This window comes from Ruegeria sp. BB7 (assembly GCF_056539365.1).
In genome coordinates, this window is record NZ_JBQFUV010000001.1 from 110989 (window position 1) to 168659 (window position 57671).

Genomic DNA, 57671 nt, shown 5'->3' on the forward strand with positions numbered 1-57671 from the left:
TGGCCACTTGGTCCACCATTTCCCGTGTATCAAAACAGCGCCCGGTTTCCGGATCAGGAGTGGTCATAATTTTCGTAGCCAGATCATCCGGAGCCTGACCCGCCGCAATCAGCTCAGCACGCTCTGCTGTCAGGCGTTTGATCAATTGCCGGATATCCCGCGCGTTCCTTCGCGTATTGCGCGCATGCATTCTAGGCATCCAGCGCGGCACAGGAACAAACGCTGCCAGGTTCAACAAGGGCTGTTGCCGCTGATAGGCTCGGAATTTTTCGAACACCTGCGCGGCAACTTCATGCTCGATCGGAACCGAGAACAACGTCCTGAAGATCACGTCCGCTGCGGCATGGCTGGTGAGTTCTTCGCATTCGACCACCGTACCCGCTTGCCCTCGCACCCTTTCGACACACGCCTCTGCGGCCTGCAACATGGCGGGAAAGGTGTCCTTCAACCTGCCCCCTTCGAAGGCTGGGTCGACAATACGCCGCTGCCGTTTCCAGGTCTCACCGTTTGTCAGAAAGACTGCCCCCCCCAGTAAAGGGCGCAAACCCTCGCTAATACGCCCAGACTTTGGAAAGTCATCCGGCCGCTTCTTGAGAACTGTATCCACAAGCTCGGGCTGGTTGATCATAAAGGATCGGAAGAACGGCGTGCGAAACTCAGCCATCCAGGCCCGGTACAGCCGCTGTGGCTGCGCCGACAGCAGATCCTTGCGGAACAGTTTTAGATAGCGCCACAGCGACACCTTATCTGGACGGGGCGTTGGTTTTGGCGGCTTCATGGATGGACCGATCTGTATTTTGAAACCGGCACGTCGATGCGAGACTTTGATGGCAAGCGCCCATTGAACCTTTGCCCCAAAGTCATCGGCCCTGCCGTAATGCGGAAATAATCGTAGTCACCCGGACGATCAAACGCGCAGAGATATTGGAAATGCAGACGAAAAAACCTCCAGCGCAGTTCTTGCCATCGGTCCGGCGACAGGGTTTGCGTGAACGCCGCAGATAGCACCAAAGGCCAGCGTTTCCGTTCTGTCGCAACACCACTGACACCAACCGGATCACACAGCGCAAATGCGCAACCGTCGCCCGGCGCGGAAACATCAATCCAAGTGAGATCATCTTGGATCGAAAGGAATTTCAGATCAGTGCGAAGCCTCTGCGCATCGGGCAAGAATGAGACCATCGGCATCACCTGCCCTAATGTCAGGAAGGACAACTTTGGCTGATCCGAGAGATTGTCTTGGGCGCGTATCAGATCTGCCAATACCATTACGCCAAGATGTGCACCTGAGGAATGACCTATCACCAGCACTTCGTCCGCATCGCTCTCAAGGGCAGTTCGTATACTCTCAGTGAATTCTTTCAGCCTTCCACTCAACTCGACCGGAACGGCACCCTTTTGAACCGCCGAATAGGCGTAGTCATGCATCAGGTAGTAAACGAACAGGCGGTTATCGATTGTCCGAAACCAGCGCAGAATGGCGCATGCAGCCAGAATGGCTGGTATCAGCGCCAAATACCCGGCAAACGGCCAGATTAACTCAGTCAGCACCCACGCAGCCGCTAGAGCCAAAAGAAGCTGCAAACCCAGCATACTTACTGGGTAAAGCGCCGCAATTACCGGCCCCTTTCGCAAACTCATCATACGCCATAGGGCACCAGACCCGATGTAAGCCCATGCGGTCCTTACTAGTTGCACATAAGTCCCGAGGATTGTGTTCGACATGCTATCACGAACGATATCCGACCAAACTAAAACGTCGAATTCCGTCTCGACGTCCATGCCATCCTGACGGGATTGAACGCGCCAACCATACGGCCCATCACCCGACTTACTGGAAATGGCGATCTCATAGCCCGAGATATTTGCCTGTGCCCGGCCTTCCTTACGGTACAACTCGCGATAGCGGCGCGGATGAATCGGATCATAGCCGGGAATATAAAATACCCGACGCCTTCGCACCTGCGGCTGTTTTGTGTGACTGCTCATGGCCTTACCTTCTGCGGCGCAGGTTAACGCAGCCTGACCGTCAAGGTAAGTCAGATCAACACATCACCCGAAATTGGCCAGTGCCGGGAATGTCTCAAGCAGCCACCAGCTGAATTCGGTGAAAAGGCCGGTGATCAGCATGATACCGACGAACAACAGCAGACCGCCCATGACCTTCTCGATTGTGCCCATATGGGGCTTGATCCGGTTCATCACCTTCATCGACCGGTTCAGGAACATTGCAGCCAGCAGGAATGGAATACCCAGACCAGCCGCATAGACACCAAGCAACAGGGTGCCCCGCGCCACCGAAGCCTCTGATGCGGCCAGCGACAGGATCGCGCCCAGTTGCGGACCTATGCATGGCGTCCAGCCGAAGGCAAAGGCCAGGCCCAGAATATAGGCGCCAAAAACCGAACCGCCAGAATCTCCGGTTTCAATCCGCGCCTCACGGTCCAGAAACGGAATGCGGAACACGTTCAGAAAGTGCAGACCAAAGACAATAACAACCGCGCCAGAAAGTTTGGCAAACAACACCTGATTTTGCAGCACAAACGCCCCAAAGGCCGAGGCCGTAAACCCCAACAACAGGAACACCGTCGACAAACCCAAAACGAAAAACAGCGCAGAAAGCGTAGCCTTGCGCCGCGCCTGCGCCTCGTCCTGCATTTCGTTGATCGTCACGCCGCTCATATACGCCAGATATGGCGGAACGATAGGCAACACACAGGGCGACAGAAAGCTGATCAATCCACCCAGCATCGCGATGAACATGGCAGGCAGCAGGCCCGCGTCTATGATGTCAATTCCAAACATAGTTCAGCACATATGGTATCACACTGGCCACGTCACGAGGCCAATCGGTCACATCCCCGTGCTTGGACGCTGGACACGGCATCAAAGTGGAAATATCTGGGCTTTATGTCGAACCCCACAGAAACACTCGACGCGCTGGGACTACTCTGTCCTTTGCCCGTCCTGAAAGCCAGAAAACGCCTTAAATCCATGCCCGCTGGGGCCACTTTACGCGTGCTGGCTGACGACCCTGCCGCGATCATTGATGTTCCGCATTTCTGTGTCGAAAGTGGCCATCAACTTTTGTCCCAAGAGGAAGCGGACGGCCATCAAGTCTATCTGATACAAAAGGCGGGCTGAGGCTGAATTACCTGTGGTCAAAAAAAGGCGGGCAAAAAGCCCGCCTTTCGTTTCTACTGTCCCAATGACCACCAACCGCGCCGTTTCGGCTTGGGCGGTTCGCTTGGTTTCTCGGGCTCTTCGGCCACAACTTCCAGAACGGGTTCGGGCATTTCTACCATTGGCTCCTGTGGTGCCACCTCAACCTCCTCAGCTTCGGCAACTCCTTCGGGCTCGGGTACAGAAACCTTTTCAGCATCAGTCGTTTTAACTTCTTCTGAAACTGGTTCTTCTGAAACCACTTCAAGCTGTTCCTCAGCCGGTTCCGGCGCAGGCTTTGCTGAAACATCCTCGGCAACGGCGTCCTCGGTCGTTTCAGCGGCCTCTTCCGCTGGTTGTTCGTCTGACGAGGACTCGTTTTCGGCAGGGTTTTCCTCTGCCGCTTCTACCTGTTCCACGTCCTTCTTACGACGGCGCGGCGCACGGCGGCGCTTGGGCTTCTCGGGTTTTTCTTCTGCTGCAGGCTCTTCGGACTCGGCCTCAGATGGGGTATCTTCCGTCGCCTCAACTTCAGCTTCACCCTCTTCGGTATTCCCTTCCGTCGCCTCACCTGAGCCGTTGCTCTTCTTCCGGCGACGGCGGCGACGCTTGCGCTTGGGCTTGGCCTCCTCTTCCGCCTGAACGGTTTCTTCTTCGGTGGCCTCATCCTCGTCAGCGTCCACCAAATCCATTAGAGAGGCATCTACGGATACGACTGGCGCGCTAGCCTCGGGCACGATGCGGCTGGCGGTTTTGAATTTCTCCATCGAGAAATCCGGGCTGACCAGATGCACGTCACCCTCGACCCGAACAGACAGACCATAGCGTGCTTCGATCTGAGCGATATGTTCGCGCTTCTGGTTCATCAGGAAGTTTGCGATGCTGACCGGGCAGCGCACCAGAACCTCGCGCGAACGGCGACGGGTGCCTTCCTCTTCGATCTGACGCAAGATGGTCAGCGCCATGTTATCGTCCGAGCGGATCAGACCTGTGCCATGACAGGACGGGCAAGGCTGCGTCGTCGCCTCGAGCATACCGGGGCGCAGGCGCTGGCGGCTCATCTCCATCAAACCAAACCCGGAAATCCGGCCCATCTGGATGCGCGCTCGGTCGGTCTTCAGCTTGTCCTTCAGACGCTTTTCAACAGCCGCATTGTTTTTGCGCTCGTCCATATCGATAAAGTCGATGACGATCAGACCGGCCAGGTCGCGCAGGCGTAATTGGCGCGCCACTTCCTCGGCGGCCTCAAGGTTGGTCTTGAGGGCGGTTTCCTCGATCGAACCTTCCTTGGTCGCCCGCCCCGAGTTCACGTCAATCGCCACCAGTGCCTCAGTTACGCCGATCACGATATAACCACCGGATTTCAGCTGCACCGTCGGGTTGAACATGCCGGTCAGGTAGCTTTCCACCTGATAGCGCGCAAACAGAGGCAACGCGTCCTCGTACCGCTTCACGTTCTTGGCGTGGGACGGCATAATCATCTTCATGAAGTCCTTGGCGATGCGATAACCGCCATCGCCCTCGACCAAAACCTCGTCGATGTCGCGGTTATAGAGATCGCGGATCGAGCGTTTGATCAGGTCGCCTTCTTCGTAGATTTTCGCTGGCGCAATGGATTTTAGCGTAAGTTCGCGGATTTGTTCCCACATGCGCTGCAGATATTCATAGTCGCGCTTGATCTCAGACTTGGTGCGTTTGGCACCCGCTGTCCGAATGATCAGACCGGCACCGGACGGCACGTCGATCTCTGCTGCGATTTCCTTTAGCTTTTTTCGGTCGGGCGCGTTGGTGATCTTGCGGCTGATCCCGCCGCCGCGCGCGGTGTTTGGCATCAGAACGCAGTAACGGCCCGCCAGCGACAGGTACGTGGTCAGAGCCGCACCCTTGTTGCCGCGCTCTTCTTTGACGACCTGAACCAACAGGACCTGACGGACCTTGATAACTTCTTGAATCTTGTAGCGACGTGGACGCGGTTTGCGCGGCGGACGAATGTCCTCGCTGTCATCCTCATCGGCCACCGACTCGATGCTGTCATCCTTGGCGGAGGCGTCCGACCGCTTGGCTTCCTCGGACTCGTCGGTATCGTCAGCGCCGTCTTCATTGGCCTCAGTCTCTGATGCCTGTGCTTCTTCGGCCTCCGCCTGAGTTTCTACCGAGACCTCCTCGGATGCGACCGTATCTTCTGCTGGCTCACCTTCAGACGGTACATCTTCGGGTGCTGCCTCCTCGGCATCAGATGCTTCCGCCGTTGCAGCGTCATCAGTGGCTGTCTCTTGCTCTGCAACAGCGTCTTCTGCTTCCACAACGGGCGTATCAGCCTCGGCCGCGCCATCCGCTTCATCGACGGGTTCTTCTACCGGCGTCTCGGCGACATGATCCATCGGCGAGGTGCCCTCCGGAACCGACAGATCGGCCCCCTCTTCGCCCTCATCCAGATCAATGGTTTCCATGCCGGTCGGCTCCGCCGATACCTCGATGGATTCGACAACGTCATCCGACTTTACATCCGCCGCCTTGGTCCGAGACCGCGAGCGGCGCTTTTTCGGCTTGGGCTCGTCCACTTCATCCCGCGCTTTCATCGCCTCAGCATAAGCGCGCTCTTCCTCCATCAACGCCTCACGGTCGGCGACGGGGATTTGGTAATAGTCCGGGTGAATCTCTGAAAACGCCAGGAAACCGTGCCGGTTCCCGCCGTAATCAACAAACGCCGCCTGCAGCGACGGCTCAACCCGTGTTACTTTTGCAAGATAGATGTTGCCAGCAAGCTGGCGTTTGTTTTCGGATTCAAAGTCGAACTCCTCGACCTTGTTTCCGTCGACCACCACGACGCGGGTTTCCTCCGCGTGGGTGGCATCGATAAGCATTTTCTTAGCCATGTGTCCTTGGTGCACCGCGCCAAACGCGTTGTCCTTACCCGTCCGGGGGGACAGGCGCTCTTGGGGTGGTGTCTTGTCAGGGCGATTTCAGACGGCGCGCGGCAGGGTCTGGCACTGTGGCCCCCTGCCCGTATAGTCAATCGTTGCGCGCGCGTCATCGCGGTTCTTCTCCGACAGGCGCGGAGTGCCGCTGCCTGCCCATTTATTCCTTTCGCCCACTCTTGCGGGCTCAGGCGTTCAACTGCCCCAAACTGGGGCGCAATCGGTCTGCTTTGCCTCGTGGAGGTCATCGCCATCTGCGGCAAAGCAGCGAAACTCAAGAATTCGGGGCTTAGGGGCGTGGAACCGCCCGGCCCGTCCTGACACCATAAAGGCAGTCCTGTGGAAAAGACAATGGGCAAACTGCAACGCGATGCTGTCAGGGGCTCGGGTATATCTTCATCTGGCTAAAAATATCCCGGGGGAGTGAATTGACCCAAAGGGTCAAGAGAGGGGGCTGGCCCCCTCGCCTGCGATTACAGGTAGTCCGAACGCTGCAGACTGTACTTCGCCATTTTTTCATTCAACGTGCGTCTCGGCAGGCACAGCTCTTCCATCACCGACGCAATCGAGCCCTTATGACGGCGCATCGTGTTGTCGATCAGCATCCGTTCAAAGGCTTCGACGTATTCTTTCAACGGCTTGCCCTCAGTCGTCATCACGGGCTGCATTTCCTCATGATCTGACATCAGCAAGGACGCAATCGTCCCTGATCCACGCCGCGATTGCAGCACAGCCCGTTCGGCAATGTTGATCAACTGGCGCACATTGCCTGGCCACGGTGCTTGTAATAGCTGCGCCGCCTCCTGTGCCGTGACTTGCGGGGCATCACAACCATATTCCTCAGCAAACTGCTCGCTGAGACGGGTGAACAGCGTCAAGATATCCTCTCCGCGCTGACGCAGTGGCGGCATTGTGATCCGCAAGGCGGCCAAACGATAAAACAGGTCCGGGCGCAGCACGTCCTCGCTGGTCTTACCCGCCTCTTGCAGGTTCGAAATCGCAACGATCCGTGTTTCGGCCGGTGTGCCCTGTTCATTCATGACACTCAGCAATCGAGCCTGCAGTGTATCACTCAGCGCTTCGACATCTTCCAGAACCAGAGTGCCCCCCCGGGCCTCTTCGATCGCCGGCAATTGTGAATCCTCTGGCATCATCGGTCCAAATAGACGCTTCGACAGCGCCTCTTCTTCCAATGCCGCACAGGATACCAGAACGAACTTTTTGCCCGCCCGACTGCCCACAGCGTGCAAGGCGTGCGCCACCAGCGTCTTTCCGGTTCCTGTCTCACCATCAATCAGTACGTGACCATCGGCCTGCCCAAGATCCAGAATATCCTCGCGCAAACGCTCCATCACGGGGCTGGCTCCGATCAGCTTGTTCATGATCTGGGTGCCGCCGGACAACTCACGCCGCAGCGCCCGGTTGTCCAGTGTCAAACGGCGCGCGTTGCTGGCGCGTTTGGCCAATTCAGACATCCGATCCGGATTAAAAGGCTTTTCCAAGAAGTCGAACGCGCCAACGCGCATCGCCTCAACCGCCATAGGAACATCCCCGTGACCGGTAATCATTATGACCGGCAGGGTACTGTCGGCCCCCATCAATTTCTTTAGCAACTGAATGCCATCCATGCCCGGCATCTTGATGTCCGAGATCACAATACCCGGATATTCAGGACCAAGCACCTTAAGCGCATCCTCTGCGCTAGAGAAGGTTTCAGTGTCATATCCCGAAAGCGCCAGCCATTGACTGATCGACTGGCGCATGTCCTGTTCGTCATCCACAATGGCAATTTTCATGGCCTGTGCCATAGTCATTCCTCGTTATTCAGCGGCCTCAAGGCCGTCGCTTCCCAGTATCGGCAGTTGCATCTCGAACACCGCGCCGCCCTGTTGGCTGTTGCGTGCGGTCAGCCGTCCTCCATGGTCGTTCACGATACCGGATGAGATAGCAAGCCCCAAACCGACCCCATCTCCGGGCTGCTTGGTCGTGTAGAAGGGCTCGAACAGGCTCTCGATGTTTTCGATCCCGTGCCCATTGTCACGAACTGTCAGCACCGCCGTATCGCCCGCCGCCAGAATAATCTCCACATCCGGCTCTGATACAGATTTGGTGGCGTCCAGCGCATTTCGCAAGAGGTTCACCATAACCTGTTCGATCCGCATGCGATCCCCCGACACTATAACGGGTTCCTCAGGCAATATCTGAGTTATTTTAACATGTCGCTGACGCAGTTGTGGCTCCATCATCGACAAGCTCGAAGCCAACGCGTCCCCAAGATTTACAGGAGAAAACGCGTCCGCACCTTTGCGTGCATAAGACTTGAGCTGCCGTGTGATGGCGCCCATCCGCTCGATCAGTCCATCAATGCGGCCAAAGCTGGCCAGCGCCTCTTCGGGGCGGTTTCTGCGCAATAGTAAACGCGCGCCCGCCAGATAGGTCTTCATTGCAGCCAGCGGTTGGTTCAACTCGTGACTGACAGCGGCCGACATCTCACCCAATGCGGCCAGTTTCGAGCTTTGCGCCAGCGTCTGCTCGGCAACTTCCAGTGTTTTTTCAACCCGTTCCCGCTCAGCGATTTCCCGCTGTAGCCGCATGTTCAATGCGCGAAGCTCTGCCGACTCACGCTGGAACAATGTCATTCGCAGCGTCGCACGACGGCTGAGCGCATAGAAAGCCAGCGCCAACAGAATCGCAAAACCCATAATCTCAAGCGCGAGCACGCTGTTCACTTTCTCGCGGATTGAGGCGTAGGTCGTGAAAGATGCCATCTTCCACCCGCGGAATAGAACGCGCGTCTCCATCCGCATCACCGCCTCACCCTGCAAATAAGCATCCGGCGGCAAGGCGGTCCAGTCGGTGGTCGCCCGGATCGCGCGCTGGATGGCCCCCTGAGGCGGCTGGCGCAGCATCGCTTCGGTTTCTTCAAGCCCCCTCCATTGCGGCTCGGTCGACAGGATAATGGTGCCGGTGCTGTCGGTGACCATAATGGCATCGGAAACCCCAGCCCAGGCCAGTTCGAATTTATGCAAGTCAACTTCAACCACAATCACGCCGAGTATCTCGGCGTTGGCTTCCATCCGGCGCGAATAGACAAAACTATAACCGCCTGATTCCTTGGGAATCACCGTAAAAATGGTCGCGTTCGAGCGGACCGCATCGATAAAATATGGTGAACTTCTGTGTGCTTGGCCCAGCCGGTTTCGATCAGTGGACGCAACCGTGCGCCCATCTCCATCCAGCAACATCAAAGAGGCTGCTCCGATCTCTTCCACAAAGGAAATCAGACGCTGAGTTGATAAAGTATAATCGCTGGACTGAAGTGCCGAGATAAGCGTGGGATCGCGTGAAAGAAGCTGCGGCACAATTGCGTTTCGGCGCAGCTCACTCAGCAGGTTCCCAGAATAAAGCGCCAGTCGCACCTCGGCCCGGTTGCGAGTCGACTCGGTGAACCTGTCCGTCAGCAATCGGTTGGTGACCCATACCGTGGCAACGGCCGCCACTAACAGGGCCATGACCGCAAGTCGCAAACGCCACCCCAGAGGAGCGCCGCGAAATGGTTTTGTCAGAATGGACCAGCCAGAGCGAATTTTAGAACTCATCCCCGGAAATTACGCGGGGATTGGTACAACCTCAAGTCACGCAGGTGCGAGAACACCGGACAATGCGCGGAACAATGCCGTCCCGTCTGTTCCGCCGTGCCCAACATCTGCTGCCCGCTCGGGGTGCGGCATCATTCCAAGAACTCTGCGGTTTTCTGACAGAATTCCGGCAATGTCACCGACCGACCCGTTGGGATTCTCGGAATAGGTAAAGGCGATTCTGTCTTGTTCACGCAGCGTGGACAATGTGCCCTCATCAGCGAAATAGTTTCCATCATGATGGGCAATCGGAATATCGATCACGTCGCCAGCGTTATAGCTTTGGGTAAAGGCGCTTTCGCTGGTTTCCACTTTGAGGCCAACGGTTTTGCAGATGTATTTCAAACCTGCGTTTCGCAAAAGCGCACCGGGCAGAATTCCGGTTTCGGTTAGGATTTGAAAACCGTTGCAAATCCCCACGGTATAGCCACCACGGTTTGTATGCTCGACCACGGCCTTGCAGATCGGCGACTGCGCAGCAATCGCGCCACAGCGCAGGTAGTCACCATACGAAAATCCGCCCGGCACGCCCACGATGTCGATGCCCTCAGGCAGCGTGGCGTCCTTGTGCCAGACCATATCGACCTGAAATCCCGCCTGTTCAAACGCGACGGCTAAATCCCGATCACAGTTAGAGCCTGGAAATACGATGACAGCTGCGCGCATGGCGGGCCCTCCGGAATTAGGTTCAGACCAGTTCGATTTCGTAGCGTTCGATGACCGTGTTGGCCAACAGCTTTTCGCACATCTTGGTGACGTCCGCCTCGGTCGCACCCTCGGCTAGCTCCAGATCAATCACCTTGCCCTGGCGCACGCCTTCGACCTGATCGAAGCCCATGGCACCCAATGCGTGCCGCACGGCCTCACCCTGCGGGTCGAGGACCCCATTCTTCAGCATCACATGCACCCGTGCTTTCATTCCTGCAACTCCAGCTGAGGGCCTCGGTTACCGGCCCGTTCCGTTGCGCGGGGGATAACGTGCTTACGTGCTTTGAACAACCCTGTTTGCGAAGAGTTTGTGGCAAATGCAGCACGCAATAACCGTCGATCAGTTCAGTTACTTAGGCGGCGAACGTTCTGGACGTACCCAGCGGCCCAATCTTACCGCCGAGCCACAAGATTTATGACCATGATGCTGGTAACCCTTCCCCGCCCCAAAAAAGAAAAAAGCGCCGCCTCAGAGGAACAGCGCTTTTGACTAACTTGATAGTGAGCGAAGCTGGTTAATTGATCAGCGTCGGCTTACTGACGTTGCTCTTGGGCAATACGCCCAAGCGCCGCGCGACCTCGGAATACGCGTCGGTCAGGCTACCCAAATCGCGACGGAACACGTCTTTGTCCAGCTTCTGCCCGGTTTCGATATCCCACAGGCGGCAGCTATCGGGGCTGATTTCGTCAGCAATGATCAGACGCTGGAAGTCGCCTTCGTAAACACGACCAATCTCGATCTTGAAGTCGACCAGTCGGATACCAACGGCCAGCATCACACCGCTCATGAAATCATTCACCCGCAGCGCCAGGCTCAGGATATCGTCCATATCCTGCTGACTGGCCCAACCGAAGGCGGCGATGTGCTCCTCGGTGACCAATGGATCACCCAAAGCATCGTCCTTGTAGCAATACTCGACAATCGGACGCGGCAACTGCGTGCCTTCAGCAATGCCAAGACGCTTTGACATAGAACCGGCGGCATAATTGCGAACGATGACCTCCAAAGGCACAATCTCACAGCTACGCACAAGCTGTTCGCGCATGTTCAAGCGACGGATAAAGTGGGTCGGAACGCCGATTTGGGTCAAGCCGTTCATAAAGAACTCGCTCAGACGGTTGTTCAATACGCCCTTACCGTCGATCACGTCCTTTTTTTCCGCGTTGAACGCAGTGGCGTCATCCTTGAAATACTGCACGATAGTGCCCGGCTCGGGGCCTTCATACAGAATCTTGGCCTTACCTTCGTAGATTTTCTTGCGACGCGCCATCGGGGCCCCTTCCAGTCTGCTGAGAGGGAAAGACTCCCATCTCGTTGGCGTCCTCATAGTGCAAGCCCCCCTTTCCCGCAAGTTCGCTGACCCGAGAGGCTTTGACGCAGCGCAAATACCTTGCGAACCGGCTGTCGTATAGTCATATCATCGGGAAAGAAGTTGTAATCCAAGGGGTCCCCAACCAATGACCACATTTGATGAGCGTGAAGCCGCGTTTGAAAACAAATTCGCGCATGACGAAAAGATGCAGTTCATCGCACGGATGCGCCGCAACCGGTTCATGGCCGTCTGGGCCTCGACGCTGAAAGGCGAAACCGTTGAAAAAGCCCGGGCTTACGGTCAGGAGCTTGTGCATACCGACCTTCAAAATGTCAGCGAAGATGACGTCGTCGAAGCTGTTAAGGGCTATTTGGGCGACCTGGCTGACGAAGCGAAAATTCGTGAAAAGATGGCCGAGCTTTTGGTTGAAGCCAAAGAACAGGTGATGGCCGAAGCCGAAATTTAAGGCATAAGCCGCATATCTCATGATCTTCATGAGAATTATGAGTTTGCTTTGACGCTCCGGTCGTGAGACACGGGGCGTCTCTGTTTTTATCGACCCCAAGGGTCAAAATTTGGAACACCCAATGACAAACGCGCTCAGTAACCTTCTGGAGGCCAAAGACGCCATTCTGGCTGACGGGGCTACGGGAACCAATCTGTTCAACATGGGCCTGCAATCGGGCGACGCGCCGGAACTTTGGAATGTGGACGCTCCTGACAAAATTCGGGCTCTGTATCAAGGCTCGGTCGATTCGGGCAGCGATCTGTTTCTGACCAACACCTTCGGAGGCACATCGGCACGGCTGAAACTGCATGACGCCCAGAACCGCGTGGCCGAATTGAACCGTATCGGTGCTGAACTGGGTCGGGAAGTTGCAGACAAAGCCGGACGTACAGTTGTCGTGGCCGGGTCAGTCGGCCCGACAGGCGAGATCATGGAACCAGTCGGCGCGCTGTCACACGCCGCCGCGGTTGAAATGTTCCACGAACAGGCTGACGCGCTCAAAGCGGGTGGTGCCGACGTTCTGTGGCTGGAAACCATCAGCGCCCCAGAAGAATTTCGCGCAGCGGCCGAAGCCTTTGCCCTGGCTGATATGCCCTGGTGTGGCACCATGAGCTTTGACACCGCCGGGCGTACCATGATGGGCGTCACCTCGGCCGATCTGGCACAACTGGTCGAAACCCTGCCCAACCCGCCGGTTGCCTTTGGGGCCAACTGCGGCACCGGCGCGTCCGACATTTTGCGCACCGTGCTCGGCTTTGCAGCGCAAGGGACAGAGCGCCCGGTGATTTCAAAAGGGAATGCCGGCATTCCGAAATACGTGGATGGTCACATTCACTACGACGGAACGCCAGAATTGATGGGCCAATACGCAACCATGGCTCGGGACGCGGGTGCCACCATCATCGGCGGTTGCTGTGGTACCATGCCAGCCCACCTTCGGGAAATGCGCAAAGCGCTAGACACTGCACCGCGCGGGTCACGCCCAACGTTGGATCAGATCACCGATGCTCTGGGGCCGTTTTCGTCGGCCTCAGATGGCACAGGCGACGATGCCGCAGCGCCCGAGCGGCGTACACGTCGCCGCCGCCGCGCATAAATCATTCAGCGCCCCTCGAAATTCGGGGGGCGTTTTTGCATGAAGGCCACGACACCTTCGGCAAAATCTCGGCTACGCCCGCACTCTCCCTGCAAATGAGCCTCTAGCGCCAATTGCTGTGCCAGCGTTTTCTCATAGGTTCCACGTATCGCTTGTTTAATTGCTCCAAACCCGGCGGTTGGACCTTGGGCTAGATAGGTCGCCCTCTCGCGCCAGTGGCTGTCAAATTCGTCATCCGGTATGGCCTCCCAAATCAAGCCCCAGTTATCAGCCTGTCGGGCAGTAATCTTGTCAGCAAACAAGGCCGCCCCTATTGCCTTGGCAAACCCCATCTGGCGCGGCATGAACCATGTGCCACCTGCATCTGGCAACAAGCCGATCCTGGCAAAAGCCTGTAGAAAGTAAGCGCTTTCAGTCGCGATGACCACATCTGCACATAACGCAAGGCTTGCACCCGCCCCGGCTGCGGCCCCGTTTACCGCTGCAATGGTAGGCACCGGACAGTCGTAGATCGTTTCGAGCATCGGTTCGTACTCGTCACGCAGCGTGCGCTCCAAATCAACTTTGCCGGTGCTAGAAGCGTCACCCAGGTCCTGACCTGAACAGAAGGCAGAGCCAGCCCCGGTCAAAACGATCGCCCGCGCATGACGTGCCGCCTGTTTCATAGCGTGGGTAACTTCGGCGCGCATCTGCACCGTCATGGCATTCATCTTGTCGGGCCGGTTCAGTGTGACAACCGCCAAATCGTCCGTGATGCCCAACAGGATCGTTTTGTATTCCATGAACCCCTCCCCAAGTCGAAGCTTTACGGAACCCTGACGGAAATGGAGGGGAAGGAAAAGCTGAACCCAGGGTCAGTCTTCGAGAATTTGACGCAGGCGTTCCTTTTCAGCCTCGCTGAGCGCATCCTTTTCGCCCTCGGCCTGTACCCGAGATCGTTTCCGCAAAAAGCTCCAGCCCATGCCTGCAGCAATCAGAAGCATGATGGGGCCGGACAACCACAGCATAAGGTTTGAGCCGGAGGTGGTTGGTTTCAGCAGAACATATTCACCATAGCGATCCACGATGAAGGCAATCGCCTCTTGGTCCGTGTCCCCAGCAACCAGACGCTCGCGCAAGAGCAGGCGCAGGTCGCGGGCCAGTTCCGCATTGCTTTCGTCGATGCTTTCATTGCGGCAGACAAGGCAGCGCAAACCAGTGCTGAGGTCACGGGCGCGCTGTTCCAGCACCGGATCATCCAGAACTTCGTCGGGCTGAACTGCAAACAAAGGCGAAGCGATAAGCGCAAAAATCAGAATTAGGCGTTTCATTCCGCAGGCACTCCTCCCGTTGGTGCCTTACGCGCTCCGGCTGCAACTCGGAACCGGCGGTCCGACAGGCTGAGCAAACCGCCCAAAGACATCAGAATACATCCGGCCCAGATCCAGTTGGCAAACGGTTTGATATACGTACGCATGACCCAACCACCATCTGCCTGCTGATCGCCGATCACGACGTAAAGGTCGCGCAGGAAACGATAATCGATCGCCGCCTCGGTCGTTGGCATACGCGCCACCGGATAGTTGCGTTTTTCGGGGTGCAGAGTCCCAATTAGCCGTCCATCCTGCTCGACCAGCACATCCGCCGTCGTTGAGAAATAGTTCGGCCCGTCCACGTCCCGAACGTCTTTTAACGTTAGTGTAAATTGCCCTACTTCGAACGGCTGACCGGGCTGGGCAACGCGGATGTCTTCGACCTCCCACGCTGTCAGGCCGGCGATGGCGAACATGGTCACACCCAGACCTGTGTGTGCAATAGCCTTACCCCAATCGGCACCCGGCAGGCGGAATAGGCGTTTGAAATTGCCCTTGCGACCAGTACGGCTCCACAAGTCAATGGCGGCACCGAAGGCGATCCATGCGCCAAGAAACAGGCCGACCGGCCCAAGTGCACTGCGGCCTGATTGCATTGCCCAAACCAAGAGCGCCAGAGCGACGGCCAGAACAAAGGCATAGCGCAGTTTATAAGCTGTTTTGCCAATCTTCCCGCGCTTCCACGGCAACATCGCGCCCACAGGCAAAGCGATACCCAAGGCAACCATGAATGGCGTAAACGCGGCGTTAAAGAACGGCGCCCCGACCGAGAGTTTGCGATCAAACGCCATCTCGGCCACCATTGGCCACATCGTACCAACAAAGACGACGAAACAGCTGACGGCCAACAGAATATTGTTCAGCACCAAACCACTTTCGCGGCTGACCATTCCGAATACACCCTTTGCTTCCATCGCCTGAGCGCGAGCCGCAAACAACGTTAGCGCACCGCCCATAAAGAAGATCAAAATGATAAGGATGAAGACGCCACGTTCTGGGTCATTGGCAAAGGCGTGCACCGAGGTCAGCAACCCCGAGCGTACGATAAACGTACCAATAAGCGAGAACCCGAACGCAATGATCGCCAGCAGAATAGTCCAGCTTTTCAACGACTCACGTTTTTCGACCACGATGGCCGAGTGCAACAACGCAGCAGCCAGAAGCCAGGGCATGAACGAGGCATTTTCAACCGGATCCCAGAACCAGAAACCGCCCCAGCCAAGTTCGTAATACGCCCACCACGACCCCAACGCGATCCCGATGGTCAGGAAGATCCAGGCAGCCAACGTCCACGGGCGCACCCAGCGCCCCCAGGCCGCGTCGACACGGCCTTCAATCAGGGCGGCCACGGCAAAGCTGAACGCCATGCTCAGACCAACATATCCCAGATACAGAAACGGTGGATGGAAGGCCAAGCCGGGGTCTTGCAACAACGGGTTCAAGTCTCGCCCATCGAAAGGCGCCACGACCAGCCGCTCAAACGGATTGGATGTGAACAGGATGAATGCATAGAACGCCACGGCTATCGATGCCTGAACGGCCAATACCCGTGCTTTCAGCGTCGGCGGCAGGCCACCGCCAAAGAATGCGGCCATCGCGCCAAACACAGCCACGATCAACACCCACAGCAACATGGACCCTTCATGGTTTCCCCAAGTGCCGCTGATTTTGTAGAGCATCGGCTTGGCGGAATGGCTGTTTTCAACCACCACCCGCAATGAGAAATCCGACGTCACAAACGCCCAGACAAGCGCGCCAAATGAAAAGGCCACCAGCGAAAATTGGATTATCGCGGCGGGTTCGGCAAAGCTCATCCAACCGGGCCATCGTTTGGCGGCACCTATCAGCGGCACCACCGACTGTACGATAGCGACCAGGAAAGCGAGGATCAGGGCAAAATGGCCAAGTTCTGTAATCATGGCCCCGGGTATAATCCTGTTCCGAGGGCAGCGCTAATCACTTTCGCCCCTTTGGGGCGAGCATAGTGTCGCGCCTCGAAATAAAGCCTCAGTTAAATGATAGACATCACATTTTGCGAGTCTTTCGCTCGCGCCCGAGCCAATCAGCCAGCTTAAGGGAAGAATTTACAGCACGCAGTCAGTCACTTAGTGAAAACACGCCTGTTTCAGGTTGAAAACACAGATTGGTCTGCCGGGCCAGTTTTTGGCAGGAATGAACCAGTTTGCTTCGGTTATACGACTTTGAAACCCTCCGGAACGAGACCATACGATGATCACCAAACCCATCGACCAGAAACAGCTGAGTCCGATCAAGTTCTGTTCCGAAAACAACGTTCCGATATTGCAGGTCTGTCGCCACAATGTGCCGGGTCATACACAGTCTGACAAATTGGTTTAATGCATCCAACATGCCGGTGACATCGTTATTGTCGACAAAGTCCTTTAGCTGAGGTGCCAGATTTCCCTGATGGTCGCAGACCGCGTTCCACAAAGCCCCGGTACCTTCTGACGTTTCGACGAAGCCTACAAATTGCGGGAATGGAAACGGTCCCCATTCCCTGTTCCACCGGCAGCTGACCGCTTTCCAATATTCTGCTTCCTTGCGAATGACGCGCAATGAACTTGCTGGGTAGATTTTCCTGAGCAAGCGCTTCGCCGATGAAAGCCGCTGCAGACGTTCCTGCCGCCGGGGGACTTTCAAGACAAATCGCTGATTTCCGTCGGGCAAACCGACGTCTTTCCCCCGAACCAGATATATGTTGCGCTGCTTGCCATTTGCGATTTTCTCAAATGAACTCAGGTCTATGAAATCGGTAAGTGTCGCCAGCTTTTCCATGCTGGGTTACTTGTGTTTTCAATATATTGAAGTGTACCAGGTCACACAGGGTCGTGTTGTGATGTGAGGGGTTATGGGCCTTGATAGGCAACGTTTTCGCAAAGGGTCCAATGCCGGTATCGACATGCGTTTCAGGCACCATTGTTCTTAAGCAAGCCCGCTTATTGACCCCGTCGCAAGCGGCGCCAATCCTCCAAAGCAGGGTTTTCGTCCGCACTTGAAAGGTGCTGAAGCAATTTCGCATCTGATCCCGGATCAGCAACACCAACAATGTTGCTGCGCAGGTTTTTCAAAGCCTGCAAGTTTTCGAGAACCTGAGGCGTGCGTTGCATCGTGGCGGTTATCTCCCGTTGCAACTCCTGCACTTTGGCTTGATGCCGCGCCCCAAAATAAAACGATACGATAACCCCCAATAGCCACCATAGAGGTTCGGGCACAAGCGCGACACCCTGCATCCGCGCGGCAAACCAGATCGGATCAACCATAGCCGCAACAAAAAGGCCAAGTGTGCCAATCGCCATCGCTGGACGGGGCAGACGGTTCAAACCATCTATGAAACGATCAAACGCACCCTTTTGCGGAGCTTTGAATTCTTCGCCGAACTGGAACATCGCCTGCTGTTGCAAAGCTAGAGAGCGCTTCGCCCCGCTTTCCGAGTTTTCTCGGAATATTTCAACGGTCTCCCGCACGGCGTTTCGACCGTCGCCAAACAGAAACGCAAATACGCTTGAGATCAATCCCATCCAGCAACCCTCCGTTTAAATTCCGCGTCACTCAGGTGATATTCCTGGGAAACAAATTCTTCGGCACGAAGTATCCAGCCCCCCTTTCCCCCCGCCCGCGTACGAGCGTATTTTCGGGACGCGGGCCTATGATCGGCCAACCTGAAATAGTAGTTTCGCCGCGCGACACTATACGCATCGCGCAAGGCAATTGGTTCAGGGTTAGCTGCGCCTTGACAGGCAAGTGCTGTCTTGGGGCCGACAATCCCGTCAACGACGACACCAAACCCCATCTCGCCAAGTAGGCGTTGCAGGATTTTTACTGCCTGGTTGCCAGCATTCACATACATGTCAAAGACAGATGCTTGCAGTTCAACCGGCAAAAGGTCCAACCGGGGCCATTCAAAATAATGCCGTACGAACAATTCGACGGCCTGAGACTTACTCAACATTCGGACATCAGAACTGTCGATCGCGCCATCACCCGTTAGGTCTAGCCCCAGTTTTCGCATGGAGTGAATGGTTACGCCGTACTTTGTCGCGCCGCCGGGATCGTCTGGGTCGTCTACAAATCCACCCTCACGCGCAACAATGTCAGTTGCAATCTGTCGTACCGTCTGCATCGCACCCCCGCTTGTCTTTCGGCAAACGCTGGGGCAATTGAGTTAATGTCCGATCATGAGAAAGGGCGCCGCCTGCGCAACGCCCTGTCAATCAACTCGTTCAGAAAGCTAAGATCAGCTTTCGCCGCCTTCCTTGTAAACGCCTTGCTCTTTCAAAGCGTCAACAACCTCTTTCGGCATATATGTCTCATCGTGTTTTGCAAGGATTTCAGTCGCCTCAAACACACCATTCACATAGGAACCCGTGCCAACCATACCCTGGTTTTCTGCGAACAAATCAGGCAGAACTCCGGTGAACGCCACCTTCACGCTTTCTCCGCCATCGGTCACCGTGAAGTGTACAGTCTCACCCTGCCCCCGAATGATCGAACCCTCTTCGACCAGACCGCCAATACGGAACACTTCGGTCGGCTTAGGCGGTTCGGCGATTACCTGACTGGGCGAACGGAAAAAGTTGATGCCGTCCTGTAACGCATATCCAATCAACCCCGTGGCCATAGCGAGGGCCACGACAGCCAGCAGAATGACTTGGACACGACGGCGTTTCTTGAGCGTTTTCATTTCATCCTCATGGGAACAACGGGGCCATCATCAGGCCCGCGGTTTCATCCTCACCTAACATCAAGTTAGCGTTCTGCAATGCTTGCCCACTGCTACCTTTTGTCAGGTTATCCAAGGCGCCAATTACGATGGTGCGGCGCTCGATCCGGTCGCCGACAACACCGATATGGCAGAAGTTCGAACCGCGCACATGGTGGGTCGATGGCGTTTCTCCAAACGGCAACATCTGTATAAACGGTTCATTTTCATAAGCATTGGCAAGCGTTTCATACACACTAGCCGGATCACCTTTGACATAGGTGGTCGCCAGAATGCCCCGGTTGGCAGGAATCAGATGCGGCGTGAACTGCACGTGCACAGTCCGGCCTGCCAGCGCCGAGAACTCCTGATCGAACTCACCCAGATGACGATGCGTGCCACCCACGGCATAAGCATTATAGCCTTCGCTAAGCTCTGCGTGCAGCAAGTTTTCCTTTAGCGCCCGACCTGCGCCCGACACGGCACATTTCAGATCGAGAACGATATCATCCAGATCAATGACACCCGCTGAAATAAGAGGCCGCAGCACATACTGCCCGGTCGCTGCGTTACATCCAGTACCAGCAACCAGCCGCGCAGTACGGATGTCATCCCGATAAAACTCGGTTAGGCCGTAAACAGCCTCTTCCTGCTGCTCCAAGGCGCTGTGCGGGTTGCCATACCATTTTTCGTACTCTTCCGGGTCACGCAGCCGAAAGTCTGCAGACAAGTCAATGATCTTCAGGTCCTTCGGCAGGTCGCGGATGACCTCTTGGCTGGTTTTATGCGGCAAGGCGCAGAAACACAGGTCGATCTGTGAAAAATCAATCGCGGAGATTTTGCACAGGTTAGGCAATTTCATATGGCGCAGATGCGGAAAGACCTGCGCCATCGACATGCCTGCCTTACGCTCAGCGGCCAGAGCGGTGATTTCCATGTTCGGGTGCTCGGCGATCAGCCGAACCAGTTCGGCGCCGGTATAGCCGGAAGCACCCAGAATTGCGATTTTATGGGTCATGACAGACCTCTTCATTCATAGTGTCACATGTCACGACCGCCGATGTGACGGTCTTCGAATAAAGTAGAATGCGCGGCTGCGTCCTTGACCTAAGTCAGGCAGCTTCGAACGTGATTTGTCGTCGGAGGAACTGCGTCGCCCGGTCACTGACAAAGGTCGGCTTTCCCGTAGTCAGAAAACCACCCTTACCATTGCCCTGCATGTTCGGGTGGCGCTCCAGATAGTCCGCCAGACTTTCGGCAACTAAGGCCCCCTGGCTGAACACCTGAACATCCGCGCCCAATGCGGCCTGAAATTCTTCTGCCATAAGCGGGTAATGCGTACAGCCAAGAATAGCGGCCTGAGGCTCGGGCATTTTGCGTTTCAATGCATCCACATGGCTGCGCACGAGCGCCTCGGCGAGGATCATGTCGCCGTCTTCGATCGCGTCTACAACACCGCCGCATGCCTGCGCCTCAACGTCCACGCCAATGGCGCGGAACGCCAACTCTCGCTGAAATGCGCGGCTAGAAACCGTGGCAGGCGTTGCAAACAGGGCCACATGTTTGACAGCAACCTCACGCGGTGGGCTGTTATCACCCCACTGCCGTTCGGTCAGTGCTTCGATAAGAGGTACAAAGACACCCAAAACACGTTTGCCTTCCGGAACGCCATCTTCTTGCATCCGACGCAGCGCCGCAGCGCTCGCGGTGTTACAGGCAAGAATCACCAGATCACATCCCCGGCTCCACAGGTCATAGACCGCACGCCGTGTCAGATCATAAATGTTCTCGGAGTCGCGCACACCGTATGGCGCATGGGCGCTATCCGCATAATACAGGAAATCCACGTCCGGCAGACGTTTCTGCGCGGCGTCAAGAACGGTCAAACCGCCCAAACCAGAATCAAAAATGCCTACTGCCATTTTCCCCTTTAGGCGCGATGCCGTTCCTCGAATTCATAGCCGTAGTCATAAGACTTCAACGGCGTCGGAGACAGCTCATACGTGGCTTTGCGCAAGAAATCCATCATCTTACGTGTATCCTTGGCCAGCGGGTCCAGAACGTCACGGCCAATGGGCTCTCCGACCACCACATTGACCGGCGTATCCACACGTTTTTTGAACTCTTTTATCAACAGCCCCATGCGCAGAGTGCTGTGCAAATGACTGGCAATCTGGAACAAACGCGAAGTATGGCCATCGAAGAAAACCGGAATAACCGTCGCGTCCGACTTCGCCACCATACGTGCGGTAAAGCCCCTCCAGCCCGGATCCATCGGGTGCGAGAAGGGTCTTGCCCCCGTGCTGACCGTACCGCCGGGGAAAATACCAATTGCCCCACCCTCGCTCAGGTAATTCAGCGCAGTTTTACGGGTATCCAAGTTCAACTTCACCGCCTCTTTCGTGTCATCAAACGAGATCGGCAGAATAATCCGGTCCAGATCCTCGGCTTTACGGAATACATGGTTCGCGAGAATGCGGAAATCGCCACGCGTCTGAGACAGCATGTGCCCCAACATCATCCCGTCGAGAATGCCATAAGGATGATTGGCGATCAAAATCAGAGGCCCGTCTCTTGGTATGTTCGACAGCGACCCGCCGACCACGTCCAGCGACAGACCATATCTGCCAACCATCACCGACCAGAAATCTTGCCCCTTGGCGACCTCTTTTTCGTACCCATCCGCGCGCTTGATCAAACGCAAGCGGCCCGTGGCATTCTCCATCACTTTGATCACCATCCGCCCGCTTTTGGTCTCGGCGGAATGGGCGTAGGAAATGTCACGAGCGACATGACGGCGCGAGGGCATTCGAATCTCCGAGGTTTGCTGCCTGCAAATTATGTGCAGGCAGCAATTTTGCCTAGGTTTAGTGACAAGCCCGTGACGAATTATTCCGCCGCGGCGCGCAATTCCGGCCCTCCGCCCCTTATGGTTGCCAGCAATTCCTCACGGCGTTTGGCTGCTTTGGCCTCATTCGCCTGCAACACTGGTCCGAACCCGCGAATATCCAATGGCAACTTCGCCAGCGCTATAACCGCGTCACGCGTATGCGGTGTAACAAGAGGCGTTACCTCTTTGATATCATGCTCATATTGCTTGATCAAAGCACGCTCCATCCGCCGTTCTGGGCTGTAACCGAAAATATCCAGCGGTGTTCCGCGCAGGATTTTCAGCTTTGCCAAAAGCTTCATCGGCTTCAGCATCCACTCCCCAAATGCGCGCTTACGTGGCCGCCCGTCCGGTCCGGTCCCTCCAAGGATGGGCGGAGCCAGATGGAACGTCATTTTGAAATCCCCATCAAACTCGGTTGCCGCCTTTTCCCTGCTGTCCAGCATCAACCGGGCGACTTCGTATTCATCCTTATAGGACAGCAGCTTATGATACCCTTTTGCCACGGCTTCGCGGATGGCTTCATCTTCGAACGTCTCCACCAACCTGCGATAGCGTTTGGCCAAGCGGCCGCTTTGATACGCGGTCAGATGCTGCGCGCGGAAGTCGATTTTTTGTTCCAACGTTTTCGGCATGTCGGAAACATTAGGCTCAAGAATTGTCGCGACTTCCTGCGGATGCAGAACCGCCCAGCGTCCGATGTCGAAGGCACGCTTATTTCGCTCAATCGCGGTTCCGTTTAACTCGATGGCCTCGACAATTGCTTGATGACTAACCGGCAACAGGCCCCGTTGCCACGCCGCGCCAAAAACCATCATGTTCGAATAGATCGAATCCCCCATCACAGCGCGCGCCAGTTCAGTGGCATCGAACATGGACAATCCGTCTTTCAATCTTGCCTGCAAGGCAAGTTCAAGTCGATCCCCCGGAATACGGAACTCGGTATCGCGGGTGAACTCTCCGGTGACAATCTCATGGTTGTTGACGACTGCACCGGTTTGCCCGGTGCGCGTCAGACCCAGTGTCTTAGCCCCAGCCGAGACGACCAAATCGCCACCAATCAGAGCATGAGCCTCGCCTGTAGCCACTCGAATCGCACTGATATCTTCTGGCTTGTTTGCCAAACGGCAATTGATGTGCACTGCACCACCCTTTTGGGCCAGCCCGGCCATTTCCATCATGCCGGCGCCTTTGCCGTCGATCTGCGCCGCCTGCGCAAGAATTGCACCCAAAGTCACCACCCCTGTGCCACCAACCCCGGTGATGACAACGTTATGGGTGCCTTTGATTTCGGGCAGAACAGGATCAGGCAGATCTGGTAGATCAATATCTGTCGTAGCCTCCTTGCGGATTTGCGCACTTTCCAAAGTAACAAACGATGGGCAGAACCCGTTTAGGCAAGAGAAGTCCTTGTTGCAGCTAGACTGATCAATCGCACGTTTGCGGCCAAGTTCCGTTTCCTTGGGCACGATTGAGACGCAATTCGACTGCACACCGCAATCACCGCAGCCCTCACAGATGTCAGTGTTAATGAACACGCGCTTATCGGGGTCCGGAAAAGTCCCACGTTTGCGTCGCCGACGTTTCTCGGCTGCGCAGGTCTGAATGTAGACAATTACAGAGACGCCCTCGATTTCACGAAACCGCTCTTGCACTCGCATCAACTCGGCGCGTTCGAATGTTTCGATACCACAGGGCAGATCCTTGAAGTTTACGTCTTCCTTTTCGTCATAAACCACGGCGACATGCTGTACGCCCATGGCTGTGACTTCGGCCACAATACGCTCTGCCGTCAGCCCGCCTTCATTTTCTTGCCCGCCGGTCATGGCAACCGCGTCGTTGAACAGGATTTTGAACGTTATATTCGTACCCGCCGACAAGGCGGCTCGAATTGCCTGCACACCCGAGTGGTTGTATGTCCCGTCTCCAAGGTTCTGGAACACGTGCTTCGTGGTCGAAAACGGCGCCTCTCCAACCCAATTCACGCCTTCGCCACCCATCTGGGTGAAGCCTGTCGTCTCACGATCCATCCACTGAACCATGTAGTGGCAACCAATCCCCGCGTAGGCGCGGCTGCCTTCCGGCAACCGGGTCGAACTGTTATGAGGGCAACCCGAACAGAAATACGGCAAGCGCGTAGCGATTTCCTCGGCATTGTCTGCTCGGCGCGCCTCGGACAGTTTTTGCAAACCCGCGCGAATGCCATCGGTCTCACGACCCTCTTCGATCAGGATTTCACCCAGTTTTTCGGCGATCATATTCGGATCCAGCGCACCACGGGTTGGGAACAGTTCCTCGCGGTGCAGAGTCCCCGCTCCACCCTTGTACCAACCATAAACACGGCGACCTCTGCGATCATCAAAGATGGCTTCTTTGACCTGAACCTCGATCAATTTTCGTTTTTCTTCCACGATCACAATAAGGTCCAACCCCTCGGCCCAATCGTGGAAACCCGTCATATCCAACGGAAAAGTCTGGCCGATTTTGTAGGTAGTGATCCCCAACCTCTCGGCCTCTTCAGCGTCGATATTCAACAGCGACATCGCATGAGACAGGTCCAGCCAGTTTTTACCTGCGGCGACAAACCCGATCTTTGCACCTGGTTTACCCCAAATGCGTTTGTCCATTTTATTAGCGTGCGAAAACGTCTCTGCAGCGAACCGCTTGTAGTCGATAATCCGCCCTTCCTGCAGGTGCGGGGTATCGCCTAGCCTGATATTAAGCCCCCCTTCAGGCATGTCGAATTCCGGCGTGATCAGTTTCATGCGGTCGAAACTGCCGTCCACAACCGATGTGACCTCGATCGTGTCCTTCATTGTCTTCAGACCGACCCAAAGCCCCGAGAACCGGCTGAGCGCAAAACCGTAGATGCCGTAATCCAGAATCTCCTGCACCCCGGCCGGACTGACAACCGGCATATACATATCGACCAGAGACCATTCAGACTGATGCAAAACGGTGGAGCTTTCTCCGGTATGGTCGTCGCCCATAGCCATCAGAACCCCGCCATGTTTGGCGGTGCCAGCCATATTGGCGTGGCGCATCACGTCGCCGGACCGGTCAACCCCCGGCCCTTTGCCGTACCATAGGCCAAACACACCATCAAAGCGTCCGTCCCCGCGCAAGCCGGCTTGCTGACTGCCCCATAACGCGGTGGCGGCCAGGTCCTCGTTCAAACCGTACTGAAATGTCACGTCACTTTCAGTCAGCTGCTTTTGTGCGCGCGTCATCTGCAGATCCACGGCACCTAACGGAGACCCGCGATAGCCAGTTACCAATCCTGCAGTGTTTAGCCCTGCCTGCGTGTCCCGCGCCTTTTGCATTAGCATCAGGCGGACGAGCGCTTGCGTTCCATTCAAAAGAATGGGGCTCTTTTCCAAATCGAAACGGTCATTCAGAGATATTAATGGCTGACTCATCAGACGCCTCCCGTCGTCAGATTAGTGTGCTATTTACGCTCCATTTTAGGTCATAACTTCTGACCTGCATAGTGTTTATCCCCTGAATCCTAAGGATTTCGGTGTTTGATTGTAGAAGTTGTCACCTATTTCATATAGGCAGTCCGAAAGATAACGAAAGTTGCGGCGATGGATTGGGACAAGCTTAGGATATTTCACGCAGTGGCAGACGCAGGCAGCCTGACTCATGCGGGCGATAAGCTAAATTTGTCGCAATCGGCTGTTAGCCGCCAGATCAGAGCGCTGGAAGAGTCGCTTGATTCGACCCTTTTTCACCGCCACGCGCGCGGCCTGATCCTAACCGAACAGGGAGAGCTGCTTTTCGACGCGACATCCGCGATGTCCAAACGCCTGGATGCCGCCGCCGCGCGTATCCGCGACAGCGAAGAAGAAGTCTTTGGCGTCTTGCGCGTCACAACCACATTTGGCTTTGGGACCCTATGGCTGGCCCCGCGCCTGCCAAAACTTTATGAGCAATACCCCGATCTAAACATTGATCTAATGCTGGAAGAACGCGTGCTGGATCTACCCATGCGCGAAGCTGACGTGGCCATCCGCATGAAAGAGCCCAGCCAGGCCGACCTTGTCCGCAAACGTCTGATGACCGTTCAGATGATGCTGTATGCAACGCAGGAATACATCGAAACACATGGCGGCATGCTTAAATCACTGGATGAGATTTCAGAACACAGGCTGATCTGTCAGACACCTTCGGCACCGCAAGTGGGTGCCAGTGCGGCGATGGTGCGGCATCTGATGACGTTTAACCCAGGTTCTTTGCTGACCGTGAACAATTATTTCGGTGTTCTGCAAGGAGTTCTGCACAATCTGGGCATTGGGGTCCTGCCGAACTATGTTACCAGGGATTTCCCGCATTTGGTCCCGATCCTGTCGGATATCGAAACAGCGGACGTTCCAGTGTACCTCGCCTACCCGGAGGAACTGCGCCATTCCAAACGCGTCGCTGCGTTCAGGGATTTTGTTCAGGACGAGATTATCGCGCAGCGCAAGCACTTGAAGCAGATGGGAAAACTGTAGCTATGCACAGCCAGCATAGCGGACATGACCTGCAATCGGCCTGAAACATCTTGATCGTTTAACAAGTGATCCCTAAATGAGCACTCGAAGGCGGTGATGCTGAAACGCTCATCATCTTCATACCTCCCTGTTGGACTATGGCCGAGCTTAGTGCTCGGCCTTTTTTTTGGCCAATCGGCAACGCGCATTGTGCCAGACTGGCAAAACATCTGGGAAACTCGGGTACTTAGACCTATGATCACGTAAAAATCACGAAGATTTGTGCTCGAGGACAGATTCGATGTTTCACCCCCTTCGCCTTTTGGTGGCGATACTTTCAGTTATTTGCCTTTCAGGACCCGTGCTCGCGCAGGAAAGCGGCGCCACCGGTTCAACGGGCGCAATCACCATTCCCGAAGACCTGACCCCTGAACAAGTTGACGATCTGGTCGCCCGCATGTCTGACGATCAGGTCCGCGCTATCCTGCTAGAGCGTTTGGACGCGGTCGCCGAACAGCGCGCTGCTGAAGCAGCCGACCGTGAAGACCCCATCAAGGAAATCAATGCGATTTGGGAAGCGATGGTGGCTTCATGGACCCACGTCGTAGTCACGGTTCCGAATATCTTCAGCGCGCAGGCTCATGCGGTCGAGAATTTTGTAGGTACCTTTGGAACGCAGGGAACGTTCGTTCTCATGGGGTTGGTCCTGAGTGTTCTAGTCGTTGGCTTCATCGCGGAAAAGCTATTCTATCTATTCACCCGCAGATGGCATAGTCAGGGTAGTGGCAGTGAAGAGAATGACCTCTGGGGCGCCGCCAGATACCTATTCCGCCGCTTCTGTCGAGAAATTGCCGGGTTGGTGGTGTTTTACGTTGTAATCCGCGCGTTGGGGCGCGGGTTGCTGACGACCGAACAACTGACCTATGCCGCACCTTTTGTCCTCTACCTGATCTGGGTCCCACGTCTGGGCGCGGCTGCCTCGCGCTTCGTTCTGGCCCCGAACCAACCTCGATATCGGCTTGTCAACATTGACGATCATTGGGCAAAATTCCTGCACCGCAATCTGATCGGTCTCTTGCTCTTGATTGGATTGACACTGTTCATCGTTCACTTCAACCAACTGAACGGGATCACCGGTCGAGAAACACGGATTGCTTTCTGGCTCAATGGTGCGATTCACATCTATATCGGAGTTATTGCCTGGAAAGCCCGCGAAGGGCTGTCGCAGATGATGCTGGGCACCGACCCGGATCGCACGAAGTTCGACGAAGAAGTCGCGTACTACTACCCTTATTTCGCTATTGGCGTCTCAGCGGTGATTTGGCTGCTGGTTGAGTTCCTCGCCGCCCAACGTGATCCGGTGTTGCGTGCCCTGCTGCTGCAAGGTGCTCATTTCACTACGATGTTCTGGCTGCTGATTGCGCCAGCGCTAGATACTTTGATCCGTGGTTTGGTGCGTCACCTGCAGCCGCCGATGCTGGGCGAAGGCCCAGTCGCCGAGCGCGCATATAAATCAACCAAACGCAGCTATATTCGTATCGGCAGGGTTCTGGCAGGTATTCTTGTCATCCTGATGATTGCTAACGCATGGGACCTGGATCTGCAGGAAATCGCGGGCGGAGGTGAAGAGTCCGGCAGCAGATTGATTCAGTTCTTCATCATCATCGCCGTCGGTTACATCCTGAATGAGCTTGTCTCGCTTTGGATCAACCGTCGTCTCGCGAAAGAACAGACTGCGGCCGATCAAAGCCCTGACGAGGAAGCCGGCGAAGGCGGCGGCTCGGGTGGCTCGCGCTTGGCTACGGTCCTGCCCCTGCTTCGTGTGACCGCGCAGGTCGCCATCGCAGTCATCTTTGTCCTGCTGGCACTGGGCGCGCTGGGTATCAATATCACTCCGCTTCTGGCCGGTGCCGGTGTGCTGGGTCTGGCCATCGGCTTTGGCGCTCAGAAACTGGTGGCGGACATTGTCGGCGGCATCTTCTTCCTTGTCGACGACGCCTTCCGAGTTGGAGAATACGTCGATGTGGGGGGCACCACCGGCACGGTCGAGAAAATTTCGATCCGCTCGATGCAGTTGCGCCATCATCGCGGCCCGGTTCACACCATTCCCTATGGTGAGATTCAGAAACTGACCAACTACAGCCGCGACTGGGTCATCATGAAGCTAAAGTTCACCGTGCCCTTCGACACCGACCCCAACAAGGTCAAGAAGATCTTCAAAAAGATCGGCGCCGAGATGATGGAGGACGAAACCCACAAGGATGGTTTCCTTCAGCCCTTCAAGTCGCAAGGCGTGTTTGACTTTGATGATGTCGGCATGATCATCCGCGGCAAGTTCATGGCAAAGCCGGGCAAGCAATTCACCTTGCGCAAGGAAATCTTCAACCGGGTCAAGGCCGCGTTCAAAGACAACGGTATCGATTTTGCCCGCCGCGAGGTTCGCGTTGCGATCCCTGGCCTGGATGAAGCGGAACATCTGACCGAGGAGCAAAAAGCCGCAGTCGGCGCGGCAGCTGGAGAGATCGCCAATCAGCAAGCCGAGCAGCAAGAGCAAAAACCCAGCTCTGGACACGGCGCGCCGAAGTAAAAGACGCAACCGAAACCAACTGCAGGCCGCCCGTCACACCCGTCGGGCGGCCTTTTTCTGGCCAGATGGCCACAGGAAAGCCTCTGACCCCGGTCTTAACCCTTTCCACCAGCGCGCCCTTGCCCTAAAAGGCGCGCAATCTCGGCCCACTTGGACACAGGACAGAAGATGCAAGAGCCCGCAATCACACCCGATCTGATCGCCGCACACGGGCTCAAGCCCGACGAATACGACATGATTCTCGAGATCATCGGGCGTGAGCCGACCTTCACCGAACTGGGCATCTTTTCGGCCATGTGGAACGAGCACTGTTCCTACAAGTCATCCAAGAAGTGGCTTCGCACCCTGCCCACCTCGGGGCCTCAGGTGATCTGCGGACCGGGTGAGAACGCGGGTGTGGTCGATATCGGTGACGGTCAGGCCGTGGTCTTCAAGATGGAAAGCCACAACCACCCGTCCTACATCGAACCCTATCAGGGCGCGGCGACCGGCGTGGGGGGTATCCTGCGCGACGTCTTCACCATGGGCGCACGTCCCATTGCCTCAATGAATGCCCTGTCCTTTGGTGAACCCGGACACCACAAGACCCGTCAGCTGGTCAATGGTGTGGTCGAAGGCATTGGCGGCTATGGCAACTGCTTCGGCGTTCCTTGCGTGGGTGGTGAGGTTCGTTTTCACCCGGCCTATAACGGCAACTGCCTTGTAAATGCTTTTGCTGCAGGCCTGGCCGACAGCGACAAGATTTTCTACTCGGCGGCTTCGGGCGTCGGGATGCCGGTCGTTTACCTAGGCGCAAAAACCGGTCGTGATGGCGTCGGCGGTGCGACCATGGCCTCGGCTGAATTCGACGACACCATCGAGGAAAAACGCCCCACCGTTCAGGTCGGCGACCCCTTCACCGAAAAGCGCCTGATGGAAGCAACGCTGGAGCTGATGCAAACCGGCGCCGTGATCTCGATCCAGGACATGGGTGCTGCTGGCCTGACCTGCTCCGCGGTGGAAATGGGCGACAAAGGTGGTCTGGGTGTCCGCCTTGATCTGGAAAACGTTCCGCAGCGCGAAGAGAACATGACCGCCTATGAGATGATGCTGTCGGAATCTCAGGAACGTATGCTGATGGTGCTCAAGCCCGAGCTTGAGGCTGAGGCGCGTGCTGTGTTTGAAAAATGGGACTTGGACTTTGCCATCGTCGGAGAAACGATTGCCGAAGACCGTTTCCTGATCGTCCACAATGGCGAAGTTAAAGCCGACCTCGTTCTGTCGAAACTGTCTTCGACCGCACCGGAATACGACCGCCCTTGGGTGGCAACGCCCGAGGCCGAGGAGCTGGCCGAGGTGCCTCAGATCGATCCGATCGACGGTCTGCGCGCTCTGCTCGCCTCACCCAATTATGCGGGTAAACAGTGGGTCTATGAACAGTATGACACCATGGTTATGGCAGACACCGCGCGCACGCCGGGTTTGGGCGCAGGCATGGTCCGCGTGCACGGTACCGAAAAAGCACTGGCTTTCACCAGCGATGTGACCCCGCGCTATGTGCGTGCCAACCCGGTAGAGGGCGGCAAGCAGGCGGTGGCCGAAGCCTACCGTAACTTGACCTCTGTCGGGGCTAAGCCACTGGCAACCACCGACAACCTGAACTTCGGCAACCCCGAAAAGCCTGAGATCATGGGCCAGTTTGTCGGTGCCATTCAGGGTATTGGTGAGGCCGTCGCCGCGCTGGACATGCCGATCGTGTCGGGCAACGTCTCGCTGTATAACGAGACCGACGGACAGGCAATCCTGCCGACCCCGACCATTGGCGCGGTCGGCCTGCTGTCTCACACCGATGAGATCATTGGCAACGAAGTCCGCGAGGGCCACGTGGCTCTGGTCATCGGCGAAACCAACGGCCATCTGGGCCAATCCGCTCTGCTGGCCGAGGTCTTCAACCGCGAAGACGGCGACGCACCGCATGTCGATCTGGACGCGGAAAAGCGCAATGGTGAATTTATTCGCGCCAACCGTGAGATGATCAAAGCTTGCACCGATCTGGGCGATGGCGGTCTGGCGCTGGCCGCGTTCGAACTGGCCGAGGCCGCTGGCGTGGGCGTCCACCTCGACGAGGCATCAACCGAGTTCCTGTTCGGCGAGGATCAGGCCCGTTATTTGGTGGCCTGCAACTTCGATCAGGCTGAGGCGCTGATGATCGCAGCTGGTCAGGCCGGTGTTCCTCTGGTTTCCGTTGGCCGTTTCACCGGCGAGACAGTGAAGGTTGGCAATTCCGAGGCTTCGCTGGAAGAACTGGCTGCAACATTCCGCAACAGCTTTGCCGAGGCCCTTGCCTGATTACAGGTCAAAACCGAATTACGAAACCTGCGTCAACACTGGCGCAGGTTTTGTCGTTTCCAGCCTGCGATCACACCCTTGCACGCCCCGTCCGGGCGCTCTACATCTTGGGAAAGACCTTCAGGAGTAACCTACATGCCGATGAGCGCCCACGAAATCGAACACCTGCTGCGCGAAGCCTTTCCGGATGCGGAAATTCAGGTCGGCGGGCATGACGGCGTGCATATGTCCGCCATGGTCGTGGACGAAAGCTTTCGCGGGAAAAACCGGGTGCAACAGCAACGCGCTGTCTATGCGGCGCTGAAGGGCAAGATGGACGGCCCTGCTGGCGAGCTGCACGCATTGGCGTTGACCACGAAAGCGCCTGAATGAGTACAGGATTTTGGGCATACTCGATTTGGGGCATTGTGCTATTAGCCATCATCGGTGTGTATGTTGTGGCGATTTTCAGACGTAGCAGATCAGAACGAAAACGGGTTACCCGGACCCCGAAAGGTGCGACCCCTAGTCAGGACTCAAGTTTGGTTGCATCAACCACAGACACCGGCAAAGGCGGTGGAGTAAGCGCCATGGCAATCCCTCGTGATCCGCAAGAGTACGCAAAAACCATGTTGCCAAAGAAATGAGTGGTTGGTTGTTCTGGATAGGTGTACTCGCAGCATTGATAGTTGCCGCTGCCCTGATCGAAGCCTATCTGAAGCGCAACCGAAAACGTAATCTTGCCGACATGCGTCCGGACCCGGACAAGATCAGCAAGGTTGGCGGAATAGAAAGATACGGGCTGGATCCATTATCTCTGGCGCAAGCCGAACATCGGCGGCTCGAAGAGGAAGGATGGGGGCCAGCCTCGGCCCAAAACGAAACGACTGCCCAAAATACGGGTGAAGAGGACAAACAAGATGACCGACGTTAAGACCCAGATCGACGAAACCGTCAAAGCCAATGACGTGGTGCTGTATATGAAAGGCACCAAGGAAATGCCGCAGTGCGGGTTTTCATCCCGTGTGGCCAGCGTATTGAACTATATGGGTGTCGAATACACTGATGTGAATGTTCTGGCCGATGACGATATCCGCCAGGGCATCAAGGACTATTCCGATTGGCCGACTGTTCCCCAGCTTTACGTCAAAGGCGAGTTTGTGGGCGGCTGCGACATCATCACCGAGATGACCTTGTCGGGCGAACTGGACACACTGTTTGACGAAAACAAAGTCGGCTACAACAAGGATGCAGCCGAGAAAATACGCGAAGCGAACGCCTGATCAGCGGCTGACGCAGCTGTCTAAAATAACCTGCTCACTGGCGGCATCTTCACCTGCCGCCAGATAGCTTACCGTTGCGTCCCAGCCTTTGGAGCGTAGGAAATACGTCCCTTCCCCACCACTGGATTCATAGCGAATACCAGAGCCACTTTCGACCTGACGCAGCGTGACCAACTGATTATCCACTATCATCGCAGCAGCACTGGATCCGTCCGATCCATTAAAATAGGCGATTTGCAATGGCGCGTCATTCTGGCAAATGAAAGTAACCGGCAGGATGTCAATCTCGGCCAACGCCGCACCGCCGACCAATGCCAGAACTGCGGCACAGGCAAGCGATTTCACTGCCTTCATCGCGCAGACCTTTCTTCAACCACAGAAGCCAAGGCCTCAGCCCGCGCAGCCAATTCCGCCAGGGTATCTGTAACCGAAGGCGGCACCACGGCAACTTCGATCCGCTCCGGCTCGGGCTGCGGCATATTTCTAAGGGTATGCAGTTCGGCTTCAACCTCGGCGAGTTTCGCCTCCAGCGCCAAGATCCGATCTTCGGTTCCAGCCGCCTTGTCGGCCAGCATCAGACCGGCCATTAACAGCATCCGCGACTCCGGCATCCGACCGATTTGATCGGACAGCACTTGCGCCTCGTCATCCAGCATCTTGGCGGCCGAGTGCAGGAACGTCTCTTCCCCCTCCTGGCACGAGACGTCAAACCCGCGCCCGCCGATTTGAATGGTCACTTCGGGCATTATTCAACCTCTCCTTCCGCCAGTTTCGCCTTGGATAGCAAGGGTTCCAGTCGAGCCAGCACTGCATGCGCCTCGGCCGCGTCCGTTGCCTGAGCGGCGCGTGTCGCCTCAAGCTCTGCCACCGTGGCACGGTTCAGCAGTTCGGCATCTGAAATACCTTCTGCAGCAGCCGCCCGCAGTTCATCCACGGATTGACGCAACTGCTCATTAGCCTTGCGCATCCGTTGCAAGTCATCATCCAGACGTGACATCGCAGCCCCGTGGCTAGAGCGTTCCGCCCGCAACATATCCAGTTCGGCACTTAACTCTGCCACACGCTCACTGTCAGCCAATTCTGATCGCAGACGCATGTTTTCCGCTTCAATGTCCTGCGCTGAATTAACGGCGGCCGACAGTCGGGCATTCTCGGCTTTTAGTGCCTCAAGCTCGTCCTGGTTTTCCAGAGCTTCCTTGGCTGCTGCCAATTCGGCACGCGCGGCTTCCACGGAAGCTAGCCGGGCGTTCGCTTCGGCTAATTGTTCGCGCAGCGCACCCTTTTCCGGATCGTCCACAGGCGCCGTCCGCAGGCTTTCCATATCAATGCGCATTGCGCTGACTTCCTGTTCGTGGCGATCCTTCAATGCTTTCAAGCGCTCTTCCAATTGTGCATTGGCGACGCGTTCGTCATCCAGCGCGGCACGCAATGCGTCGTCTGCACCGCCGCCGACCGGAGCAGTATCCCTCAGCGATTCCACGCTGGTCCCGATCCGATCCATTGCGGCAACGATACGGCGCTGTAATTCTTCGATCTGGCTCATGCCCCTGCCACCTCTTTATCAAGGTTCGTTCGTTTCCCGGCTTTGTCCGAATCAACATAGCCCGGGTCTTGGCCTAGTCTAACCCAACGGGACGGAAAATACCCACTGTTTGCTTTCAACAACTTGGGCTGTTTTCTTGATCCAGTAAACCGCTGATACGCGCGGTTCCGCTTGCACTTTGGGGGGTGGATGGTATTGAGCCCGCAATCTGCTTGTAATCCAAAGGAACAACGCCCGTGGACCTGACTGCGCTGCGCAATGCCAACCCCGAACACTGGGACAAAGCTGCGGCCATCCGCACCCTGACCCTTGACGCCGTCGCCGCCGCCAATTCCGGCCATTCCGGTATGCCGATGGGCATGGCCGACGTTGCAACAGTGCTGTTCGAAAAGCACCTGAAATTCGACGCCTCGGCCCCGAACTGGCCCGACCGCGACCGGTTCATCCTGTCGGCGGGTCACGGCTCGATGCTGATCTATTCTCTGCTCTATCTGACCGGCCACTCCGATGTCACGCTGGACGAGATCAAGAACTTCCGTCAATTGGGCGCAAAAACCGCAGGCCACCCGGAAAATTTCCTGGTCGAAGGGATTGAAACCACCACCGGCCCGCTGGGTCAGGGCATCTCGAACGCTGTGGGCTTTGCCATGGCCGAGGAAATTCAGCGCGCCCATTATGGCAAGAAGGTTGTGGATCACTACACCTACGTGATCGCGGGCGACGGCTGCCTGATGGAAGGCGTCAGCCAAGAAGCGATCACCCTAGCCGGCCGTCATGAGCTGAGCAAACTGATTGTTTTCTGGGACAACAACAACATCACCATCGACGGCACCGTCGATATGGCTGACCGCACCGATCAGGTGCGCCGTTTTGCAGCCTCGGGCTGGCATGTCATCGAAATCGATGGCCATGATCCCCAGGCCATCGACGCTGCCATCGTTCAGGCGAAAAAGTCCAACAAGCCAACCATGATTGCTTGCGAGAGCCATATCGCCCTGGGTCACGCGGCGCAGGACACTTCGAAGGGTCACGGCGCTCTTACCGATCAGGAGCAGTTGAAGGCGGCAAAAGAAGGCTATGGCTGGCCGCATGACGCGTTTGAAATCCCCGCGAATGTTAAATCCGCATGGGAAGCCATCGGTACCCGTGGAGCAGCCGAGCGCGCAGCATGGGAAGAGCGTTTCGCGCAAATCTCGGAACGCAAACAGGCCGAATTCAACCGCGCCTACGCCTTCGAAGCGCCCAAGAAACTGGCCGGTGCTATCCGCGCGTTCAAGAAACAGGCCTCGGAGGATCAACCGAAACTGGCCACCCGCGCCTCGTCTGAAAAGGTTCTGAATGTCGTGAACCCGATCATGACCGAGACCGTTGGCGGTTCGGCCGACCTGACCGGCTCGAACAACACAAAATCGGCCGATATGGGTGTGTTCCTGCCGGAAAACCGTAAAGGTCGCTATATCCACTACGGTATCCGTGAACATGGCATGGCCGCTGCGATGAACGGCATGGCGCTGCATGGTGGCATTCGCCCCTATGGCGGCACGTTCATGGCCTTCACCGACTATGCTCGTCCATCGATGCGTCTGGCTGCGCTGATGAAAGTACCCTCGGTCTTCGTGATGACCCACGACTCGATCGGTCTGGGTGAAGACGGTCCGACTCACCAGCCGGTCGAGCATCTGGCAATCTCGCGCGCAACGCCGAACACCTATGTGTTCCGCCCCGCCGACACGGTTGAGACCGCCGAGGCCTGGGAACTGGCGCTGACCTTCAAAGACAGCCCCTCGGTCCTGTCGCTGACCCGTCAGGGCGTTCCGACCGTGCGAACTGAACACAAAACCAAGAACCTAACCGCGCAAGGTGCTTATGTGCTGGCTGATGCCGAAGGCAAACGTCAGGCCATCCTGATTGCCACCGGCTCTGAAGTTTCGCTGGCGATGGAAGCCAAGGCAATGCTCGAGGCCGAAGGCATCGGTACACGTGTCGTATCCATGCCCTGCATGGAACTGTTCGCACAGCAGGACGAAGCCTACCGCAAACGCGTCCTTCCCGGTGGCCCAGTCCGCGTCGGGATCGAAGCTGCCGTGCGCGCCGGTGGCTGGGATCGCTGGCTTCTGGGTGAGCGTGGCCGCGAAGCCAAAGCTGGCTTCATCGGCATGTCCGGCTTTGGCGCGTCCGCTCCGGCAGGTGAGCTTTACAAGCATTTCGGCATCACCGCCGAGGCAACAGTTGCCAAGGTCAAGGAACTGCTGGGCCTGTAAGCCGATCACAAAGAATAAAGCAAAGGGCGGCTTTGGTCGCCCTTTTCATTTTGATTTCAGTGTGTTTCCGATTTGTTGAAAAGCGGTAGGATCACTTTGGTTCCAACGGGGATCAGTACCAATCCCCATACCAAGCCGAAGATCCCATCCATCGTGGCCTTAGAGATCCATTCCACAGCGCCGACCCATTGCTCAGACACCGAATGACCGATGGCATAGGCCCAGTCGTGGATGTGGTGTCCCAACCAGCCAAAGCCCAATACTTCCATTCCATGAATGACAATCGACCCACCAACCCATAGCATCGCCGCTGTGCCGACAATGGACAGGGTCTTCATCACCGTTGGCATTGCCTTTACCAATCCACGCCCTAAACCGCGCCCGACGGGTGTTGGCGCGTTTTGTGCCAGATACAGCCCCACGTCATCCATCTTCACAATCAGCGCGACCGACCCATAAACCGCAACTGTTACACCGATGCCCACGACCGCCAGCGTCGCGGCCTGCATCCACAGATTGGGGGCCTCAATGGCCGCCAGCGCAATGGTCATGATCTCGGCCGACAGGATGAAATCGGTCTTGATCGCTCCCCTGACCTTCTGCTCCTCCAGATGACCAGGGTCGCGCACGTTCATGTCTTCTTCGATTGCGTGGCTGCCATGTGGAAACAGGACATGGAATATCTTCTCGGCCCCTTCAAAACATAAGTATGACCCGCCCAACATCAGCAGCGGCGTGATCAGCCACGGAGCAAAGTTGGCCAGCAACAAAGCCACCGGCAGCAGCAACACAATCTTGTTGAACACCGAACCTCGCGCAATACGCCAGATGATCGGCAGTTCGCGCGCCGGCGCAAAGCCCTGAACGTATTTAGGAGTAACCGCCGCATCGTCGATAATCACACCCGCCGTTTTTGCCCCGGCCTTTCCTGCCGCCGCAACGACATCGTCCACCGACGACGCCGCGACCTTGGCGATCCCCGCCACATCATCCAAAAGGGCCAAAAGACCGCTCATTGCGCTTCCTTTCCTGTCACCTGCCGCATCCGGACCCTACCCGATCTCACGGCTAGCGCAAGCGTTAGCGCAATCGCGTTAGGTTTGCGCTAACACCTTAAAAATATGCCGCTTTTGCTCTTTTGAGATTGCGGATTCACCGCTATATGGCCTGCAACGCAAGCGCATCTGGAGACGTCATATGACCATCAAGGTCGGTATCAATGGTTTTGGCCGCATTGGCCGCTGCACCCTGTCGCACATCGCAGCGTCAGGCCGTAACGACATCGAAGTGATCAAGGTTAACGCGACCGGCCCGCTAGAGACCTCGGCGCACCTGTTGAAATATGACAGCGTCCACGGTCGTTTTCCGCGCGATGTCACCATTAACGGCAACACCATGGATCTGGGCCGCGGCCCGATGGAGATGTTCTCGACCTACGACATGAACGAACTGGACTGGGAAGGCTGCGACGTCGTTCTGGAATGCACCGGTAAATTCAATGACGGCATCAAGGCGAAAACTCACCTGGAGCGAGGTGCCAGTAAAGTTCTTCTGTCCGCACCGGGCAAGAATGTCGACAAGACTATTGTGTTCGGAGTGAACCACAACACTCTGACAGCAAACGACAATATGGTTTCGAACGGGTCCTGCACCACCAACTGCCTTGCTCCGCTTGCCAAGGTTCTGGACGAAGGTATCGGCATCGAAAACGGCATCATGACTACGATCCACGCCTATACCGGCGATCAGCCGACACTGGACCGTCGCCACAGTGATCTGTACCGCGCCCGCGCTGCAGCCATGTCGATGATCCCGACTTCAACCGGTGCAGCAAAAGCGCTGGGTGAGGTTCTGCCGAACCTGAAGGGTCGTTTGGACGGCTCTGCTATCCGTGTTCCAACGCCAAATGTTTCAGCTGTTGACCTGACCTTCCGCGCCTCGCGCGACGTCACCGTAGACGAGGTCAACGAGATTGTACGCGAAGCCGCACAGGGCCCAATGCAGCGTGTTCTGGGATATGAGCCCGCACCGCTGGTTTCGACCGATTTCAACCACACCGAAGAAAGCTCGATCTTTGCGCCGGAACAAACTCGCGTTGTTGATGGTCGTCTGGTTCGTGTTCTGGCGTGGTACGACAACGAATGGGGCTTCTCGGTTCGCATGGCAGACGTCGCCGTTGCGATGGGCCGCCTTAACTAAGAGTTGTTTGAAATATTGAACCTCTTTGCCCGCTCAGGTTATCTGGGCGGGCAATTTTGTTCGGGGCCACTATGACCAACCAAATCGCTATCTGGCTTGGCCTCCTGATCCTTGCCGCGGTCGTTATCGACTATGCGATCTTTGGGCCGGAGCATTTGATCTTCCTCGGGAAAAAACTTTACGCCTTTCTGGATTGGCTCGCCTTCTGGCGCTGAATGAAGTTTTGCTTGACATTTCTGCTCATCTATCATTGTTAGCGCTAACTTTATTCAAACCGACACTCGGACGGAGCGCATCATGACACTCAAGCTGGCAATCAACGGATTTGGTCGTATCGGGCGGGGTGTACTGCGTGCGGTCATGGAAACAGGTCGTACAGATGTGGAAATCGTTGCCATCAACGATCTGGCCAAACCCGAGATGAATGCGCATCTGTTCGAGTTCGACAGTGTGCATGGCCGTTATCCCAACAAAGTAACCCTATCCGACGCTGGGCTGGACGTGGGTACTGGCCCGATCCGTCTGACCAGCGAGCGCGATCCCGAGGCGCTGAACTGGTCAGATGTCGACGTGGTTTTGGAATGCACCGGTGTGTTCAGAACTCGTGAAACTGCTGAACGTCATTTAAAAAACGGCTCCAAGAAAGTGCTGATCTCGGCCCCTGCCCGCGGTGACGGAGCGGTAAAAACAATTGTGTTTGGTGTGAACGAAAACGAATTGACCGAAGCGGATACCGTTGTGTCGAACGCATCCTGCACGACCAACTGCCTTTCGCCGGTAGCCGCTGCGCTGGATGCAGGGCTTGGCATCGTCCACGGAAACATGACCACCGTTCATGCCTATACCGCCAGCCAGCCTGTCCACGACACGGCAGGAAAAGATCCGTACCTGTCGCGCGCAGCCGCTTTATCGATGATTCCGACAACTACCGGAGCCGCCGCCGCCGTTGGTCTGGTTCTGCCGCAACTTGCAGGGAAGCTGACCGGTCAGGCCATCCGTGTTCCTACGCCCAACGTATCAGTCGTTGATCTGGTAGTCGAAGTATCGCGCCCGACCACCGAGGATGAGGTCAATGCCCTGTTCGTAGGCGCGGCCGCCAAGATTCCAACCGTATTGGCTGCCGAAAACCGCCCGCTGGTGTCTATAGATTTCAACCACGACTCGCACAGCTCAACCGTGTCACTAGCAGAGACCAAAGTTACAGATGGCACGCTGGTGCGCGTACTGGCCTGGTATGACAATGAATGGGGCTTTTCGAACCGGATGCTGGACACTGCTGCCGCGATGGGCGCCTTAACCTAACCGTTCGCGCAGAGCAGTGTAGACGCGGGGCGTGACGAATTTGGACACGTCCCCGTCCAATCGGGCTATTTCTTTCACCAGTTTCGAGGCGATGGCCTGATGCCGAGCCTCAGCCATCAGAAACACGGTTTCAATGGAATCATCCAAAGCACGGTTCATTCCAACCATCTGGAATTCATACTCGAAATCGGCCACCGCGCGCAGCCCGCGCACGATAATCTGGGCACCTACATCTCTGGCGCAGTCGATCAACAGATTTTCGAATGGATGTGCGACAATCTCGGTCCCGGTCTGCTCGGACAAAAGGGCACATTCCGCTTCGATCATGGCGACGCGTTCCTCTAGGGAAAACAGCGGCCCCTTGTCACGATTGATGGCAACCCCAATCACAAGCTTGTCGACCAAAGCCGAGGCGCGGCGAATGATGTCTATATGGCCCAGAGTAATCGGGTCAAAGGTTCCGGGGTAAAGACCAACCCGCATTACGCTCTCCTGCGTCGTGAAATTTCCGCGCCAGCAAACATAACTTTGCCATCGGTGCAAGAGGCAGCTAAGCAGCCGACCCTATTCAGTGCCCCATTATCATGCCTTCTAGGGCATCTTTTTCCATGGCCAGTTCGGTTAGCTGCGCCTTAACCACGTCGCCGATGGTCACAATACCAATCAGTTTTCCATCCTCAACAATTGGCATATGGCGAAACCGGCCTTCGGTCATGCGGGCCATAATATCCTGAACTGTTTCCTGACGCGTAGCCGTTACCAAGTCCCGTGTCATATAATCCGACACCGGATGGGTTAAGCAACCGCTACCGCTGGCTGCAAGTTCGCGAACAATATCGCGCTCTGACAGTATACCTGCTGCGGTTCCGCCGCCATCCTCAGAAACGACTACTGTACCGATCCGTTTCTCAGCAAGGATCTTCGCGGCCTCGGACACCGTCGCCGAAGGTTCAACCGTCACAACGCCTTCAGCCGCCTTGGATTTCAGAATGGCCTGAACGAGCATGAAGAACACCTCCGAATTAGTAAACTTAACCAAAGCGTTGCGCGATTAAATCACCCTGTCAAGCGTTCGCATCGGCTTCAAGCCGCGCAACTTCGTCACGGATTCCATGCGTTAACGCCTGGGCAAAGCGGTTCAGGCGCTCATTCCTTTGGTCACCCTGATGCCGGACAAGGTAAAAACTTCGCGTCAAACTCACTTGATCCGTCAGTATTTTCCGGAGGTTTGGGTGGAACGGCAAAGTAAAGTCATGGGCAACACATACACCTATGCCAAGGGACACTTGCCGCAGTTGGACCGACACCGAATTCGATGCAAGCGCGACACGGTCAATGCCGATGTCGCTAAGATAGTCCAATTCCTGATCGAAAATCATGTCGGGGATGTAGCCAATCATCCGATGCCCCTTCAGATCGGAAGTTGATTTAATGGGGCCATGACGATCCAGATATTCTTTTGTGGCGACCAAATGCAATTTGTAGTCGCTGACTCTCTTGACCAGAAGTTTACCAGCAGTGGGTGCACTAACGGTAACGGCCATGTCGGCCTCACGCCGAGACAGGTTAATGATCCGGGGCAGAGCCAGAATCTGTATGTCCAGGTCCGGATTTGCGTCACTGATTTTCGCACAAATCTGTGGAAGCAAGTAATTCGCGCTGCCATCCGGCGCACCGATCCGAATTTGACCACTCAGCGACTTGGTTGACCCCGCCACAGCACCTTCAGCCGCACGCATTGATTCTTCGGCCTGCAAGGCGTGGTCCATCAGGCGTTCTCCCGCCGCAGTAAGGACATACCCTTGCTGGGATTTCGTAAACAGCGAGGTATCCAAGTTTGTCTCCAGCCGGGCAACGCGCCGTCCGACGGTTGCAGGGTCGATCTTGAGGATACGTCCCGCCGAGGACAGGCTTTCCTCACGCGCGACGGCCAGAAAAATCCGCATATCATCCCAATTTGGGCTCATGACTACCCTTTGCATTTTTGCAGTACTCTTTTGAGACATTGCCTCTGTTCGTGGGATTTCTGCAAGCCTATTCTGGCCGCAACTTATCGGAGGAGTTTCCAATGCAAGACCTGACCCATTTCCTAAACGGCGAACAAGTGGCTGGCACATCTGGTCGGTTCGACGATGTATTCAACCCGGCAACCGGCGAAGTGCAGTATAAATGCCCAATGGCAAGCGCGGACGAAACAACCGCTGCCATCGAAAGCGCAGCAGAAGCGCAGGTTGCCTGGGGTAAGACCAACCCGCAAAAACGTGCGCGCGTGATGATGGCCATGGTTGGCCTGATCAACCGCGACATGGAGAAACTGGCCGAAGCGCTGAGCCGCGAGCATGGCAAGACTATCCCAGACGCAAAAGGCGACCTGCAGCGTGGCCTGGAAGTGATCGAATACTGCGTCGGCGCACCCCAGATGCTGAAAGGTGAATTCACCGACAGCGCGGGCCCCGGCATCGACATGTATTCCATGCGCCAGCCGCTGGGCGTTGTAGCCGCAATCATGCCGTTCAACTTCCCGGCCATGATGCCGCTGTGGCACGTGGGTCCGGCACTGGCCTGTGGCAACGCTGTTATTCTGAAACCGTCCGAGCGCGCGCCTTCGGTTCCGCTGATGCTGGCCGAATTGTTTGTCGAAGCTGGTCTGCCCAAGGGCGTCTTCCAGGTCGTCAATGGCGACAAAGAGGCGGTTGATACCCTGCTGGACAGCGAAATCATTCAGGGCGTCGGCTTTGTGGGTTCGACCCCGATTGCGCAGTACATCTATTCGCGGGCAACAGCGAATGGCAAGCGCGCGCAATGCTTTGGTGGTGCCAAGAACCACATGATCATCATGCCCGACGCCGACATGGACAAGGCAGCTGATGCGCTGGTCGGGGCCGGTTTCGGTGCCGCAGGCGAACGCTGCATGGCAATCTCGGTGGCTGTACCCGTTGGTCAGGAAACTGCTGACGCACTGATCGAAAAACTGATCCCGCGTGTCGAAAAGCTGAAGGTTGGCCCCTATACCGCAGGGAACGATGTGGATATGGGCCCGGTTGTGACAGGTGCCGCCAAAGAGCGCATCATGGGCCTGATCAACTCGGGCGTTGAGCAAGGCGCCAAGCTGGTTGTCGACAACCGTGACTTCAGCCTGCAAGGTTACGAAGATGGCTTCTTTGTTGGCCCGCATCTGTTTGACCATGTCACAACCGACATGGACATCTACAAGCAGGAAATCTTTGGTCCGGTTCTGTCCACTGTGCGCGCCGAAACCTACGAAGAAGCGCTGAAGCTGGCGATGGATCACGAATACGGCAATGGCACCGCGATCTTTACGCGCGATGGTGACACTGCACGTGACTTCGCCAACCGGGTCAACATCGGCATGATCGGCATCAACGTTCCGATCCCAGTGCCGCTGGCCTACCACACCTTCGGCGGATGGAAGAAGTCGATGTTTGGTGACCTGAACCAGCACGGTCCGGACAGCTTCAAGTTCTACACACGCACTAAGACGGTCACGTCGCGCTGGCCGTCGGGCATCAAGGAAGGTGGCGAGTTCAGCTTTAAAGCAATGGACTGATCCACAACTTCAGCCAAACAGGTCAACCCGGCCTTGCACAGGCCGGGTTTTTTTTAGGCAATGCATCGCCAAAACTGACAGCTTCACAACAAATTCACTCGGCAGACCCTAGAAATACGGGGCAATGACCAATAATTTACTGGGAAATTATTACTCGAGCAGATCCTGAACTGGAGGCCAATTTGTCAAATTCCCGAATGACTCGTCGCTCTGCTTTGTTGGGCGCAGCTTCCCTTGTTGCGACGCCTGCCTTGGTGCGCGCGCAAAGCATCGATGCTTTCCCGCAGGATGAAGAGGCCATCAGCACGCAACTGCCCGTACGCCGTAACGTATCCTCATTTTCGCAACAAAACTGGCAGGATCACTTTGACGAGCTGAGCGTTGGCTGCCTGTTGGCCGATATCACCAGCCGCGCGGTGCATTACTGGGGATCTGATGGATCGTATAAACTGTATCCCAGCTCTGTCCCTATGAGCGAGGAGCTCACAAAACGCGGCTATACCAAGGTTGTTCGCAAAGCAGAGAATCCAACTTGGACGCCAACTGCGTCCATGCGCGAACGTGACCCTACCCTGCCTGTACGCATGGAAGGTGGCGATCCCGGCAACCCGCTGGGCACCCGCGCCATGTACCTAGATTGGCCCGCCTATTTGGTACACGGCACCCATGATACGCGCAAAATTGGACGTCAAAGCTCTTCGGGCTGCATCGGGCTGTACAATCAGCATGTCGAGGAACTTTATCCTCTGGTCCAGATCGGAACGCAGGTCAGATTGGTCTAACGAACAAAGCCCCGGTGATTGTCACCGGGGCTTTTTTATTCGCGGGCTTTGATTTTATTCCGGAATAATTACGGCATCGACTACATGAATTACGCCGTTGCTCGTTACGATGTCAGCCTGAACAACTTCAGCGCCGTTGACCTTCACACCATTCTTGGCATTCACGCTCAGGCGGTCTCCCTGAACGGTTAGAACTTTCGCCCGTTTGCCAGCAATGTCACCGGACATCACCTTTGCCGGAACCACGTGATAAGTCAGAATCTCCACCAACTGGTCTTTGTTTTCTGGTAAAAGCAACGTTTCCACCGTGCCCTCGGGCAGCGCGGCAAAAGCCTCATCTGTTGGTGCAAACACAGTAAATGGGCCGTCGCCCTTCAGAGTGTCGACCAATCCGGCGGCCTGCACGGCGGCAACCAGTGTATTGAAGGATCCGGCCGAAACGGCGGTATCGACGATATCCGCGGCTTGCGCTTTGACAGGTAGTGCAAGGGCAAGTGCGGCGGCGGCTCCCATGAATGTGCGACGGAACATGGCTGTTGTCTCCTCTCCAGCTTGTTACGGAAAGGGATACGGGCATTTTTCCGCAGCGGATCACTCTGAGATCATTTTTCTTTGATCTGAACCCAGATGCTCTGCGCACGTCCGTCTTTCAGAAACGGCAAAGCTTCAACTGCATCGGGTCGGTCTTGTTGCAGGAAATATCCCGGCCAAAGCATTGAATACCCACCAGATTGCAGCAACGCATGCAGAATGTACTGCTCGCCCCATCCCGGGCAATCGTAGAAGAACCGCTTGGGATATTCGTAAGGAAGAAAAACATCGTGGACATGGATAACGACGCCGGGTTTGAGCGCGGGGATGATGCGACAGAACAAATGCGCGACGTCATTGCTCATCCGAACTACATGGCTAGAATCGATGAAAAGGACATCACCTGCCTCAAGCTGTTCGAACAATGATGGATCGACCTCTTCCAACCTCTTCTGTTCGAAATGGTTTACAACATGGGCGATATCAGCGCGTGGGTATGGGTCGATCGCCGTGATCTGCGTATCCAATCCACCGTCAATGACGGCCTGCCTTGAGATACGGGTGGAATTGCCACAGCCGACCTCGATCACCCGTTTGGGTGCAAACCTTCGGATCATCAGATACAACGCTTCGGCATCTGGGCTGTCGTAATAGCCGTTGCCCATGTGATAACCAGTCTGGTTGCGTGCAGAGTCTTTCAGGGCTTCCAACGCATCCGCATGCTGGCCATACTCAGCGACCAATTGGCCGATGTCGAAATCTTCCATTCCCGGTGACAGGGCATAGGCCGGACGGGTCAACCCGCCAGCGCGTTCAAACGCCTCAAGTCTGGCACGCTCGTCCTGTTCAATGGTCTTGTCGACCAGCTTTGCCCCCAACTCATCAAGGGCTTCGTTGATCTTCGGGAATTTTCTGGGTTTCACGGTGCCGCTCCAATTTCCTCTTGCTTGTTCCTTACCGTTGCTTTGCGGGCCTCTGCAAGAAGAGCCGCGCCAAACGCTTGGCAAAACAGAAAATTCCGTATTCACTGGTGCGAACAGTTAAGCGAGGGCCGCCATGCAGCAAGAATATACGCTGGGTATTGAAGAAGAATATTTGCTGGTTGACCGCGACAGCCTTGAACTCGCCGAAGCACCCGCCGCACTGATGGAGGCCTGTCAGGCTGATTTCGAAGGTCAGGTCAGCCCCGAATTTCTCCAATGTCAGATCGAAGTCGGCACCCGCCCTCATACGACGGTCAAGTCCGCCCGTGAGGATCTGAAACGGTTGCGGTCCTGTGTTGCGCAGCGTGCGGCCGAGTATAACCTTGCACCTATTGCCGTGTCCTGCCACCCTTTTGCCGATTGGAAGAAGCAGCACCACACCCGCAAGGATCGCTATGATGCGCTGCAGCATGCTTTGGGGGGCGTTGCACGGCGCATGTTGATCTGTGGTATGCATGTCCATGTCGGGGTCGAGGACCCTGCCCTGCGCGCCGATCTGATGCCGCAGCTTTCGTATTTCCTTCCGCATCTGCTGGCTCTGTCTACTTCCTCTCCCTATTGGAATGGCGAGGATACCGGCCTGTCCTCTTATCGACTGACCGTATTCGACAACCTGCCGCGCACGGGGCTGCCGCCGGTTCTGGCCAGTTGGTCCGATTATGAGCGCACCACCGGGATTCTGGTCGAGCTGGGCGTGATCGAAGATACGACTAAAATCTGGTGGGATCTAAGGCCGTCGCACCGATTTCCGACTTTGGAAACCCGGATTATGGATGTGCAGCCACGGCTAGAGCACACGCTCTCTCTGGCCGCTCTTGTGCAGGCTTTGACCCGAATGCTGTGCCGTCTGAAGGATCGAAACCTGCGCTGGCGCAACTACGATCAGTTCCTGATCGGTGAAAACCGCTGGCGCGCGCAGCGCTACGGCGTAGGTGAAGGGCTTATTGATTTCGGAGATCGGTCCATCAAACCGATGCCCGAATTGATGGGAGAACTTATGGGCATGCTTGCCGAAGACGCCGAGGCACTGGGAACCATGACCGAACTCGCCCGCCTACAACAGATCGCCCAGAATGGTACCTCGGCCACCCGCCAACGTCGCATCCATGCCGAGGCTGCAGCGCGCGGTGATGATCCCGGTAAGGCCGTGGTGCAGCATCTTATCGAAGAATATCACCACGATCTTTGACTCTCTGGAATGCCTCATACCGATGATTGCTGATCGTGCAAAATTTCTGTAAGGATTGCGAAATAGAACAGTTGTTCAATTCATCCGGCAGCGTGGGAGGCAAGCCTTGGATTTTGCACTTACAGAAGAGCAAACCGCGATCTTCGATATGGCATATGGTTTCGGGCAGGACCACATCGCCCCCAACGCCCGCCAATGGGAGGCTGACGGAACCATCCCTAAAACCCTTTGGCCGCAGATTGGTGAATTGGGGTTCGGGGGGCTCTATGTCTCGGAAGGCAGCGGAGGGTCCGGCCTCAGCCGTCTGGATGCAACGCTGGTGTTCGAAGCACTTTCAATGGCCTGTCCTTCAGTTGCGGCATTCCTTTCGATCCACAACATGTGTGCCAAGATGCTGGACAGTTTTGCCAGCGACGAACTGAAATCACGCATCATGCCCGACGTACTGAGCATGAACACAGTCCTCAGCTACTGCCTGACCGAGCCCGGATCAGGTTCGGACGCCGCCGCGCTGAAAACCCGCGCGGACCGAACGAATGAAGGGTACACGTTGAACGGCTCCAAAGCCTTCATCTCAGGCGGTGGCTATTCTGACGCTTATGTCTGCATGGTGCGCACTGGTCAGGATGGACCCAAAGGTATCTCGACCGTTTATGTCGAGGACGGCACACCGGGGCTAAGCTTTGGCGCGCTGGAACAAAAGATGGGTTGGAAAAGCCAACCCACAGCGCAAGTGCAGTTTGATGATTGCCACATTCCTTCGGGCAACCTTGTAGGCACCGAAGGCGACGGGTTCAAATACGCGATGATGGGTCTGGATGGCGGACGTTTGAACATCTCCTCCTGCTCGTTGGGTGCCGCGCAGACTGGGTTGAACATGACACTTCAGTATATGTCTGAACGAAAAGCTTTCGGCCAATCCATTGATCAATTCCAGGCACTGCAGTTCCGGTTGGCGGATATGGAGATCGAACTGCAGGCTGCCCGAACTTTCCTGCGACAGGCGGCGTGGAAACTGGATCAGGGCGCGCCCGATGCGACTAAGTTCTGCGCTATGGCGAAGAAATTCGTAACCGAGACTGGATCGAAAGTGGTTGATCAATGCCTGCAATTGCACGGTGGTTACGGCTATCTGGCGGATTACGGCATCGAGAAATTGGTCCGCGATCTGCGTGTACACCAGATTCTGGAAGGCACCAATGAAATCATGCGGGTTATCGTGGCCCGTCAAATGCTTGCAGAACGCTGAGGATTCCATGCCTGACATCGACATCCGCATCACAGGCCGCGCGGGACGAATAACCCTGACCCGCCCAAAGGCTTTGAATGCGATGACCTATGATATGTGCATGGCCATCGACACGGCCCTGCGCAATTGGCGTGAAGATGACACCGTAGATCTGGTAATCATGGACGCCGAAGGCGATAAAGCCTTTTGCGCGGGCGGTGATATCGCCGATCTCTACGAGACCGGCATCAAGGGCAATTTTGACTTTGGCCGGACCTTCTGGCGCGACGAGTATCGGTTGAACGCACTTATCTTTGAATACCCCAAACCGGTCGTCAGCTTTCTGCAGGGTTTTACCATGGGTGGCGGGGTCGGCATCGGCTGTCACGGTAGCCACCGAATTGTCGGAGAGTCTTCAAAAATTGCCCTACCTGAGTGTTCTATCGGATTGGTACCAGATGTAGGCAGTACCCTTATGCTGGCACTGGCCCCCGGACGCCTTGGGGAATATCTGGGCACCACAGGTCATCGCATGGAATCCGGTGACGCCATCTTTGCCGGATTTGCTGATCACTATATCCCAATCTCGCAATGGCATGACCTGATCGAAATGCTTGAAGCATCCGGCGATACGGAATTGCTGGCGACGCATTCCACGACACCTCCGGAAAGCGAATTGGCCAAGCAACAAGCGGAAATCGACGCTCATTTTGCCGGTGAAAGCCTGGGCGACATCCTGAATTCGCTGAACCAATCAGATCTAGAGTTAACAAGCAAAGCTCTTGAACTTATGGGGCGTAACTCACCGCTTTCGATGGCTTGCACTGTGGAAATTCTTCACCGACTGCGCGGCCCCAGCCTGACACAGCGCAAAGCGCTGGAGCTGGAGTACCGCTATACTTTCCGCGCGATGGAGCATGGGGATTTTCTGGAGGGCATCCGCGCCCAGATCATCGACAAGGATCGCAACCCGCGTTGGCAGTTTGCCGACCAGACCGTGCCTGCAATTGCAGTGTCAAAGATGCTGCAACCGTTGGGCAGAGATACACTGACATTTGAGGAGACATAAGTGATGAAAATCGGGTTTATCGGTCTGGGCAACATGGGCAATCCGATGGCGGTGAACTTGGCCAAGGCCGGACATGAAGTTACGGGCTTTGACATGGCCGAGGTCGACGTTGACGGCGTCTCTATTGCCGGATCAGGTGCAGAGGCCGCCGCCAGCGCGGAAATCGTCATCACGATGCTGCCGAACGGTCACATCCTGCGATCGGTTGCAGATGAGATCCTTCCGGCGATGCAATCCGGAGCCGTCTGGATCGACTGCTCAACGGTTGATGTTGACAGTGCCCGCGTCGTCGCAAGTCAGGCGAAGGAAGCTGGAATCCTCGCGGTGGACGCCCCGGTTTCGGGTGGAATAGGCGGCGCTGCGGCGGGCACGCTGACCTTCATGGCTGGCGGTAGCGATTCTGCTTTCGCCAAAGCCGCGCCTCTTTTCGACATCATGGGACAGAAAGCCGTTCATTGCGGTGAGTCCGGCGCCGGACAGGCCGCAAAAATTTGCAACAATATGATTCTTGGCGTGACAATGATCGCCACCTGCGAAGCCTTTGCGCTGGCCGACAAACTTGGCCTCGACAGGCAAAAGATGTTTGACGTGGTCAGCACCTCCTCGGGCTATAGCTGGACAATGAATGCCTACTGCCCTGCCCCCGGTGTTGGCCCGGAAAGCCCGGCAGACAACGACTACCAACCCGGATTCGCCGCCGAGTTGATGCTGAAGGACCTGCGGTTAAGTCAGCAAGCCGCCGAAAGTTCGGACGCGGACACACCAATGGGTCAGGCTGCGACTGCGCTGTATGAGCAATTCGTCGAGGCCGAGGGCGGATTAGGCAAGGATTTTTCTGCCATACTTCCACGGTTCGAAAAGCGTGGACGCAGTTAATTGCAACTCATGGGCGACTTCCCGCGCATGGGGTTGACCATACCGTGACCGACGGCCATCTGTCTTAAGAATGGGCATTTAGTTGAAAGGAAGCAAGATGAAGCGCAGCTTGGCCATCACGACGGCAATTTTGGCAATTGCGCTCAGTTCAGGCGTAGCCATGGCCGGGAACGGCAAAGGAAAAGCCGGTCATTGCCCACCCGGTCTGGCAAAGAAATCCGTTCCATGTGTGCCCCCAGGTCAGGTAAAAAACTATTACCACAAGGGTGATTACATCAACCGCGACTATCGATGGATTGACGATCCCTATCGTTATGGGCTGCGTCGTGGTGACAGCTATGTCCGAGCAGGCGACTACGTTTACCGCGTCGACCCTGACACCAGAAAAGTGCTCAACCTGATTGGCGCGGTGGCTGACATCCTCAACTGAGGATCAGCCACCCTATTCCGCAGCAACACGAGCGCCCTCAAGCATCTGTTTCAGATATCTTCCAGTATGGCTGCGTTCAATCGCGGCCACATCCTCGGGCGTTCCGGTCGCCACGATCTCACCACCACCATCGCCACCTTCGGGGCCGATATCGATGATATGATCCGCGGTTTTGACGACGTCCAAATTGTGCTCGATTACCACAACCGTATTACCCTGATCGACCAATTCATGAAGCACTTCCAGTAACTTACGAACATCTTCGAAATGCAGCCCCGTGGTCGGCTCATCCAGAATATACAACGTTCGCCCGGTCGAGCGTTTAGACAGTTCCTTTGACAGCTTTACGCGCTGCGCTTCACCGCCCGAAAGGGTCGTGGCCTGCTGACCAACCTTGATATAGCCAAGCCCGACACGCGCCAACGCATCCATCTTGTCCCGGATCGACGGAACAGCCTTAAAGAACTCCTGCGCGTCTTCCACTGTCATATCAAGCACATCCGCAATAGATTTGCCCTTGAATTTGATCTCGAGCGTTTCGCGATTGTAACGCGCGCCTTTGCAGGTTTCGCAGGTTACGTAAACGTCGGGCAGAAAGTGCATCTCAATCTTTATGACACCATCGCCCTGGCAGGCCTCGCACCGGCCACCTTTGACGTTAAAGCTGAAGCGACCCGGCTTATAACCTCGTGCCTTAGCCTCGGGCAGACCGGCAAACCAGTCGCGGATCGGGGTGAACGCCCCGGTGTAAGTCGCTGGGTTTGAGCGCGGTGTCCGTCCAATGGGGCGCTGGTCGATGTCGATCACCTTGTCCAGATGTTCCAACCCCTTAATGGTCTCACAAGGTGCTGGGGTTTGCCGCGCCCCGTTTAATCGCATTGAGGCGGTCTTGAAAAGTGTTTCAATGGTCAGCGTAGACTTACCCCCACCGGACACCCCGGTCACACAGACAAATTTACCCAGCGGAAAGTCGACCGTAACATTCTTGAGGTTGTTACCCGTGGCTTTGACAACCGAAACTTTCTTTTTGTTCCCCATCCGTCGCTCGGTCGGAACCGCGATCTCTCGGGTGCCTGCAAGGTATTGCCCGGTCATAGACGCGGCATCCGCCGCAATTTGATCTGGCGTTCCCTGACTTACAACCTGCCCACCATGAACTCCGGCACCGGGGCCGATATCAAATACATAGTCGGCCTCACGGATGGCTTCCTCATCATGCTCCACGACAATCACCGTGTTGCCCTGATCGCGCAGGTTTTTGAGCGTGCCTAGCAACCGGTCATTATCCCGTTGGTGCAAGCCGATAGAGGGCTCGTCCAACACATACAGAACGCCAGTCAGGCCCGAACCGATCTGGCTGGCCAGACGAATCCGCTGGCTCTCGCCCCCGGACAAGGTGCCGCTTGAACGGGATAGCGTAAGGTATTCCAGCCCAACGTTATTCAGGAATCCCAAACGCTCGCGAATCTCCTTCAAGATAGCACGAGCAATCTCATTCTTCTGATTGCTCAGACGGTTCGGCGCGTCCTCGACCCAAGCGAGAGCCTCTTTGATCGACATCTGAACCACCTGGCCCACATGCAGACCAGCGATCTTGACCGCCAATGCCTCGGGCCGCAGACGGTACCCTTCACAGGTGCCGCAAGGCCGATTGTTCTGATACCGCTCGAATTCTTCACGAATCCATGCGCTGTCCGTCTCGCGATAGCGGCGCTCCATGTTGGGAATCACACCTTCAAAGCTGCGGGTCACCTGATAGACCCGCCCGCCTTCATCATAACGGAATTGAATTTCTTCATCGCCGGAACCGCGCAGGAACACCTGCTGCACTTTTGCCGGCAGATCTTTCCAAGGGGTGTTCTTGTCAAATTCAAAATGGCGTGCAATCGCCTCAATGGTCTGCAGGAAATACGGAGATTTGCCTTTGCGCCATGGTGCCAAAGCGCCATCGTACAGCTTCAGCGTCTGATCCGGCACCACCAGCCGTTCGTCAAAGAACAGTTCAACTCCCAGACCATCGCAGTCCGGGCAAGCCCCAAAAGGCGCGTTGAATGAAAACAGGCGGGGTTCAATCTCGGGAATCGTAAATCCGCTGACCGGACAAGCGAAGTTCTCGCTGAACGTGATGCGCTCTGGGTCACCCTCACGCGGTGCCGTCTCTAGAATCGCAATTCCATCGGCAAGATCCAGAGCGGTGCGCAAACTATCGGCCAGCCGGGTCTGCATCCCTTCACGTACGACAAGGCGGTCAACGACCACATCGATGTCGTGACGGAACTTCTTGTCCAACGTGGGCGGTTCGTCCAGTTCATAGAACTCACCATCGACTTTAACGCGCTGGAACCCCTGCTTGCGTAGCTCAAGGAATTCCTTTTTGTACTCGCCCTTTCGATCCCGCACGATCGGGGCCAGCAGATAGCCCCGAGTCCCCTCCTCCATAGTCATGATCCTATCGACCATGTCCTGCACCTGCTGCGCCTCGATGGGTTGACCAGTGGCGGGGCTATAGGGTGTGCCCGCACGTGCGAACAGAAGGCGCAGGTAGTCATAGATCTCAGTGACAGTACCAACGGTCGAACGCGGGTTTTTCGACGTGGTTTTCTGCTCGATGGAAATTGCCGGGGACAAGCCGCTGATGTGATCCACATCGGGCTTTTCCATCATGTCGAGGAACTGACGCGCATAGGCCGAGAGGCTTTCGACGTAACGACGCTGACCTTCGGCGTAGACGGTGTCAAATGCCAAAGATGATTTGCCTGACCCTGACAGCCCAGTGATCACCACCAGCTGATCACGTGGGATGTCCACGTCGATGTTTTTGAGGTTATGCTCGCGCGCGCCGCGCACCTCGATATTCTTCAGCTCAGCCATTTTCGGCCCCCAACACACAAGTGTCTCAGAAATAGGCTAGCGGCACCGAGTCTCCAACAAAAAAGTTAGAACATAGAAGGAACAAACAGATTATTGCCGACATCTCCTGACACAAAGACCCCGATCCGATGGCCACCCCTAGAAAGGGGTTAAGATTTCATCGTATCTAAGGGAAATGGCGCGGTTGACGGGGCTCGAACCCGCGACCCCCGGCGTGACAGGCCGGTACTCTAACCAACTGAGCTACAACCGCGCATTTAGGGTCTATGTATGATCCATTGACCCGGATCAAAGGCTGGCAGCGATGGCGCGGTTGACGGGGCTCGAACCCGCGACCCCCGGCGTGACAGGCCGGTACTCTAACCAACTGAGCTACAACCGCCCGCTGCCCGTTCGTTGCTGAACGTTTGGGTGTATTATGGCTACGGTCGGGCAGCGTCAAGCGGCGTTTTGAAGTTTTTTCAGGATTTCGAATTTTTCCGCGCTGCCAGCCATTTTGGGTCAGCCCCACAGCAGGTCTTACTTGCAGAAACCTGCTTGGTGGTACTTGCAGCCTGCCGTAAGTCACTTTATGAAGCGCTCTGGCGGGTGATTAGCTCAGTGGTAGAGCGCTTCGTTCACATCGAAGATGTCAGGAGTTCAAATCTCTTATCACCCACCATCAATTCAACAATTTCAAGTACACTCTCAGGGTGTCTCAAGGATCTTGCCAGCCGGAATGTGAATTCTTGCGCAAACAAGTGTCGCACTGCCATAGGCTAACTCATCACCGAACTCGCCAACTTGCGCTTATTCTAATACCTAGATACGGGTATTCAATATACACTATGTGCTATACGAGCAGGGCCATATGAAGACTATTATTCACATCGGAACGCCCAAGACGGGCAGCACCGCTCTTCAAAACGCCCTATTCAATGCACACAAAGAGCTAATTACGCATGGCGTGCTCTATCCAGCCGTAGGCAAAAACGTGAACCATGGGTTACTTGCTGGCGCAATTCGTCCTTATGAAATTGGTCCGAGAACCTTTCGCAAATACTCTGAACAAGAGCATAGCCAACGTGTTTCAACATTTATTCAACAGTTGAGTAACCAAATCTCAAAATACGACCCTGATCTCTTGCTACTATCTGCAGAATATTTTTGGGCAATGGGTCAAAATAGAGCCCTGCTGGAAAAATTTCATGACCTGCTGATACAAATCGGTGTCGAAAATGTAGAGTTTGTTGGGTACGTACGGAGCCCCTCAAGCTATTATTTGTCACAGATTCAGCAACAGTTAAAAGCATCCTCCAAATTTAAACCGCCCGGAGAATACCACCTTACGCACGCACTTAACGCATTTTCAGAATACTTTTCACATTCAAAAATATCTGTCCGGCTATTTGACCGCGAAGCTCTGGTGGGCGGCGACATTGTTTCAGACTTTATGTCGCTGCATAGGCCTGAACTGCAGCAAGTTGTTTCGCAGGCAGCACTATCTAACAAGAAAAATGAAACGCTTTCAGCAGAAGGCATGGTTTTAATTCAGCAGTTCCGCAAACACTTTTACCCGGACACCGATGACGTTTTCAACAGGCCTACCTCGAAATTCGTTAGACAATTGCGTAGTATAGATAGGAAACTGGACTTCCCTCGCCCCAAGCTTCGCCCGGAAATCGCTGATTACACGGATTACGCAGGTACTGGACCTCTGGAATTAAGAGATCGCTATGGCGTTGTTTTCCCAAAACTAGACTATGGCCGCCTCGAACGGGGCGAGTTTGCCGAAACGCCTCAGGTTGGTGGGGCGGTTCAGGACGTCGTACAGGTTGGTGAAGATCGCCTAGAACAGATGGTACACTCTCTCCTGAAAAGTCGCGGCAGCTTCAATCCTGCCCTCAAGGATTGGCTGAGATCTCTACCACAAGGCAAAACAGTTCCATCCGCTTTCTCATTGGCCTTACGTCGCGTCAGAAAACTTGGGAAATAGTGCGCCCATTTCAACAAAAATATTGAAAATACGGTGCTGCAGGCGAGCCTTTCGAAAACTTGGTCCTGCGTGTTTCGCAATTTATGACTTAGACAATAGGCTGCTTTGCCAACCAGCGATTGACGGGGCAATCGCCCCGCCTTTTCCTTTAAGATCAATGCGCTGTTGCCGAAGGAACAGCGCCTTCTGACGCCTTAGCAGCCGCCGCAGCAGCTTCTTCTGCCGCTTCGTCCCACTCGATGGCCTCAGGCTGACGCACGAGAGAATGCTTCAGAACTTCCGACACATGTTTGACCGGAATAATCTCTAGCCCTTCTTTCACGTTGTCCGGAATATCTGCCAAGTCCTTCTCGTTTTCTTCCGGGATCAGAACTGTTTTGATCCCACCGCGAAGCGCCGCAAGCAGTTTTTCCTTAAGCCCACCGATCGGCATCGCATTGCCACGCAACGAGACCTCGCCAGTCATCGCGATATCCTTGCGCACCGGAATACCTGTCAAAACCGAAACGATCGACGTCACCATCGCCAACCCCGCCGACGGGCCATCTTTGGGTGTGGCGCCATCAGGCACATGTACGTGGATGTCCAGCTTGTCGAATTGAGGTGGCTTCACACCGATCTTGGGCGAAATCGACCGCACATAAGACGAAGCCGCGTCGATGGATTCCTTCATCACATCGCCCAGCTTACCCGTGGTCTTCATACGGCCCTTGCCCGGCAGCTTTAGCGCTTCGATATGCAGCAGATCACCGCCGACCGAGGTCCAAGCCAGACCTGTGACAACACCAACCTGATCGTCCTGCTCGGCCAGACCATAGCGGAATTTAGGCACACCCAGGAACTCATCCAGATTATCTGGCGTCACCGTGACGGATTCGGCCTCTTTCTTGATGATCTTGGTCAGCGATTTCCGAGCAACCTTGGCGATTTCACGCTCAAGATTCCGTACACCTGCTTCGCGGGTATAAGTGCGGATCATCTTTTGCAGCGCCTCGTCAGTCAGCTCAAACTCTTTGTCTTTCAGACCATGGTTCTTGATCTGCTTTCCGATCAGATGCTGCTTGGCGATCTCACTCTTTTCCTCTTCGGTGTAACCGGCCAGAGGAATGATCTCCATCCGGTCCAGTAACGGCCCAGGCATGTTGTAGCTGTTCGACGTGGTCAGGAACATCACGTTTGAAAGGTCATATTCGACCTCAAGATAGTGGTCCATGAACGTGTTGTTCTGTTCGGGATCCAACACTTCTAGCATCGCCGACGCCGGGTCACCACGGAAGTCCTGACCCATCTTGTCGATCTCGTCGAGCAGGATAAGCGGGTTCGTGGTTTTCGCCTTTTTCAGCGCCTGAATGATCTTACCGGGCATCGAACCGATATAGGTCCGGCGGTGACCGCGAATCTCGGATTCGTCGCGCACGCCGCCCAGCGAGATGCGAATGAATTCGCGCCCCGTGGCTTTGGCAACTGATTTACCCAGCGAGGTCTTACCAACACCCGGAGGACCAACAAGGCACAGGATCGGACCCTTCAGCTTTTTCGAACGCTGCTGAACGGCCAGATATTCAACGATCCGCTCCTTGACCTTCTCAAGGCCATAGTGGTCGTCATCCAGAATTTCCTGCGCCCGACCCAGATCCTTTTTGACGCGGGATTTGGTGCCCCACGGCAGCGATAGAATCCAATCCAGATAGTTGCGCACAACGGTCGCCTCAGCCGACATGGGCGACATGTTCCGAAGCTTCTTCAGCTCACCCTCGGCCTTTTCAAGCGCCTCTTTCGACAGCTTGGTTTCAGCGATTTTGGCTTCCAACTCAGCGACTTCGTTGCTACCGTCCTCGCCATCGCCAAGCTCCTTCTGAATGGCTTTCATCTGCTCATTCAGATAGTACTCGCGTTGGGTTTTCTCC

At 55.9% G+C, this 57671-nt stretch carries 52 protein-coding genes and 3 tRNA genes (2 of these 55 only partly in view); 22 read left to right on the forward strand and 33 right to left on the reverse strand.

The genetic code is table 11. The features are described 5' to 3' along the window. From ACR0D7_RS00605 to ACR0D7_RS00615, 3 genes are all read right to left on the reverse strand, one after another. A protein-coding gene (locus tag ACR0D7_RS00605) for a cytochrome P450 (RefSeq protein WP_480677302.1) crosses the window boundary here: on the reverse strand, positions 1-778 show its 5' portion. 572 nt of this gene lie to the left of the window's left edge; 778 of the gene's 1350 nt are visible here — the first part of the coding sequence; its start codon is at positions 776-778; its stop codon lies off the left edge, out of view. Continuing rightward, positions 775-1989 (reverse strand): hypothetical protein, encoded by a 1215-nt coding sequence (locus ACR0D7_RS00610; protein WP_480677303.1) that lies wholly within the window; start codon positions 1987-1989, stop codon positions 775-777. Before ACR0D7_RS00610 ends, ACR0D7_RS00605 begins: the two co-directional genes overlap by 4 nt. Before the next feature lie 63 nt (positions 1990-2052). Then, the gene (locus tag ACR0D7_RS00615; RefSeq protein ID WP_170381221.1) at positions 2053-2805 is read right to left on the reverse strand and encodes a cytochrome c biogenesis CcdA family protein; all 753 of its coding nucleotides are present in this window, start codon (positions 2803-2805) and stop codon (positions 2053-2055) included. Positions 2806-2910: 105 nt separating this feature from the next. Here ACR0D7_RS00615 and ACR0D7_RS00620 point away from each other — a divergent pair, with 105 nt between their 5' ends. Then, complete coding sequence (locus ACR0D7_RS00620; RefSeq protein ID WP_170381767.1) at positions 2911-3144, forward strand: sulfurtransferase TusA family protein; 234 nt, start codon at positions 2911-2913, stop codon at positions 3142-3144. A 53-nt stretch (positions 3145-3197) separates the two neighbouring features. Here ACR0D7_RS00620 and ACR0D7_RS00625 read toward each other — a convergent pair whose 3' ends face one another. The 6 genes from ACR0D7_RS00625 to purC form a co-directional block, all read right to left on the reverse strand. Continuing rightward, positions 3198-6038 (reverse strand): Rne/Rng family ribonuclease, encoded by a 2841-nt coding sequence (locus tag ACR0D7_RS00625; RefSeq protein ID WP_480677304.1) that lies wholly within the window; start codon positions 6036-6038, stop codon positions 3198-3200. 515 nt (positions 6039-6553) lie between these two features. Then, entirely contained in the window at positions 6554-7888 is a 1335-nt protein-coding gene (locus ACR0D7_RS00630; RefSeq protein ID WP_170381223.1) for a sigma-54-dependent transcriptional regulator, read from the reverse strand. Positions 7889-7900: 12 nt separating this feature from the next. Further along, positions 7901-9592, reverse strand: a complete 1692-nt coding sequence (locus ACR0D7_RS00635; RefSeq protein WP_480677305.1) for a sensor histidine kinase — start codon at positions 9590-9592, stop codon at positions 7901-7903. Between the two features lie 123 nt (positions 9593-9715). Beyond that, positions 9716-10384, reverse strand: a complete 669-nt coding sequence (purQ, locus tag ACR0D7_RS00640; protein ID WP_480677306.1) for a phosphoribosylformylglycinamidine synthase subunit PurQ — start codon at positions 10382-10384, stop codon at positions 9716-9718. 22 nt (positions 10385-10406) lie between these two features. Further along, positions 10407-10637 carry a phosphoribosylformylglycinamidine synthase subunit PurS gene (purS, locus tag ACR0D7_RS00645; RefSeq protein ID WP_170381226.1) on the reverse strand — a complete coding sequence of 77 codons (231 nt, stop codon included), beginning with the start codon at positions 10635-10637 and terminating at the stop codon, positions 10407-10409. A gap of 304 nt (positions 10638-10941) precedes the next feature. After that, positions 10942-11697, reverse strand: coding sequence for a phosphoribosylaminoimidazolesuccinocarboxamide synthase (gene purC, locus ACR0D7_RS00650; protein WP_170381227.1), 756 nt, complete (start codon positions 11695-11697; stop codon positions 10942-10944). 187 nt (positions 11698-11884) lie between these two features. Here purC and ACR0D7_RS00655 point away from each other — a divergent pair, with 187 nt between their 5' ends. Both ACR0D7_RS00655 and bmt read left to right on the forward strand, forming a co-directional pair. Continuing rightward, complete coding sequence (locus tag ACR0D7_RS00655) at positions 11885-12205, forward strand: DUF1476 domain-containing protein (RefSeq protein ID WP_170381228.1); 321 nt, start codon at positions 11885-11887, stop codon at positions 12203-12205. 121 nt (positions 12206-12326) lie between these two features. Beyond that, the gene (gene bmt / locus ACR0D7_RS00660; RefSeq protein WP_480677307.1) at positions 12327-13343 is read left to right on the forward strand and encodes a betaine--homocysteine S-methyltransferase; all 1017 of its coding nucleotides are present in this window, start codon (positions 12327-12329) and stop codon (positions 13341-13343) included. 5 nt (positions 13344-13348) lie between these two features. On the opposite strand, the gene ACR0D7_RS00665 is transcribed toward bmt, so the two are convergent. From ACR0D7_RS00665 to ACR0D7_RS00715, 11 genes are all read right to left on the reverse strand, one after another. Beyond that, positions 13349-14125: an enoyl-CoA hydratase-related protein gene (locus ACR0D7_RS00665; protein WP_480677308.1), complete on the reverse strand. Its 777-nt coding sequence runs from the start codon at positions 14123-14125 to the stop codon at positions 13349-13351. A 72-nt stretch (positions 14126-14197) separates the two neighbouring features. Continuing rightward, entirely contained in the window at positions 14198-14653 is a 456-nt protein-coding gene (locus tag ACR0D7_RS00670; RefSeq protein WP_170570103.1) for a cytochrome c-type biogenesis protein, read from the reverse strand. After that, on the reverse strand, positions 14650-16614 hold the full coding sequence (locus ACR0D7_RS00675; RefSeq protein ID WP_480677309.1) for a heme lyase CcmF/NrfE family subunit: 1965 nt from the start codon (positions 16612-16614) through the stop codon (positions 14650-14652). The genes ACR0D7_RS00670 and ACR0D7_RS00675 overlap by 4 nt, the downstream gene beginning before the upstream one ends. Positions 16615-16792: 178 nt before the next feature. Next, positions 16793-17491, reverse strand: coding sequence for a YrbL family protein (locus tag ACR0D7_RS00680; protein WP_480677310.1), 699 nt, complete (start codon positions 17489-17491; stop codon positions 16793-16795). A gap of 161 nt (positions 17492-17652) precedes the next feature. Next, positions 17653-18234: a holin family protein gene (locus ACR0D7_RS00685; RefSeq protein ID WP_480677311.1), complete on the reverse strand. Its 582-nt coding sequence runs from the start codon at positions 18232-18234 to the stop codon at positions 17653-17655. After that, a complete protein-coding gene (locus tag ACR0D7_RS00690; protein ID WP_480677312.1) occupies positions 18225-18836 on the reverse strand; it encodes a holin-associated N-acetylmuramidase in 612 nt (203 codons plus the stop codon). The genes ACR0D7_RS00685 and ACR0D7_RS00690 overlap by 10 nt, the downstream gene beginning before the upstream one ends. A gap of 114 nt (positions 18837-18950) precedes the next feature. Further along, on the reverse strand, positions 18951-19397 hold the full coding sequence (ccmE, locus tag ACR0D7_RS00695; protein WP_480677313.1) for a cytochrome c maturation protein CcmE: 447 nt from the start codon (positions 19395-19397) through the stop codon (positions 18951-18953). A gap of 7 nt (positions 19398-19404) precedes the next feature. Continuing rightward, positions 19405-20433: an N-acetyl-gamma-glutamyl-phosphate reductase gene (gene argC, locus ACR0D7_RS00700; RefSeq protein ID WP_480677314.1), complete on the reverse strand. Its 1029-nt coding sequence runs from the start codon at positions 20431-20433 to the stop codon at positions 19405-19407. A gap of 94 nt (positions 20434-20527) precedes the next feature. After that, positions 20528-21337 (reverse strand): glutamate racemase, encoded by an 810-nt coding sequence (murI, locus tag ACR0D7_RS00705; protein WP_170381238.1) that lies wholly within the window; start codon positions 21335-21337, stop codon positions 20528-20530. Positions 21338-21345: 8 nt separating this feature from the next. After that, positions 21346-22224: a lysophospholipid acyltransferase family protein gene (locus tag ACR0D7_RS00710; protein WP_480677315.1), complete on the reverse strand. Its 879-nt coding sequence runs from the start codon at positions 22222-22224 to the stop codon at positions 21346-21348. An 80-nt stretch (positions 22225-22304) separates the two neighbouring features. Further along, positions 22305-25724: an indolepyruvate ferredoxin oxidoreductase family protein gene (locus ACR0D7_RS00715; RefSeq protein ID WP_480677316.1), complete on the reverse strand. Its 3420-nt coding sequence runs from the start codon at positions 25722-25724 to the stop codon at positions 22305-22307. A gap of 168 nt (positions 25725-25892) precedes the next feature. Here ACR0D7_RS00715 and ACR0D7_RS00720 point away from each other — a divergent pair, with 168 nt between their 5' ends. The 6 genes from ACR0D7_RS00720 (at position 25893) to grxD (ending at position 32957) form a co-directional block, all read left to right on the forward strand. Next, positions 25893-26801: a LysR family transcriptional regulator gene (locus ACR0D7_RS00720; RefSeq protein ID WP_170381241.1), complete on the forward strand. Its 909-nt coding sequence runs from the start codon at positions 25893-25895 to the stop codon at positions 26799-26801. A gap of 280 nt (positions 26802-27081) precedes the next feature. Continuing rightward, positions 27082-29367, forward strand: a complete 2286-nt coding sequence (locus ACR0D7_RS00725; RefSeq protein ID WP_480677317.1) for a mechanosensitive ion channel family protein — start codon at positions 27082-27084, stop codon at positions 29365-29367. Between the two features lie 168 nt (positions 29368-29535). Continuing rightward, positions 29536-31695 (forward strand): phosphoribosylformylglycinamidine synthase subunit PurL, encoded by a 2160-nt coding sequence (gene purL, locus ACR0D7_RS00730; RefSeq protein WP_480677318.1) that lies wholly within the window; start codon positions 29536-29538, stop codon positions 31693-31695. A gap of 135 nt (positions 31696-31830) precedes the next feature. Then, the gene (locus tag ACR0D7_RS00735) at positions 31831-32067 is read left to right on the forward strand and encodes a BolA/IbaG family iron-sulfur metabolism protein (RefSeq protein WP_480677319.1); all 237 of its coding nucleotides are present in this window, start codon (positions 31831-31833) and stop codon (positions 32065-32067) included. A 250-nt stretch (positions 32068-32317) separates the two neighbouring features. Continuing rightward, entirely contained in the window at positions 32318-32608 is a 291-nt protein-coding gene (locus ACR0D7_RS00740; protein ID WP_480677320.1) for a hypothetical protein, read from the forward strand. Continuing rightward, entirely contained in the window at positions 32595-32957 is a 363-nt protein-coding gene (gene grxD / locus ACR0D7_RS00745) for a Grx4 family monothiol glutaredoxin (protein ID WP_480677321.1), read from the forward strand. Before ACR0D7_RS00740 ends, grxD begins: the two co-directional genes overlap by 14 nt. On the opposite strand, the gene ACR0D7_RS00750 is transcribed toward grxD, so the two are convergent. The 3 genes from ACR0D7_RS00750 to ACR0D7_RS00760 are packed head-to-tail and all read right to left on the reverse strand — an operon-like array spanning position 32958 to position 34500. Then, complete coding sequence (locus ACR0D7_RS00750; protein ID WP_480677322.1) at positions 32958-33311, reverse strand: MliC family protein; 354 nt, start codon at positions 33309-33311, stop codon at positions 32958-32960. Beyond that, complete coding sequence (locus tag ACR0D7_RS00755; RefSeq protein ID WP_480677323.1) at positions 33308-33703, reverse strand: cell division protein ZapA; 396 nt, start codon at positions 33701-33703, stop codon at positions 33308-33310. Before ACR0D7_RS00755 ends, ACR0D7_RS00750 begins: the two co-directional genes overlap by 4 nt. Then, complete coding sequence (locus ACR0D7_RS00760) at positions 33703-34500, reverse strand: hypothetical protein (RefSeq protein WP_480677324.1); 798 nt, start codon at positions 34498-34500, stop codon at positions 33703-33705. The genes ACR0D7_RS00755 and ACR0D7_RS00760 overlap by 1 nt, the downstream gene beginning before the upstream one ends. A 236-nt stretch (positions 34501-34736) precedes the next feature. Here ACR0D7_RS00760 and tkt point away from each other — a divergent pair, with 236 nt between their 5' ends. After that, positions 34737-36761, forward strand: a complete 2025-nt coding sequence (gene tkt, locus ACR0D7_RS00765; protein ID WP_480677325.1) for a transketolase — start codon at positions 34737-34739, stop codon at positions 36759-36761. Positions 36762-36817: 56 nt separating this feature from the next. Here the strand turns inward: tkt and ACR0D7_RS00770 are convergent, their stop codons facing one another. Next, complete coding sequence (locus tag ACR0D7_RS00770) at positions 36818-37777, reverse strand: DUF808 domain-containing protein (RefSeq protein ID WP_480677326.1); 960 nt, start codon at positions 37775-37777, stop codon at positions 36818-36820. A gap of 181 nt (positions 37778-37958) precedes the next feature. On the opposite strand from ACR0D7_RS00770, the gene gap (ACR0D7_RS00775) reads away from it, so the two are divergent. From gap (ACR0D7_RS00775) to gap (ACR0D7_RS00785), 3 genes are all read left to right on the forward strand, one after another. Continuing rightward, positions 37959-38960, forward strand: a complete 1002-nt coding sequence (gene gap, locus ACR0D7_RS00775; protein ID WP_170381251.1) for a type I glyceraldehyde-3-phosphate dehydrogenase — start codon at positions 37959-37961, stop codon at positions 38958-38960. A 71-nt stretch (positions 38961-39031) separates the two neighbouring features. After that, the gene (locus ACR0D7_RS00780) at positions 39032-39175 is read left to right on the forward strand and encodes a hypothetical protein (protein WP_480677327.1); all 144 of its coding nucleotides are present in this window, start codon (positions 39032-39034) and stop codon (positions 39173-39175) included. Positions 39176-39257: 82 nt separating this feature from the next. After that, entirely contained in the window at positions 39258-40262 is a 1005-nt protein-coding gene (gene gap, locus ACR0D7_RS00785; protein WP_480677328.1) for a type I glyceraldehyde-3-phosphate dehydrogenase, read from the forward strand. Here gap (ACR0D7_RS00785) and coaD read toward each other — a convergent pair. The 3 genes from coaD to ACR0D7_RS00800 all read right to left on the reverse strand — a co-directional run bounded on the left by coaD (position 40254) and on the right by ACR0D7_RS00800 (position 42229). Continuing rightward, positions 40254-40745, reverse strand: a complete 492-nt coding sequence (coaD, locus tag ACR0D7_RS00790; protein ID WP_480677329.1) for a pantetheine-phosphate adenylyltransferase — start codon at positions 40743-40745, stop codon at positions 40254-40256. The two genes, gap (ACR0D7_RS00785) and coaD, sit on opposite strands and share 9 nt — an antisense overlap. An 85-nt stretch (positions 40746-40830) precedes the next feature. Beyond that, positions 40831-41268, reverse strand: coding sequence for a CBS domain-containing protein (locus tag ACR0D7_RS00795; RefSeq protein ID WP_480677330.1), 438 nt, complete (start codon positions 41266-41268; stop codon positions 40831-40833). A gap of 58 nt (positions 41269-41326) precedes the next feature. Continuing rightward, positions 41327-42229, reverse strand: a complete 903-nt coding sequence (locus ACR0D7_RS00800; RefSeq protein ID WP_480677331.1) for a LysR family transcriptional regulator — start codon at positions 42227-42229, stop codon at positions 41327-41329. Between the two features lie 101 nt (positions 42230-42330). On the opposite strand from ACR0D7_RS00800, the gene ACR0D7_RS00805 reads away from it, so the two are divergent. Both ACR0D7_RS00805 and ACR0D7_RS00810 read left to right on the forward strand, forming a co-directional pair. Beyond that, the gene (locus ACR0D7_RS00805; protein ID WP_170381257.1) at positions 42331-43830 is read left to right on the forward strand and encodes a CoA-acylating methylmalonate-semialdehyde dehydrogenase; all 1500 of its coding nucleotides are present in this window, start codon (positions 42331-42333) and stop codon (positions 43828-43830) included. Positions 43831-44027: 197 nt separating this feature from the next. After that, on the forward strand, positions 44028-44612 hold the full coding sequence (locus ACR0D7_RS00810) for a L,D-transpeptidase (protein WP_480677332.1): 585 nt from the start codon (positions 44028-44030) through the stop codon (positions 44610-44612). Between the two features lie 54 nt (positions 44613-44666). On the opposite strand, the gene ACR0D7_RS00815 is transcribed toward ACR0D7_RS00810, so the two are convergent. Further along, on the reverse strand, positions 44667-45143 hold the full coding sequence (locus ACR0D7_RS00815; protein WP_170570043.1) for a fasciclin domain-containing protein: 477 nt from the start codon (positions 45141-45143) through the stop codon (positions 44667-44669). Positions 45144-45214: 71 nt separating this feature from the next. Then, the gene (locus ACR0D7_RS00820) at positions 45215-46066 is read right to left on the reverse strand and encodes a class I SAM-dependent methyltransferase (protein ID WP_480677333.1); all 852 of its coding nucleotides are present in this window, start codon (positions 46064-46066) and stop codon (positions 45215-45217) included. A gap of 133 nt (positions 46067-46199) precedes the next feature. Between ACR0D7_RS00820 and ACR0D7_RS00825 the strand changes: the two genes are divergently transcribed. From ACR0D7_RS00825 to ACR0D7_RS00845, 5 genes are all read left to right on the forward strand, one after another. Then, on the forward strand, positions 46200-47315 hold the full coding sequence (locus ACR0D7_RS00825; protein ID WP_170570039.1) for a carboxylate-amine ligase: 1116 nt from the start codon (positions 46200-46202) through the stop codon (positions 47313-47315). Positions 47316-47421: 106 nt separating this feature from the next. Further along, the gene (locus ACR0D7_RS00830) at positions 47422-48564 is read left to right on the forward strand and encodes an acyl-CoA dehydrogenase family protein (protein WP_480677334.1); all 1143 of its coding nucleotides are present in this window, start codon (positions 47422-47424) and stop codon (positions 48562-48564) included. A gap of 7 nt (positions 48565-48571) precedes the next feature. Next, entirely contained in the window at positions 48572-49612 is a 1041-nt protein-coding gene (locus tag ACR0D7_RS00835) for an enoyl-CoA hydratase/isomerase family protein (RefSeq protein ID WP_480677335.1), read from the forward strand. 3 nt (positions 49613-49615) lie between these two features. Further along, positions 49616-50488 carry a 3-hydroxyisobutyrate dehydrogenase gene (mmsB, locus tag ACR0D7_RS00840; RefSeq protein WP_480677336.1) on the forward strand — a complete coding sequence of 291 codons (873 nt, stop codon included), beginning with the start codon at positions 49616-49618 and terminating at the stop codon, positions 50486-50488. Positions 50489-50585: 97 nt separating this feature from the next. Beyond that, a complete protein-coding gene (locus ACR0D7_RS00845) occupies positions 50586-50918 on the forward strand; it encodes a hypothetical protein (protein WP_480677337.1) in 333 nt (110 codons plus the stop codon). 12 nt (positions 50919-50930) lie between these two features. Here ACR0D7_RS00845 and uvrA read toward each other — a convergent pair whose 3' ends face one another. From uvrA to ACR0D7_RS00860, 3 genes are all read right to left on the reverse strand, one after another. After that, the gene (gene uvrA / locus ACR0D7_RS00850; RefSeq protein ID WP_480677338.1) at positions 50931-53789 is read right to left on the reverse strand and encodes an excinuclease ABC subunit UvrA; all 2859 of its coding nucleotides are present in this window, start codon (positions 53787-53789) and stop codon (positions 50931-50933) included. Positions 53790-53965: 176 nt separating this feature from the next. After that, a tRNA-Asp gene (locus tag ACR0D7_RS00855) sits at positions 53966-54042 on the reverse strand. A gap of 52 nt (positions 54043-54094) precedes the next feature. Continuing rightward, positions 54095-54171: transfer RNA gene (locus ACR0D7_RS00860), tRNA-Asp, on the reverse strand. A gap of 204 nt (positions 54172-54375) precedes the next feature. Between ACR0D7_RS00860 and ACR0D7_RS00865 the strand changes: the two genes are divergently transcribed. Both ACR0D7_RS00865 and ACR0D7_RS00870 read left to right on the forward strand, forming a co-directional pair. Continuing rightward, a tRNA-Val gene (locus tag ACR0D7_RS00865) sits at positions 54376-54450 on the forward strand. A gap of 189 nt (positions 54451-54639) precedes the next feature. Then, on the forward strand, positions 54640-55764 hold the full coding sequence (locus ACR0D7_RS00870) for a hypothetical protein (RefSeq protein WP_480677339.1): 1125 nt from the start codon (positions 54640-54642) through the stop codon (positions 55762-55764). Between the two features lie 154 nt (positions 55765-55918). On the opposite strand, the gene lon is transcribed toward ACR0D7_RS00870, so the two are convergent. Beyond that, positions 55919-57671, reverse strand: the 3' portion of a protein-coding gene (lon, locus tag ACR0D7_RS00875; protein ID WP_480677340.1) for an endopeptidase La. The gene runs 656 nt beyond the window's last position; the window shows 1753 of its 2409 coding nt (coding positions 657-2409); the start codon falls outside the window, past its right edge; it ends in the stop codon at positions 55919-55921.

Bases quoted from the DNA above. Each gene is read 5' to 3' on its own strand.
- ACR0D7_RS00610 (WP_480677303.1), bottom strand. From the start codon at position 1,989: ATGAGCAGTCACACAAAACAGCCGCAGGTGCGAAGGCGTCGGGTATTT.
- ACR0D7_RS00615 (WP_170381221.1), bottom strand. From the start codon at position 2,805: ATGTTTGGAATTGACATCATAGACGCGGGCCTGCTGCCTGCCATGTTC.
- ACR0D7_RS00620 (WP_170381767.1), top strand. From the start codon at position 2,911: ATGTCGAACCCCACAGAAACACTCGACGCGCTGGGACTACTCTGTCCT.
- ACR0D7_RS00625 (WP_480677304.1), bottom strand. From the start codon at position 6,038: ATGGCTAAGAAAATGCTTATCGATGCCACCCACGCGGAGGAAACCCGC.
- ACR0D7_RS00630 (WP_170381223.1), bottom strand. From the start codon at position 7,888: ATGGCACAGGCCATGAAAATTGCCATTGTGGATGACGAACAGGACATG.
- ACR0D7_RS00635 (WP_480677305.1), bottom strand. From the start codon at position 9,592: ATGGCCCTGTTAGTGGCGGCCGTTGCCACGGTATGGGTCACCAACCGA.
- purQ (WP_480677306.1), bottom strand. From the start codon at position 10,384: ATGCGCGCAGCTGTCATCGTATTTCCAGGCTCTAACTGTGATCGGGAT.
- purS (WP_170381226.1), bottom strand. From the start codon at position 10,637: ATGAAAGCACGGGTGCATGTGATGCTGAAGAATGGGGTCCTCGACCCG.
- purC (WP_170381227.1), bottom strand. From the start codon at position 11,697: ATGGCGCGTCGCAAGAAAATCTACGAAGGTAAGGCCAAGATTCTGTAT.
- ACR0D7_RS00655 (WP_170381228.1), top strand. From the start codon at position 11,885: ATGACCACATTTGATGAGCGTGAAGCCGCGTTTGAAAACAAATTCGCG.
- bmt (WP_480677307.1), top strand. From the start codon at position 12,327: ATGACAAACGCGCTCAGTAACCTTCTGGAGGCCAAAGACGCCATTCTG.
- ACR0D7_RS00665 (WP_480677308.1), bottom strand. From the start codon at position 14,125: ATGGAATACAAAACGATCCTGTTGGGCATCACGGACGATTTGGCGGTT.
- ACR0D7_RS00670 (WP_170570103.1), bottom strand. From the start codon at position 14,653: ATGAAACGCCTAATTCTGATTTTTGCGCTTATCGCTTCGCCTTTGTTT.
- ACR0D7_RS00675 (WP_480677309.1), bottom strand. From the start codon at position 16,614: ATGATTACAGAACTTGGCCATTTTGCCCTGATCCTCGCTTTCCTGGTC.
- ACR0D7_RS00680 (WP_480677310.1), bottom strand. From the start codon at position 17,491: ATGGAAAAGCTGGCGACACTTACCGATTTCATAGACCTGAGTTCATTT.
- ACR0D7_RS00685 (WP_480677311.1), bottom strand. From the start codon at position 18,234: ATGGGATTGATCTCAAGCGTATTTGCGTTTCTGTTTGGCGACGGTCGA.
- ACR0D7_RS00690 (WP_480677312.1), bottom strand. From the start codon at position 18,836: ATGCAGACGGTACGACAGATTGCAACTGACATTGTTGCGCGTGAGGGT.
- ccmE (WP_480677313.1), bottom strand. From the start codon at position 19,397: ATGAAAACGCTCAAGAAACGCCGTCGTGTCCAAGTCATTCTGCTGGCT.
- argC (WP_480677314.1), bottom strand. From the start codon at position 20,433: ATGACCCATAAAATCGCAATTCTGGGTGCTTCCGGCTATACCGGCGCC.
- murI (WP_170381238.1), bottom strand. From the start codon at position 21,337: ATGGCAGTAGGCATTTTTGATTCTGGTTTGGGCGGTTTGACCGTTCTT.
- ACR0D7_RS00710 (WP_480677315.1), bottom strand. From the start codon at position 22,224: ATGCCCTCGCGCCGTCATGTCGCTCGTGACATTTCCTACGCCCATTCC.
- ACR0D7_RS00715 (WP_480677316.1), bottom strand. From the start codon at position 25,724: ATGAGTCAGCCATTAATATCTCTGAATGACCGTTTCGATTTGGAAAAG.
- ACR0D7_RS00720 (WP_170381241.1), top strand. From the start codon at position 25,893: ATGGATTGGGACAAGCTTAGGATATTTCACGCAGTGGCAGACGCAGGC.
- ACR0D7_RS00725 (WP_480677317.1), top strand. From the start codon at position 27,082: ATGTTTCACCCCCTTCGCCTTTTGGTGGCGATACTTTCAGTTATTTGC.
- purL (WP_480677318.1), top strand. From the start codon at position 29,536: ATGCAAGAGCCCGCAATCACACCCGATCTGATCGCCGCACACGGGCTC.
- ACR0D7_RS00735 (WP_480677319.1), top strand. From the start codon at position 31,831: ATGCCGATGAGCGCCCACGAAATCGAACACCTGCTGCGCGAAGCCTTT.
- ACR0D7_RS00740 (WP_480677320.1), top strand. From the start codon at position 32,318: ATGAGTGGTTGGTTGTTCTGGATAGGTGTACTCGCAGCATTGATAGTT.
- grxD (WP_480677321.1), top strand. From the start codon at position 32,595: ATGACCGACGTTAAGACCCAGATCGACGAAACCGTCAAAGCCAATGAC.
- ACR0D7_RS00750 (WP_480677322.1), bottom strand. From the start codon at position 33,311: ATGAAGGCAGTGAAATCGCTTGCCTGTGCCGCAGTTCTGGCATTGGTC.
- ACR0D7_RS00755 (WP_480677323.1), bottom strand. From the start codon at position 33,703: ATGCCCGAAGTGACCATTCAAATCGGCGGGCGCGGGTTTGACGTCTCG.
- ACR0D7_RS00760 (WP_480677324.1), bottom strand. From the start codon at position 34,500: ATGAGCCAGATCGAAGAATTACAGCGCCGTATCGTTGCCGCAATGGAT.
- ACR0D7_RS00770 (WP_480677326.1), bottom strand. From the start codon at position 37,777: ATGAGCGGTCTTTTGGCCCTTTTGGATGATGTGGCGGGGATCGCCAAG.
- gap (WP_170381251.1), top strand. From the start codon at position 37,959: ATGACCATCAAGGTCGGTATCAATGGTTTTGGCCGCATTGGCCGCTGC.
- ACR0D7_RS00780 (WP_480677327.1), top strand. From the start codon at position 39,032: ATGACCAACCAAATCGCTATCTGGCTTGGCCTCCTGATCCTTGCCGCG.
- gap (WP_480677328.1), top strand. From the start codon at position 39,258: ATGACACTCAAGCTGGCAATCAACGGATTTGGTCGTATCGGGCGGGGT.
- coaD (WP_480677329.1), bottom strand. From the start codon at position 40,745: ATGCGGGTTGGTCTTTACCCCGGAACCTTTGACCCGATTACTCTGGGC.
- ACR0D7_RS00795 (WP_480677330.1), bottom strand. From the start codon at position 41,268: ATGCTCGTTCAGGCCATTCTGAAATCCAAGGCGGCTGAAGGCGTTGTG.
- ACR0D7_RS00800 (WP_480677331.1), bottom strand. From the start codon at position 42,229: ATGAGCCCAAATTGGGATGATATGCGGATTTTTCTGGCCGTCGCGCGT.
- ACR0D7_RS00805 (WP_170381257.1), top strand. From the start codon at position 42,331: ATGCAAGACCTGACCCATTTCCTAAACGGCGAACAAGTGGCTGGCACA.
- ACR0D7_RS00810 (WP_480677332.1), top strand. From the start codon at position 44,028: ATGACTCGTCGCTCTGCTTTGTTGGGCGCAGCTTCCCTTGTTGCGACG.
- ACR0D7_RS00815 (WP_170570043.1), bottom strand. From the start codon at position 45,143: ATGTTCCGTCGCACATTCATGGGAGCCGCCGCCGCACTTGCCCTTGCA.
- ACR0D7_RS00825 (WP_170570039.1), top strand. From the start codon at position 46,200: ATGCAGCAAGAATATACGCTGGGTATTGAAGAAGAATATTTGCTGGTT.
- ACR0D7_RS00835 (WP_480677335.1), top strand. From the start codon at position 48,572: ATGCCTGACATCGACATCCGCATCACAGGCCGCGCGGGACGAATAACC.
- mmsB (WP_480677336.1), top strand. From the start codon at position 49,616: ATGAAAATCGGGTTTATCGGTCTGGGCAACATGGGCAATCCGATGGCG.
- ACR0D7_RS00845 (WP_480677337.1), top strand. From the start codon at position 50,586: ATGAAGCGCAGCTTGGCCATCACGACGGCAATTTTGGCAATTGCGCTC.
- uvrA (WP_480677338.1), bottom strand. From the start codon at position 53,789: ATGGCTGAGCTGAAGAATATCGAGGTGCGCGGCGCGCGCGAGCATAAC.
- ACR0D7_RS00870 (WP_480677339.1), top strand. From the start codon at position 54,640: ATGAAGACTATTATTCACATCGGAACGCCCAAGACGGGCAGCACCGCT.